At 72.8% G+C, this 54,554-nt stretch carries 58 protein-coding genes and 1 pseudogene (2 of these 59 running past the window's edge); 4 read left to right on the forward strand and 55 right to left on the reverse strand.

From position 1 onward, the window contains the following. The 54 genes from D0Y53_RS02945 to D0Y53_RS03205 form a co-directional block, all read right to left on the reverse strand. Positions 1-80 carry the 5' end (the start) of a chemotaxis protein CheA gene (locus D0Y53_RS02945; protein ID WP_117201701.1) on the reverse strand. Its footprint begins 1,873 nt before the window's first position, so only the first 80 of its 1,953 coding nucleotides appear in the window; it begins with the start codon at positions 78-80; its stop codon lies off the left edge, out of view. Positions 81-85: 5 nt separating this feature from the next. Beyond that, entirely contained in the window at positions 86-451 is a 366-nt protein-coding gene (locus D0Y53_RS02950) for a response regulator (RefSeq protein ID WP_117201702.1), read from the reverse strand. Beyond that, positions 448-744, reverse strand: coding sequence for an STAS domain-containing protein (locus D0Y53_RS02955; protein ID WP_117201703.1), 297 nt, complete (start codon positions 742-744; stop codon positions 448-450). The genes D0Y53_RS02950 and D0Y53_RS02955 overlap by 4 nt, the downstream gene beginning before the upstream one ends. 117 nt (positions 745-861) lie before the next feature. Continuing rightward, positions 862-1,602, reverse strand: a complete 741-nt coding sequence (locus D0Y53_RS02960) for a chemotaxis protein CheW (protein WP_117201704.1) — start codon at positions 1,600-1,602, stop codon at positions 862-864. Then, entirely contained in the window at positions 1,599-2,369 is a 771-nt protein-coding gene (locus tag D0Y53_RS02965) for a ParA family protein (protein WP_117201705.1), read from the reverse strand. Before D0Y53_RS02965 ends, D0Y53_RS02960 begins: the two co-directional genes overlap by 4 nt. Then, complete coding sequence (motD, locus tag D0Y53_RS02970) at positions 2,369-3,454, reverse strand: flagellar motor protein MotD (protein ID WP_117201706.1); 1,086 nt, start codon at positions 3,452-3,454, stop codon at positions 2,369-2,371. Before motD ends, D0Y53_RS02965 begins: the two co-directional genes overlap by 1 nt. A 1-nt stretch (position 3,455) precedes the next feature. Next, positions 3,456-4,196, reverse strand: coding sequence for a flagellar motor protein (locus D0Y53_RS02975; protein WP_117201707.1), 741 nt, complete (start codon positions 4,194-4,196; stop codon positions 3,456-3,458). Positions 4,197-4,377: 181 nt separating this feature from the next. Continuing rightward, on the reverse strand, positions 4,378-6,192 hold the full coding sequence (locus D0Y53_RS02980; protein ID WP_425477027.1) for a chemotaxis protein CheA: 1,815 nt from the start codon (positions 6,190-6,192) through the stop codon (positions 4,378-4,380). Between the two features lie 2 nt (positions 6,193-6,194). Beyond that, positions 6,195-6,809: a protein phosphatase CheZ gene (locus D0Y53_RS02985; RefSeq protein WP_233511616.1), complete on the reverse strand. Its 615-nt coding sequence runs from the start codon at positions 6,807-6,809 to the stop codon at positions 6,195-6,197. Then, positions 6,806-7,198, reverse strand: coding sequence for a chemotaxis response regulator CheY (gene cheY, locus D0Y53_RS02990; RefSeq protein ID WP_117201708.1), 393 nt, complete (start codon positions 7,196-7,198; stop codon positions 6,806-6,808). Before cheY ends, D0Y53_RS02985 begins: the two co-directional genes overlap by 4 nt. Positions 7,199-7,346: 148 nt before the next feature. After that, entirely contained in the window at positions 7,347-8,096 is a 750-nt protein-coding gene (locus D0Y53_RS02995) for an RNA polymerase sigma factor FliA (protein WP_117201709.1), read from the reverse strand. Further along, a complete protein-coding gene (locus D0Y53_RS03000) occupies positions 8,093-8,968 on the reverse strand; it encodes a MinD/ParA family protein (RefSeq protein WP_117201710.1) in 876 nt (291 codons plus the stop codon). The genes D0Y53_RS02995 and D0Y53_RS03000 overlap by 4 nt, the downstream gene beginning before the upstream one ends. Next, complete coding sequence (locus D0Y53_RS03005) at positions 8,955-10,682, reverse strand: flagellar biosynthesis protein FlhF (protein WP_117201711.1); 1,728 nt, start codon at positions 10,680-10,682, stop codon at positions 8,955-8,957. The genes D0Y53_RS03000 and D0Y53_RS03005 overlap by 14 nt, the downstream gene beginning before the upstream one ends. A 122-nt stretch (positions 10,683-10,804) precedes the next feature. Continuing rightward, positions 10,805-12,865, reverse strand: a complete 2,061-nt coding sequence (flhA, locus tag D0Y53_RS03010) for a flagellar biosynthesis protein FlhA (RefSeq protein ID WP_117201712.1) — start codon at positions 12,863-12,865, stop codon at positions 10,805-10,807. Beyond that, positions 12,862-14,019 carry a flagellar biosynthesis protein FlhB gene (gene flhB, locus D0Y53_RS03015; protein WP_117201713.1) on the reverse strand — a complete coding sequence of 386 codons (1,158 nt, stop codon included), beginning with the start codon at positions 14,017-14,019 and terminating at the stop codon, positions 12,862-12,864. Before flhB ends, flhA begins: the two co-directional genes overlap by 4 nt. A 4-nt stretch (positions 14,020-14,023) precedes the next feature. Then, positions 14,024-14,812, reverse strand: a complete 789-nt coding sequence (gene fliR / locus D0Y53_RS03020) for a flagellar biosynthetic protein FliR (protein ID WP_117201714.1) — start codon at positions 14,810-14,812, stop codon at positions 14,024-14,026. 100 nt (positions 14,813-14,912) lie between these two features. Next, a complete protein-coding gene (locus D0Y53_RS03025) occupies positions 14,913-15,182 on the reverse strand; it encodes a flagellar biosynthetic protein FliQ (RefSeq protein ID WP_117201715.1) in 270 nt (89 codons plus the stop codon). Between the two features lie 3 nt (positions 15,183-15,185). Next, positions 15,186-16,004, reverse strand: a complete 819-nt coding sequence (gene fliP, locus D0Y53_RS03030) for a flagellar type III secretion system pore protein FliP (protein WP_117201716.1) — start codon at positions 16,002-16,004, stop codon at positions 15,186-15,188. Beyond that, complete coding sequence (gene fliO, locus D0Y53_RS12995; RefSeq protein ID WP_117201804.1) at positions 16,001-16,375, reverse strand: flagellar biosynthetic protein FliO; 375 nt, start codon at positions 16,373-16,375, stop codon at positions 16,001-16,003. The genes fliP and fliO overlap by 4 nt, the downstream gene beginning before the upstream one ends. Positions 16,376-16,623: 248 nt before the next feature. Continuing rightward, positions 16,624-16,956 (reverse strand): flagellar motor switch protein FliN, encoded by a 333-nt coding sequence (fliN, locus tag D0Y53_RS03040; RefSeq protein WP_117201717.1) that lies wholly within the window; start codon positions 16,954-16,956, stop codon positions 16,624-16,626. Beyond that, complete coding sequence (gene fliM, locus D0Y53_RS03045) at positions 16,953-17,951, reverse strand: flagellar motor switch protein FliM (RefSeq protein ID WP_117201718.1); 999 nt, start codon at positions 17,949-17,951, stop codon at positions 16,953-16,955. The genes fliN and fliM overlap by 4 nt, the downstream gene beginning before the upstream one ends. Before the next feature lie 11 nt (positions 17,952-17,962). Beyond that, the gene (locus D0Y53_RS03050) at positions 17,963-18,493 is read right to left on the reverse strand and encodes a flagellar basal body-associated FliL family protein (protein WP_117201719.1); all 531 of its coding nucleotides are present in this window, start codon (positions 18,491-18,493) and stop codon (positions 17,963-17,965) included. Positions 18,494-18,764: 271 nt separating this feature from the next. Further along, complete coding sequence (locus D0Y53_RS03055) at positions 18,765-19,988, reverse strand: flagellar hook-length control protein FliK (protein WP_117201720.1); 1,224 nt, start codon at positions 19,986-19,988, stop codon at positions 18,765-18,767. Beyond that, complete coding sequence (gene fliJ, locus D0Y53_RS03060; protein ID WP_117201721.1) at positions 19,985-20,443, reverse strand: flagellar export protein FliJ; 459 nt, start codon at positions 20,441-20,443, stop codon at positions 19,985-19,987. Before fliJ ends, D0Y53_RS03055 begins: the two co-directional genes overlap by 4 nt. Then, entirely contained in the window at positions 20,440-21,837 is a 1,398-nt protein-coding gene (gene fliI / locus D0Y53_RS03065; RefSeq protein ID WP_117201722.1) for a flagellar protein export ATPase FliI, read from the reverse strand. Before fliI ends, fliJ begins: the two co-directional genes overlap by 4 nt. Further along, the gene (locus D0Y53_RS03070; protein ID WP_117201723.1) at positions 21,834-22,421 is read right to left on the reverse strand and encodes a FliH/SctL family protein; all 588 of its coding nucleotides are present in this window, start codon (positions 22,419-22,421) and stop codon (positions 21,834-21,836) included. The genes fliI and D0Y53_RS03070 overlap by 4 nt, the downstream gene beginning before the upstream one ends. Next, on the reverse strand, positions 22,418-23,413 hold the full coding sequence (fliG, locus tag D0Y53_RS03075; protein ID WP_117201724.1) for a flagellar motor switch protein FliG: 996 nt from the start codon (positions 23,411-23,413) through the stop codon (positions 22,418-22,420). The genes D0Y53_RS03070 and fliG overlap by 4 nt, the downstream gene beginning before the upstream one ends. A gap of 1 nt (position 23,414) precedes the next feature. Continuing rightward, entirely contained in the window at positions 23,415-25,109 is a 1,695-nt protein-coding gene (fliF, locus tag D0Y53_RS03080; protein WP_117201725.1) for a flagellar basal-body MS-ring/collar protein FliF, read from the reverse strand. A 96-nt stretch (positions 25,110-25,205) separates the two neighbouring features. After that, complete coding sequence (gene fliE, locus D0Y53_RS03085; RefSeq protein WP_117201726.1) at positions 25,206-25,574, reverse strand: flagellar hook-basal body complex protein FliE; 369 nt, start codon at positions 25,572-25,574, stop codon at positions 25,206-25,208. 64 nt (positions 25,575-25,638) lie between these two features. Beyond that, positions 25,639-27,081 (reverse strand): sigma-54 dependent transcriptional regulator, encoded by a 1,443-nt coding sequence (locus D0Y53_RS03090; protein WP_117201727.1) that lies wholly within the window; start codon positions 27,079-27,081, stop codon positions 25,639-25,641. Next, on the reverse strand, positions 27,078-27,467 hold the full coding sequence (locus tag D0Y53_RS03095) for a response regulator (protein WP_117201728.1): 390 nt from the start codon (positions 27,465-27,467) through the stop codon (positions 27,078-27,080). Before D0Y53_RS03095 ends, D0Y53_RS03090 begins: the two co-directional genes overlap by 4 nt. 10 nt (positions 27,468-27,477) lie before the next feature. Next, the gene (gene rpoN / locus D0Y53_RS03100; protein WP_117201729.1) at positions 27,478-28,860 is read right to left on the reverse strand and encodes an RNA polymerase factor sigma-54; all 1,383 of its coding nucleotides are present in this window, start codon (positions 28,858-28,860) and stop codon (positions 27,478-27,480) included. Between the two features lie 140 nt (positions 28,861-29,000). After that, complete coding sequence (locus tag D0Y53_RS03105) at positions 29,001-29,663, reverse strand: response regulator transcription factor (protein ID WP_117201730.1); 663 nt, start codon at positions 29,661-29,663, stop codon at positions 29,001-29,003. A 139-nt stretch (positions 29,664-29,802) separates the two neighbouring features. After that, positions 29,803-30,372 (reverse strand): PilZ domain-containing protein, encoded by a 570-nt coding sequence (locus D0Y53_RS03110; RefSeq protein WP_233511617.1) that lies wholly within the window; start codon positions 30,370-30,372, stop codon positions 29,803-29,805. Further along, positions 30,369-30,677, reverse strand: a complete 309-nt coding sequence (gene fliT, locus D0Y53_RS13000; protein ID WP_233511618.1) for a flagellar protein FliT — start codon at positions 30,675-30,677, stop codon at positions 30,369-30,371. Before fliT ends, D0Y53_RS03110 begins: the two co-directional genes overlap by 4 nt. A 10-nt stretch (positions 30,678-30,687) precedes the next feature. Further along, entirely contained in the window at positions 30,688-31,083 is a 396-nt protein-coding gene (gene fliS, locus D0Y53_RS03115) for a flagellar export chaperone FliS (RefSeq protein ID WP_117201732.1), read from the reverse strand. 24 nt (positions 31,084-31,107) lie between these two features. Further along, on the reverse strand, positions 31,108-32,439 hold the full coding sequence (fliD, locus tag D0Y53_RS03120) for a flagellar filament capping protein FliD (RefSeq protein WP_158550559.1): 1,332 nt from the start codon (positions 32,437-32,439) through the stop codon (positions 31,108-31,110). A 157-nt stretch (positions 32,440-32,596) separates the two neighbouring features. Continuing rightward, a complete protein-coding gene (locus tag D0Y53_RS03125) occupies positions 32,597-32,959 on the reverse strand; it encodes a flagellar protein FlaG (protein WP_117201734.1) in 363 nt (120 codons plus the stop codon). 74 nt (positions 32,960-33,033) lie between these two features. Next, on the reverse strand, positions 33,034-33,909 hold the full coding sequence (locus D0Y53_RS03130; RefSeq protein ID WP_117201735.1) for a flagellin N-terminal helical domain-containing protein: 876 nt from the start codon (positions 33,907-33,909) through the stop codon (positions 33,034-33,036). A gap of 312 nt (positions 33,910-34,221) precedes the next feature. Continuing rightward, a complete protein-coding gene (locus D0Y53_RS03135) occupies positions 34,222-35,523 on the reverse strand; it encodes an RraA family protein (RefSeq protein WP_117201736.1) in 1,302 nt (433 codons plus the stop codon). Then, positions 35,520-36,842: a hypothetical protein gene (locus D0Y53_RS03140; protein WP_117201737.1), complete on the reverse strand. Its 1,323-nt coding sequence runs from the start codon at positions 36,840-36,842 to the stop codon at positions 35,520-35,522. Before D0Y53_RS03140 ends, D0Y53_RS03135 begins: the two co-directional genes overlap by 4 nt. Next, a complete protein-coding gene (locus D0Y53_RS03145; RefSeq protein ID WP_117201738.1) occupies positions 36,839-39,304 on the reverse strand; it encodes an HAD family hydrolase in 2,466 nt (821 codons plus the stop codon). The genes D0Y53_RS03140 and D0Y53_RS03145 overlap by 4 nt, the downstream gene beginning before the upstream one ends. 245 nt (positions 39,305-39,549) lie before the next feature. Next, entirely contained in the window at positions 39,550-40,761 is a 1,212-nt protein-coding gene (flgL, locus tag D0Y53_RS03150) for a flagellar hook-associated protein FlgL (protein ID WP_117201739.1), read from the reverse strand. Between the two features lie 12 nt (positions 40,762-40,773). Then, on the reverse strand, positions 40,774-42,654 hold the full coding sequence (gene flgK / locus D0Y53_RS03155; RefSeq protein ID WP_117201740.1) for a flagellar hook-associated protein FlgK: 1,881 nt from the start codon (positions 42,652-42,654) through the stop codon (positions 40,774-40,776). A gap of 3 nt (positions 42,655-42,657) precedes the next feature. Beyond that, complete coding sequence (gene flgJ, locus D0Y53_RS03160) at positions 42,658-43,677, reverse strand: flagellar assembly peptidoglycan hydrolase FlgJ (protein ID WP_117201805.1); 1,020 nt, start codon at positions 43,675-43,677, stop codon at positions 42,658-42,660. Between the two features lie 114 nt (positions 43,678-43,791). Next, positions 43,792-44,898, reverse strand: coding sequence for a flagellar basal body P-ring protein FlgI (locus D0Y53_RS03165; RefSeq protein ID WP_117201741.1), 1,107 nt, complete (start codon positions 44,896-44,898; stop codon positions 43,792-43,794). A 19-nt stretch (positions 44,899-44,917) separates the two neighbouring features. Continuing rightward, on the reverse strand, positions 44,918-45,682 hold the full coding sequence (gene flgH, locus D0Y53_RS03170) for a flagellar basal body L-ring protein FlgH (RefSeq protein WP_386724422.1): 765 nt from the start codon (positions 45,680-45,682) through the stop codon (positions 44,918-44,920). Positions 45,683-45,819: 137 nt separating this feature from the next. After that, positions 45,820-46,605 carry a flagellar basal-body rod protein FlgG gene (flgG, locus tag D0Y53_RS03175; protein WP_117201742.1) on the reverse strand — a complete coding sequence of 262 codons (786 nt, stop codon included), beginning with the start codon at positions 46,603-46,605 and terminating at the stop codon, positions 45,820-45,822. Positions 46,606-46,655: 50 nt separating this feature from the next. Beyond that, positions 46,656-47,402, reverse strand: a complete 747-nt coding sequence (locus D0Y53_RS03180; protein WP_117201743.1) for a flagellar basal body rod protein FlgF — start codon at positions 47,400-47,402, stop codon at positions 46,656-46,658. 133 nt (positions 47,403-47,535) lie between these two features. Next, positions 47,536-48,756 carry a flagellar hook protein FlgE gene (gene flgE, locus D0Y53_RS03185; protein WP_117201744.1) on the reverse strand — a complete coding sequence of 407 codons (1,221 nt, stop codon included), beginning with the start codon at positions 48,754-48,756 and terminating at the stop codon, positions 47,536-47,538. Between the two features lie 24 nt (positions 48,757-48,780). After that, positions 48,781-49,446, reverse strand: coding sequence for a flagellar hook assembly protein FlgD (locus tag D0Y53_RS03190; RefSeq protein ID WP_117201745.1), 666 nt, complete (start codon positions 49,444-49,446; stop codon positions 48,781-48,783). A 68-nt stretch (positions 49,447-49,514) separates the two neighbouring features. Next, positions 49,515-49,922 (reverse strand): flagellar basal body rod protein FlgC, encoded by a 408-nt coding sequence (gene flgC / locus D0Y53_RS03195; protein WP_117201746.1) that lies wholly within the window; start codon positions 49,920-49,922, stop codon positions 49,515-49,517. 13 nt (positions 49,923-49,935) lie between these two features. Next, complete coding sequence (gene flgB / locus D0Y53_RS03200; protein WP_117201747.1) at positions 49,936-50,325, reverse strand: flagellar basal body rod protein FlgB; 390 nt, start codon at positions 50,323-50,325, stop codon at positions 49,936-49,938. Positions 50,326-50,599: 274 nt separating this feature from the next. After that, complete coding sequence (locus D0Y53_RS03205; RefSeq protein WP_117201748.1) at positions 50,600-51,520, reverse strand: chemotaxis protein CheV; 921 nt, start codon at positions 51,518-51,520, stop codon at positions 50,600-50,602. A 158-nt stretch (positions 51,521-51,678) separates the two neighbouring features. On the opposite strand from D0Y53_RS03205, the gene flgA reads away from it, so the two are divergent. The 4 genes from flgA (at position 51,679) to D0Y53_RS03225 (ending at position 54,336) form a co-directional block, all read left to right on the forward strand. Beyond that, positions 51,679-52,350, forward strand: a complete 672-nt coding sequence (gene flgA / locus D0Y53_RS03210) for a flagellar basal body P-ring formation chaperone FlgA (protein ID WP_117201749.1) — start codon at positions 51,679-51,681, stop codon at positions 52,348-52,350. Between the two features lie 89 nt (positions 52,351-52,439). Further along, on the forward strand, positions 52,440-52,751 hold the full coding sequence (gene flgM / locus D0Y53_RS03215; protein ID WP_117201750.1) for a flagellar biosynthesis anti-sigma factor FlgM: 312 nt from the start codon (positions 52,440-52,442) through the stop codon (positions 52,749-52,751). After that, positions 52,748-53,083 carry a flagellar protein FlgN gene (locus D0Y53_RS03220; protein ID WP_117201751.1) on the forward strand — a complete coding sequence of 112 codons (336 nt, stop codon included), beginning with the start codon at positions 52,748-52,750 and terminating at the stop codon, positions 53,081-53,083. The genes flgM and D0Y53_RS03220 overlap by 4 nt, the downstream gene beginning before the upstream one ends. A gap of 65 nt (positions 53,084-53,148) precedes the next feature. Then, on the forward strand, positions 53,149-54,336 hold the full coding sequence (locus D0Y53_RS03225) for an ATP-binding protein (RefSeq protein ID WP_117201752.1): 1,188 nt from the start codon (positions 53,149-53,151) through the stop codon (positions 54,334-54,336). 55 nt (positions 54,337-54,391) lie between these two features. Here D0Y53_RS03225 and D0Y53_RS13235 read toward each other — a convergent pair. Continuing rightward, positions 54,392-54,554 (reverse strand): annotated as a pseudogene (locus D0Y53_RS13235) (response regulator) (its annotated part continues 281 nt past the right edge of the window); the annotation flags it as partial.

Raw genomic sequence — 54,554 nt, forward strand, 5'->3', positions numbered from 1 at the left:
GCGAGCAGCCCGCGCTCCATCGCCGCGAGGTTCTCGCGGCTCTCCTCGAAGAACGCGGCGTGGAACTGGCGGATGTCCATCGGGTCTAGCCGAGCACCTTGCGCACGGTGGCCAGCAGCTGCTCCGGATCGAACGGCTTGACCAGCCAGCCGGTCGCGCCGGCGGCCTTGCCTTCCAGCTTCTTGTCGCCGCCGGACTCGGTGGTCAGCATCAGCAGCGGGGTGAACTTGTAGTTGGGCAGCGCCCGCAGCTGGCGGATCAGCTCGATGCCGTCCATGCGCGGCATGTTGACGTCGGTCACCACCGCGTCGAAGCGTTGCTCGCGGGCGATGTCCAGCGCCGCCTGCCCGTCCTCCGCCTGTTCGACGGCGTAACCGCCGGAGGTGAGCGCGAAGCTCACCATCTGCCGCATGGAGGTGGAATCGTCGACGATCAGCAAACGGGCACTCACTCGGTCTCTCCGGCGTCTTCTGCGGATGGCAGGCCCAGGCTGGCAGCCAGCGCGAGGTCGCGCGCCGCCTGCGCCAGCGTGGGCGAGGGTTGGGTGATGGTGGTCGCGCAGCCGCGCGCCGCGCGATCGCGCACGAAGGCGTGCAGCAGCTGCACCCCCGCGGTGTGCACGCGCCGCACCTCGCCGCCGCCCAGCGCCAGCGGCTCGGCGTCCTCGAGGTGCGGCAGCAGCGCCGTATGCAGTTCGGCGACGTGCTCGATGCCGAGATCGGGTTGCAGCGGGATCTCGATCATGGACAGGACTCCGGCCGGCCGTGGAAGATGGGGTGGGTCGGAACCATTAACGGCGCCCGGACGCCGGACTTGAGCCGTTCCGGTTCCGGCGTCCCGGACGCGGCACGTGCCCGCCGATCACTCGAACAGCGCATTCGCGTCCAGCAGTACCGTCGGCACCGCGCCCGGGCGGGCGACGCCGATCGTGGCGCGGTCGGCGGTGCGGCGCCGGTGGGTGCCGGGGCGGTAGGGCGGTTCGACCTGGTCGTGGGTGAGGCTGACGACGTCGTCCACGCTGGTCACCAGCAGGCCGATCAGTTCGTCGTGGCGCTCGATCACGACGATGCGGGCGCGTTCGTCCGGGTCCACCGCGCCGGCATGCAGCCAGCGGCCGAGGTCCCAGACCGGGACGATGCGGCCGCGCAGGTTCATCACGCCGAGCACGGCCTCGGCGGCGCCACGCATGACGACGATCGGCGCCAGCCGCACCACTTCCTGCACGCGCAGCAGTTCGAGCGCGTAGCGGTCGCCGTCCACGGACACGCGCAGCCAGCGGGCGGGTTGCGCCTGCGGCGTCGGCTCGCCGGCGTCGTTGCCGGAGACGGACGGCGCGTGAGGCGCCGCGGCCGATACCGCGGCGGGCGATGGCTCCGCGCGTGCGCGTACCGCGGGCGGTGCGGAAGGCGCGGGCGGCAGGGCGGGAGCGGGTGCCGCCGGCTCGGCGCGGCGCGCCACGGCGTGGTCGGCGGCGGCGATCGGCACGGCCGTTGCGGCAGTGATGCGCGCGGTTTCCGCCACCGGCTCCAGCAATGCATCGATGTAGTCGTTCACCTCCACGTCGTGCGGATGGGAGAGGGCGAGGCGGTCGGTCGCGTTCATGCCGCCTCCTGCCGTTCGCTCTCGTCGCGCAGCAGCCACGCCAGTGCGCGTGCATAGGCTTCCAGGCCGCGCGTCTCCGGCAACTCCGCCGCGGCCAGCGCGTGCGCGTCGCGCAGACGGGTGTCCATCGGCACCACGCCGGGCCAGACGCGGTCGCCGTGGCGCTCGCGCAGTGCCTCCAGACTCTGCACGCCCGAGCGCGTGCGACGGTCGAACAGGGTCGGCAGGATGTGCCGCGGCAGCGTGCGGCGGCGCGAGCGCTGGACCATGTCGGTGGTGCGCAGCATGTCGGCGAGGCCGTGCAGGGCGAGTGGATCCGTCTGCGTCGGGATCACCAGGCGATCGGCGGCGGCGAGCGCGTTCACCATCAGCAGGCCGAGGGTGGGCGGGCAGTCGAGCAGGGCGTAGTCGTAGTCGTGGCGCACCGCGTGCAGGGCGCGGCCGAGGGCGAGGCCGAGGCCGGGCTGGGTCGCGCCGCGTCGTTCCAGGGTCGCCAGCGCAGGCTGCGCGGCGACCAGCTGCAGGTTGCGCACGGCGGTGTCGCGGCGCACCGTGGAAATGTCGGCGGCGCGCGCGGCGAACAGGTCGTGGCTGCCGGCCGGCGGCGGGTCGGAAGGCACGCCGAAGGTGCGGGTCAGCGAGGCGTGCGGATCGAGGTCGAGCAGCAGCACGCGCGCGCCCTTGCCGGCAAGGCCGCGCGCCAGGCACAGCGAGGTCGTGGTCTTGCCCACGCCGCCCTTCTGGTTGGCGATCGCCCAGGCCTGCATCACTGCATCCCCGCGCGCGGAGCGCCGCCGATGCGCTGCGCCTGCGTGCCGGGCAGCGCGCCCGTGCCGGCCGCCGGCTGCCGGGCTGCCGGCGTGTCGTGGGCGAGCGTGATCGTGTCCGCGGACGGCGGCGCGTCGCGCGTCGGCGCCGCCGCCGCGGCGGGCGCCGGTTCCTGCATCGCGTCGCCCGTGTCGGCGAGCACGGTCTCCGGGCCGATCGCGTCCACGCCCTGCGGCGCGGCGAGGATCACCAGCAGCACACGGCGGTTGGCATTGCGGCCTTCCGGGGTGCGGTTGTCGGCGACCGGCTGCTGCTCGCCGTAGCCGACCACCGCCAGCTGCGCCGGCGCCACGCCGTGCGCGATCATCACGTGCACGACGCTCGCGGCGCGCGCGGCCGACAGCTCCCAGTTGGAATTGAACTGCCAGGTGTGGATCGGCTTGTTGTCGGTGTAGCCCTCCACGCGCACGGCGTTGGGTTCGTCGCGCAGGATCTTCGCGATCTCGGCGATGGTGCCGCGCGCCTTGGCGTCCGGCACCGCCACGCCGCTGGCGAACAGCACGTCGCTCTGGATCTCGACCTCGAGGTAGGTGCGCGCCCGGCGCACGGTGACCAGCTTGCGCCGGACCAGCCCGGACAGGGCCTGCTGCAGGCGGTCGCCGAGCACGCGCAACTGCTCGCCATGCCCGTCGCTGCCGGCGCCGCTGCCCTTGCCCTGCTGCGGCTTGCGCCAGGCATGGGCGAAGGTCGGCAGGTCCAGCACCTGGCGTATGGTCTTGACCTCCACCGGCGGCGGCGCGGCCGGGCCGCTGGTCTTGGCCCCGGGCGTGGCCAGCGAGGGGCGGTCGAAGGCGGAACCGCGCAGCTGCTGGCGGCCGAGCTGGATCGGCGCGATCGTGCGCGGGGTACCGCCAAAGGCGGCCGACATCGCGTCGGCGAGCACCCGGTACTTGCCCTCGTTGATCGAGGACACCGCGTACATCACCACGAAGAAGGCCAGCAGCAGGGTGAGCAGGTCGGCGTAGGGGATCGCCCATGCCTCGTGGTTCTGGTGCTCCTCGTGCTGCGGGTGCCGGCGCGCCATGTCAGTGCACGAAGCCGTTGAGGCGGGTTTCGATGTTGCGCGGATTCTCGCCCTGGGCGATCGCGATCAGGCCCTCGATGATCATCTCGCGCTCGGCGGTCTGGCCGTGGATCACGCCCTTGAGCTTGCTCGCCATCGGCAACAGCATCAGGTTGGCCGCGCCGATGCCGTAGATCGTCGCGGTGAACGCGGCGGCGATGCCGTGGCCGAGCTTGGTCGGATCGGCGAGGTTCTTCATCACCGCGATCAGGCCGAGCACCGCGCCGATGATGCCGAGCGTGGGCGAGTAGATGCCCATGCCTTCGAACACCTTGGCCGCGGCGAGGTCGCGCTGGCCCTGGCCCTGCAGTTCGATCTCCAGCATTTGCCGGATCGCCTCGGGCTCGACGCCGTCCACCACCATCTGCAGGCCCTTCTTCAGGAAGGGGTCCGGCTGCGCCTCGACCTGCGCCTCCAGCGCCAGCAGGCCCTGCTTGCGCGCCACCGTGCTCCATTCGACGATCTGCCGGATCACCGCGCCGCGGTCCTGCGCCGGCGGCCGGAACACCCAGCGCACGATCTTCATCGCGCGCCGGAAGGTGTCCAGCGGCGTCTGCAGCAGGATCGCGGCGATGGTGCCGATGATCACGATCACGAAGGCGGCCGGCGACCACAGGCTGGCCAGCCCGGCGCCCTTGAGCACGCTGCCCCCTATCAGTGCCCCGATCGCGAGCACGACGCCGATGATGCTGAGTCGGTCCATTGCCTGTGTTATCGGTTGCGGGGCGGGGGGACTTGAGGTGGATGGCGGCGCGGTGCGGGCCGCGATCGCAGGGCCGCGCCGTGTCGCGGCGCGGCTGCGGCGTGCGGGGGAGCGGCCGCCGTGCCGGGCTGGAGTCCGCCGGCGGGCGTCCGGCCGGGACGGAGGCGAGGGTGGCGAAGGCTCAGCGCTCCTTGCCCAGCCCGGTGCGCAGCAGGCCGTCCACGTCCAGGATCAGCGCCATCCGGCCGTCGCCGACCAGGCTGGCGCCGGCGTAGCCGGGCAGGCCGCGCAGGGTGCGCGGCAGCGCCTTGATCACCACTTCCTCGCGGCCGCGCACGCGATCCACGGCGAGGCAATAGCGCTGCTCGCCGGATTGCAGCACCACGCAGGTCTGCGCCGACAGCGGCGCTTCCGGCAGGCCCAGCCAGACGCGCAGGCTGAGCAGCGGCAGCGGGCGCCGGCGCAGGTCGAGCATCGGCTGGCCGTCCAGCACCATCGGCCGGCCCGGATCCGAAGACAGCACCTCCACCACCCGTACCAGCGGCAGCGCGTAGACGTCGTCCTCCAGCTCCACCAGCAGGGTCGGCAGGATCGCCAGGGTCAGCGGCACGCGGATGGTGAAGCAGGTGCCGTGGCCGATTTCCGACTGGATCTGCACGCTGCCGCTGAGCTCGCGGATCCTGGACTGCACGACGTCCATGCCGACGCCGCGGCCGGACAGGTCGCTGACCTCGCTGCGGGTGGAGAAGCCGGGCAGGAAGATCAGCTGCAGGCATTCCTCGGGCGACAGCCGCGCCGCGCCCTCCTGGTCGATCAGGCCCTTGTCGCAGGCGCTGCGGCGCAGTTTCTCGGGGTCGATGCCGGCGCCGTCGTCGCGCACCACGATCGAGACGTGGTCGCCCTCCTGCTGCGCCGACAGCCGCACCGTGCCGCTCTCCGGCTTGCCCGCGGCCAGGCGCTGCGCGGGCGCCTCGATGCCGTGGTCGATCGCGTTGCGGACCAGATGCACCAGCGGGTCGGACAGCGCCTCGACCAGGTTGCGGTCGAGCTCGGTGTCGGCGCCCTCGACCACCAGCTCCACCGACTTGCGCAGTTGCCGGGCGACGTCGCGCGCCAGCTTGGGGAAGCGCGAGAACACGCGGCCGACCGGCTGCATGCGCGCCATCATCACGGCCGACTGCAGGCGCGAGGTGGCGACGTCGAGCGAGGTCACCGCGCGGTCCAGTTCCTCGTCGCGCAGGCGCGGGCGGATCGTCTTCAGCCGGTTGCGCGCGAGCACCAGTTCGCCGACCAGGTTGATCATCGCGTCCAGCCGGCGCACGTCCACGCGCACGGTGGTGTCGGATTCGCCGGCGACGGCGCGCGCCGGGCGCGCGGCGGGGTGCGATGCGACCGCCACCGGCGCCGGCGACCCTGCGGGCGGCGACGCGGCAGCCGCCGGCGCGGGAGCCGCCGGCGCGGGCGTGGAGCCGGGCACGCCGCCCTTGCCGTGCAGGCTGTCGAGCAGGGCCTCGAAATCGAAGTCGTCCTCCACCGGATCGGCGGCGCGCTCGACCGCGACCGCCACCGCGACCGGCGTCGGCGGCGCGGCGGCGGGTGCGGAGGCGGCCGGCGCGGCTGCCGGCAGGCGCAGCGCATCCAGCAGACTTTCCGGCGGCGGCTGCAGCGTCACGCCCGTCGCCACCGCGTCGAGCATGTCGGCGAGCAGGTCGATCGCCTGCTGGGTCGCGTCGAAGGCGCCGGCGTCGAGTGTGCGCTCGCCGCTGCGCGCGGCGTTGAGGCGGTCCTCGACCGCGTGGCAGACGCTGACCATCTGCGGAAAGTCGAGGAAGCCGGCGCCGCCCTTGATGGTGTGGAAGCCGCGGAACACGGTGTTGAGGCAATCGCGGTCGTCCGGCGTGTGCTCCAGCACGACCATCTGCTCGCCGAGCTGGGAGACGATCTCGCGCGCCTCGACCAGAAAGTCGGCGCAGATGCCGGATTCCACCGTGCCCACCGCTACAGCCCCAGCGAGGACAGCAGCTGGTTGGCCTCGTCCTGGGTGGCGGGCGCCGCGTCGAGGCCGGCGACCGCGGGGCCGTAGCCGTGCCCGCGCGCGCGCAGCTGCAGCGGGCGCGCGTCGGCCAGCGCGCCGCCGAGGCCGGCGTGGACCTGGCGCACGAGGTCGACCACGCGCAACAGGATCTGGCCATTGAGGTCCTGGTAGCCCTGCGCCGCGGTCATCTCGGCGAGGCGGCTGCGGATGCCGGTGAGCGCCTCGGCCTGCTGCGGGCTTTGCGACGGCGGCAGGGAGCCAAGCAGGGCGCGGCATTCCTCGATCATGCCCAGCGTGCGGTGGCTGGCGTCCTCGCTCACGCAGACCACGTGCTCGAGCCGCGCGCAGGCGTCCGGCAGCGCCTGGCCGATGCCGGACGGGGCGCCGTCGCCGAGCGCGTGCGACAGTTCCTGCGCGAGCCGCGCCAGACCCTGCACCAGCGGCTGGCTGCGCCATTCGATCAGCGCGTCGACGTGCGCGCGCCAGGCGGACTCGTCGTCGTGCTCGATCGCCCGCAGCGCCGCGCGCATGTGGCGGACCATCTGCTGGCGCGCGTCGCGGTCCGCGGCATCGGTCACGCGGCGTTCTCCAGCCGCTCGAAGATCTTGGCCAGCTTGTCGCTCAGGGTCGCCGCGGTGAACGGCTTGATCACGTAACCGTTCACGCCGGCCTGGGCGGCCTCGATGATCTGCTCGCGCTTGGATTCGGCGGTGACCATCAGGACCGGGATCTTGGCCAGGGCGGGGTCGGCGCGGATCTGGCGCAGCAGGTCGATGCCGGGCATGCCCGGCATGTTCCAGTCGGTGATGACGAGGTCGAACGGGCCCTTGCGCAGCTCGGCCAGCGCGGTGGTGCCGTCGTCCGCCTCGGCCGTGTTGAAGAAGCCGAGGTCGCTGAGCAGGTTCTTGACGATGCGGCGCATGGTCGAGAAGTCGTCGACGATGAGGATGTGGATGTTCTTGTCCATGGCGGGAAGTCGGGTTCGTCGGAGGGGCTATCGGCCGGCGGTGGTGGAACTTGAGGCGGGGCGGCGCGCGTCGCCCGATGCGGCCGCGCGGGCGCGGGGCGGCCGGGCCGGGTGCTGTCCGGCGCCCCCGCGGGCCCCGTCGGGCCGGTCAATCGTCATCCGCCGCCTCGCCGCGCCATTCGCCCAGCCGCGCGCGCAGGCGCAGCATCGCCTGGCCATGGATCTGGCACACGCGCGACTCGCTGACCTTGAGCACCGCGCCGATCTCGCGCAGGTTCATCTCCTGCTCGTAGTACAGCGAGAGCACCAGCTGCTCGCGCTCGGGCAGGCCGGCGATCGCCTCGCCGAGCGCGCCGCGGAAGGCGAGGTCCTCGAACGCGCGCTGCGGCGTCAGGCCGTCGTGGCGGGCGAAACGCGGCTCGCCGTCGTGGTCCTCGATCTGCTCGTCCAGGCTCAGCAGCTGGCCGCGCGCCGCGTCCTCCAGCATCGCGTGGTAGTCGGCCAGCGACACGCCGAGGGCGGCGGCGACCTGCTGCGCGGTGGCCGCGCGCCCGGTGCGCTGCTCGACTTCCCGGGTGGCGGCGACCACGTCCCGGTAGCGTCGGTGCACCGAGCGCGGAACCCAGTCGCCGCGCCGGATCTCGTCGATCATCGCGCCGCGGATGCGGATCGAGGCGTAGGTCTCGAACGACGCGCCCTGGTCGGCCTGGAAATTGCGCGCGGCCTCGATCAGGCCGAGCATCCCGGCCTGGATCAGGTCGTCGACCTCCACGCTCGACGGCAGCCGCGCAGCGAGGTGGTGGGCGATGCGGCGCACCAGTTCGGCGTGGCGCTCGACGATCTGCGCGGCGTCCGCGTTGCTTTGCGCGCGATAGGCGGCGGCCGCGGTGGCGTTCATGCGGCGGCGCTCCGGGCCGGCGCGGACACCAGCCGCTCGAGGAAGAATTCGACGTGTCCGCGCGGACCCGCCGGCGCCTGCCATTGCGACGCGCGGCGCGCGATCTCGCGGAAGGCGAGCGCGGACGGACTGGACGGGAACGCCTCGACCACCGCCTCCTGGCGCTGCACCGCGCGGCGCAGCCACTCGTCGCGCGGGATCGCGCCGAGGTAGGACAGGGTGACGTCGAGGAACCGCGAGGTGACCCGCTCCAGCTTGTCGAACAACTGGCGGCCCTCGGCCGGGTGGGCGACCTGGTTGGACAGTACCTGCACCCGGTTCACGCCGCGCTCGCGGCTGAGCACCTTGATCAGCGCGTAGGCGTCGGTGACCGAGGCGGGCTCGTCGCAGACCACCACGATCACGTCCTGCGCGGCCTGGCAGAAGGTCAGCACGCCGTCGGCGATGCCGGCGGCGGTGTCCACCACCATCGCGTCGATCGGCAGGTCGAGCTGCGAGATGGCGTGCACCAGGCCGACATGCTCGCGCGCGGACAGCTCCGCCATGTGCCGCTTGCCGGAGGCGGAGGGCACCACCCACAGCCCGCCGGGGCCTTCGAGCACGGTGTCGGCGAGTTCGCAGCGGCCCGCCATCACGTCGGCGAGGGTGAAGCGCGGCGACAGGCCGAGCATCACGTCGACGTTGGCGAGGCCGAGGTCGGTGTCCAGCAGCAGCGTGCGCTGGCCGGCGTTGGCCAGCGCGAGCGACAGGTTGACCGACACCGAGGTCTTGCCGACGCCACCCTTGCCGCTGGCGACGGCGATCACGCGGACCGGCTTGTGGCTGGCGTTGCGCGGCGTCTCGGTGCTGGCGATGGCATCAGGCGACGGCATGACGGTCCTCGGTGGCAAGGGGGTTGTCGGCGGCGCGGCGGAGCTTTTCCAGCGCCTGCACCAGGCGCGTCGGGTCGGCGGCCTCGATGTCGCCCGGCACCTGCTGGCCGCAGGTGGTGTAGGCGAGGCTGAGGTTCTGCCTGGCCAGCAGCGAGAGCGCGGCGCCCAGGCGCCCGGTCTCGTCGATCTTGGTCAGGACCACGCCTTCCGGCGAGGCCGAGCGGTAGCGGCGCGCGACCTCGGCGAGGTCCTGCGGGTGGGCGTTCGCCGGCAGCACCAGCAGGCTGCGCACGCGGCGCGCGGTGCGCAGCCACAGGATCTGGCCGAGCAGGGCGCGGTCGCGCATCGCGTAGCCGGCGGTGTCCACCAGCACCAGCGGGTAGTCGACCAGTTGCGCGAGCGCGGCGTTGATGCCTTCCGGGCCTTCCGCCTCGCACACGGTGATGCCCAGCCGGCGGCCGAGCGAATGCAGCTGCTCGCGCGCGCCAGGGCGTTCGGTGTCGGTGGTGACCAGGGCGACGTCGCGCGCGCGGTGGCGCTCGGCGAAGCGCGCGGCGAGCTTCGCCGCCGTGGTGGTCTTGCCGGCGCCGGTCGGGCCGACCAGGGCGATCACGCCGCCGTCGTCGATCGGCTCGGCGCGCTGCACCGCGATCGCGCGCGCGAACTCGTCGAGCATGGCGGTGCGCGCCTGCGCCGGGTCCATGCGCGCATCGATGCGGCTGGCGAGGGTTTCGGCGAAGGCCTCGTGGCAGCCGTAGCCGACCAGCGCGTCGAACACCGCGGCGCGCGCGGGCGAGCCGCGCAGGCGCTCGACCGCGAGCTCGCCCATCTGCTTCTCGATCAGCGCACGCATCGCCGCGAGCTCGGCGCGCATCGCGTCCAGCGCGGGGTCTTCTGCGGGCACGGCGCGCAACACCGGTGCGGGTGCGGCGTCTTCCGTCGCATCGGCGATGTCGGTTTCGTTGGCGGCGGCGACCGCGGCGACCTGCACCGGCGCGACCGGCGCCGGGTCGGGCTGCGCTCCGACCGGCCCGGGCTGGGTGGACGTTTCGACCGGCTGCGGTGCGGCGGCATGCGCTTCGCCGGCGGCGTTGCGATCCAGGCGCAGCACGTCGGCGAGGCGCGCGGCGGGTTCGGGCGTCGCGCTCTGCGACGCCGGCGGCGCGATCGGCTCGGGCGTCGGCTGTGTGGCGGGCATGGCCGCGGCCGGCAACACGACGCCCTCGCGGCCTTCGGCCTCGACCAGGCGTGCGAGCAAGGCGCGGAATTCGTCGCCCTCGCGCATGCCCGGCAGCGCGGGCGCGGGCTGTGCGGGCCGGGCCGGCGGCGCTGCCTGCGCCCGCGGTTGCGGACACTGCGGCGCACGGCGGTCCTGTGCAGGGTGCTGCGCCTGTGCCGTGCGCAGGCCGCCGGCGAGCGCGGCGATCATCGCGTCGGCGCGCGACGCGGGCGCGGCATCGGTCGGCTCCTCCGGCGCCGTGCTCGGGTTCGCGCGGGCCTGGCGGATCGGCACCACCGGCGCCGGCTCCGCGGCGGGCGTCGCCGCGCGCAGCGCCTGCTGCACCAGCGCCTCGTCGTAATCGGTGGCGGAGACGACCTCGATGCCGCCCTCGGTCGGGCGGTTGGACAGGATGACGGCGTCGGGTCCCTGCTCCTCACGCACCAGGCGCAGGGCGGTGCGCATGTCGGGGGCGACGAAGCGTTTGATCTTCATGGGGATGGCCGTGATTGGTGAGCCGTGAGCCGGGGTTCGCGACAGCGGAGCCGGCGCTTCGATCGTGGTGGTCGTGGCTTGTGCATCTGCGTCTCCAAATCACCCATCGCCAATCCCGGTTCTCAACCCACCGCGCCGACCAGCCGCAGGCGCTTGTCCTCCGGCACCTCGCCGTAGGCCAGCACCGCCAGCTGCGGCACGCTGTGCCGCACCAGGCGCGCGATCGAGGCGCGGATCTGGCCGGGGACCAGCAGCACCGCGGGTTCGCCGCGGCCTTCCTGGCGGGTGACGCACTCGCTGAGGTTCTGGTGCAGCCGCTCGGCGAGTCCCGGTTCCAGCGCGGCGCCTGCGCCGCTGACCGAGTCCTGCAAGACCCGTTCCAGCGCTGGCGCCAGGGTGAAGACCGGGAGCTCGGGGTTCATGCCGTTGAGCTCCTGGACGATGAAGCGGCCCAGCGCGGTGCGCACCGCAGCGGTCAGCACGGCCGGGTCCTGGGTGTGCGCGCCGTGCTCGAGCAGGGCCTCGACGATCTGCCGCAGCTGGCGGATCGGCACCCGTTCGGCCAGCAGCGACTGCAGCACCCGCACCACCACCGACAGCGGCAGCAGCTTGGGCGTCAAATCCTCGACGAGCCTGGGCGTCTGCTTGCCGACGGCGGCCAGCAGCTGCTGGACCTCGTCGTGGCCGAGCAGCTCGGAGGCCCGTTCGCGCACCAGGTGCGAGAGGTGGGTGGCGACCACGGTCGCGGCGTCGACCACGGTGTAGCCGAGCGACTCGGCGTGCGCGCGCTGGGTCGGCAGGATCCACACCGCTTCCAGGCCGAAGGCGGGGTCCTTGCCGGGCAGGCCCTCGAGCGGGCCGAACACGCGGCCCGGGTCGAGCGCCAGCAGGCGCTCGGCGTGCAGTTCGCCGGTGGCGACCGGCACGCCGTGCAGCAGCACCCGGTACTGGCCGGGCGCGAGCTCGAGGTTGTCGCGCACGTGCACGGCGGGGATCAGGAAGCCGAGCTCCTGGGTCAGCTTGCGGCGCACGCCCTTCAGCCGGCCGAGCAGTTCGCCGCCCTGCGCCTTGTCCACCAGCGCGATCAGCTTGTAGCCGACCTCCAGACCGAGCGGCTCGACCGGGCGCACCTCGTCCCAGGTCAGCTCGGCCTGTGCGGGCACGGTCGCGGCCGCTTCGGCGCCTTCGGCCGGAGCGCCGGCGGCGGCCGCGTCGCGCCTGTGCAGCTGCCACGCCGCGTAGCCGAGCACACCGCTGAGGGCGAGGAACGGAATGTTGGGCATGCCCGGCACCAGTCCGATCACGCCGAGCAGGGTCGCCGCCACGGTCAGCGCGCGCTGCTGGCCGAACACCTGCTTGCCGACCGCCTCGCCCATCTCCTGCGCGCGGGTGGCGCGGGTCACCAGCATCGCCACCGCGGTGGAGACCAGCAGCGCCGGCAGCTGCGCGACCAGGCCGTCGCCGATGGTCAGCAGCGAATAGATCTTCGCTGCCTCGCCGAACGGCAGATCGTGCTGCAGCACGCCGATCAGCAAGCCGCCGACCAGGTTGATCGCGAGGATCAGCAGGCCGGCGATCGCGTCGCCGCGCACGAACTTGCTGGCGCCGTCCATCGCGCCGTAGAAGTCGGCCTCTTCGCGCACTTCCTCGCGCCGCGCCTTGGCTTCCTCGCGGGTCAGCAGGCCGGCGTTGAGGTCGGCGTCGATCGCCATCTGCTTGCCGGGCAGGGCGTCGAGGATGAAGCGCGCCGACACCTCCGAGATGCGGCCGGAGCCCTTGGTGATGACCACGAAGTTGATGACGGTCAGGATGCCGAACACGACGAAGCCGACCGCGTAGTTGCCGCCGATCACGAAGTGGCCGAAGGACTCGATCACCCGGCCGGCCGCGCCCGGGCCCTCGTGGCCGTGCAGCAGCACCACGCGGGTGGACGCCACGTTCAGCGCCAGCCGCAGCAGGGTGACCATCAGCAGCACGCTGGGAAAGACCGAGAACTCCAGCGGCCGGCTGACATACACCACCGCCAGCAGCACCACCAGCGACAGCGCGATGTTGAGGGTGAACATCGCGTCCAGCACCAGCGGCGCCAGCGGCACGATGACCATCGCCAGCATCGCCATCACCACCACCGGCGCGGCGGCGCCGGAGCGCAGCGCGGAGGCGACGGCTGCGAAGCGGCTCATCGCGGCGCCTCCCCGCCGGGCGGAACGCCGTCAGACAGCTTCGGATCCACCGCCACGTCGGCCAGCACCGGCATCGGCCCGTGCGCCGGGTGCCAGCGCTTGAGCTGGTACACGTAGGACAGCACCTGCGCGACCGCGGCGTAGAGCTTGACCGGGATCTCGCGCTCGAGCTCGGCGTGGCGGTACAGCGCGCGCGCCAGCGGCGGCGCCTCGACGATGCTCACCCGGTGCGCGTCTGCCACCTCGCGGATCTTCAGGGCGATCTCGTCGGCGCCCTTGGCGACGACCTTGGGCGCGCGCATCCGGCCGGCCTCGTACTTCAGGGCGACGGCGTAATGGGTGGGGTTGGTGACCACGACGTCGGCGCTCGGCACCGCCTCCATCATCCGCCGCTGCGACAGCTGCATCGCCAGCCGGCGCACCTTGGCCTTGACCTCCGGATTGCCCTCGTTCTCCTTGTGCTCGTCGCGCGCTTCCTGCTTGGTCATCTTCAGCTTGCTGCGCCAGTTCCAGCGCTGGTAGGGCACGTCGATCGCGGCCAGCAGCGCCATTCCGGCAAGGGTGGCGATGAAGCACTGGAACAGCAGCGACACGCCCTCGGCGGCGGCAGTCGCCAGATCCTGGCGCGGCATCCCGAGCACCCGGAGGAAGGCGCGGTGCACCATCCAGGCGCCGATCGCGCCGACCAGGGCAACCCGCAGCAGCGAGCGCAGCAGTTCCACCCAGCCGTCGCGGCCGTACATGCGCGACAGGCCCTTGAGCGGATTGAGCTTGAGCAGGTCGAAGCGCAGCGCCTTGCCGGAGAACTGCAGCCCGGACGTGACCGCCGGCGCGATCAGGCAGGCCAGCAGGGCGACCGCGAACACCGGCAGCAGCGGCGCCAGCAGGCCGGCCAGCAATTCCACCGCGTGCGGGATCAGCCGGTCCTGCCGGCCGATCAGGTCGGGATCCACGCTCAGTGCGCCGCGCATCCAGCCCTGCGCCGAGGCGCCGACGCGGCCGCCGGTGGCGAGCAGCGCGAGCGCCGCGCAGCCGAGCACGGCCACGTTGGCCAACTCGCGCGAGCGCGGGACGTCGCCGCGCTCGCGCGCCTCGCGCAGGCGCTTTTCCGATGGCGGCAGGGTGCGGTCTTCGCGATCGGCGGTTTCGCTCATGGATTCACCCGGTGATGGCGCGGGCGGCCGCGAAGGCCTGCTCGAACAACGCCTCGACCGGGTCTTGCAATCCGCGTGCCAGCACCGCCATCAGCATCAGCCCGGTCAGCAGCGCGACCGGCAGGCCCAGCGCCATCGGGTGCAGCTGCGCCGCCGCCCGCGCCAGCACGCCGAAGGCGAGGTTGACCGCGAGCAGGGCGATGGTCACCGGCAGCGCCAGCAGCACGCCGGCCTTGAGCACGATGTTGAAGAACGCCGGCACCGCCGCGACGAAGGCCGGCAGATCGGCGATGGGCGCGCCGATCGGCAGCGTGCGGTAGCTGTCGGCCAGCACCTGGACCAGTGCGAGGTGCGCGTCGAGGGTGAAGAACAGCAGCGCGAACACCAGGTAGAACCACTGCGACAGCACCTGCGAGGAGGCGCCGCTGAGCGGATCGGCGAGGGTCGCGAAGGCCAGGCCCATGCCTTGCGCGATCATCTCGCCGGCCAGCCGCCCGGCCTCGAACGCCAGCCGCACCATCATCCCGATGGCGACGCCGATCGCGAACTCGCGCACCACGTCGAGCACGGTCGCCGCATCCACCGCGGCCGGCGGCGGCGCGGGCAGCACGGTCGAGATCGCGGCCGACAGCGCGATCGTCAGGATCAGTCGCGCGCGCACCGGCAGCGAGCGCCCGCCGATCACCGGCAGCACCTGCAGGGCCGCCCCGATCCGCAGCGCATGCCACAGCACCGTGCCGAGCATGGCGAACAGGTTGAGGCCGTCGGCGGTGGTGAGGGTGACGGTGTCCATGCCGTGATTGGCGATTCGTGGTCGGTGGTCGATGATCCGCGAAAGCAAGCGCGGAGCGCTGTTTCTGCAATCAGGAATCATCGATGGCCGGTCGCGGCTCCTATCCGATCACCTGCGGGATGCGGTGGAACAGGTCCAGGGTGAAACCCACCAGCCGGCCCAGCAGGAAATGACCGGTCAGCGCCAGCGACGCGGCCAGCGCGATCGCCTTCATCACGAAGGCGATGGTCGGCTCGTTGATCTGGGTGGCCGCCTGCAGCACGCCGACCACCACGCCGACGACCAGCACCGCCAGCAGCGGCGGCGCGGCCAGCAGCATCGCCAGCTGCAGTCCGGCGTAGATTTCGGCGAGGGCGGTTTCCGGGGTCATCGCTCAGATTCCGTTGAAGCTGCCGGCCAGCGAGCCGACCACCAGCACCCAGCCGTCCACCAGCACGAACAGCAGGATCTTGAACGGTGCCGAAATGAGCATCGGCGACAGCATCATCATGCCCATCGACATCAGCACGCTGGCGACCACCAGGTCGATGATCACGAACGGGATGTAGATCAGGAACGCGATCTCGAACGCGGTCTTCAGCTCGCTGGTCAGGAAGGATGCGGCGAGCACGCCGAAGGGCACGTCCTGCGGCGTCGCGTACGGCCCGGTGTTGGACAGCCCGGCGAAGGTCATCAGGTCGCTGGTGCGCACCTGCGCCAGCATGAAGGCGCGGAAAGGGGCGGACGCCGCCGCCCACGCGCTCTTGAAGTCCATCGTATGGTTGAGGTAGGGCGCGATCCCGTTCGCCCAGGCCTGGTCGAACACCGGCATCATCACCATCGCGGTGAGGAACAGCGCCAGCGCCAGCAGCACCTGATTGGACGGCGTCTGCCCGGTGCCCAGCGCCTGTCGCAACAGGCCCAGCACGATGATGATGCGGGTGAAGGCGGTGACGCCCAGCAGCGCGGCCGGCAGCAGGGTGATGCCGGTCATCAGCAGCAGCACCTGCAGCGGCATGCTCACCGGCTGCCCGCCGATCTGGCCGACGTTGACCGCGGGCAGCGCCTGCGGCGCGGCCGCCACCGCGGGCGCGGCCTGGGCGAAGGCGTCGCCGGCGAGGAACAGCAGGGCGAGGACGGCGAGCCGGGCGATCGCGCGCGTGCCGCCGGTGACGCGCGCGGCGGCGAAGCATCGGTGCAACCAGCGGCTCATGCCTTCTTCCCGAGATGCCGGGCCAGCAGCTGGGCGAAGGCCGGCGCGCGCGGCGCTTCGGCTTCCGGCAGCGGCGTGGCCAGGGTATGCAGCGCGCGGGTGCCACCGACGCCGACGCCGAGCAGCATCTGGGTGCCGCCGACCTCGACCACCACCACCCGCTCGCGCGGGCCGAGCGACAGCGAGGCGACCACCCGCAGCGCGCGGTGGCTGCCGCCGGCGACGCCGGGCATGCGCCTGGCCAGCCACGCCAGCGCGAAGATCAGCGCCAGCACGAACAGCAGGGCGAATGCGGTGCCGCCGACGGCCCCCGTGGTGCTCGGCGCGGGCGGCGCGCTCGCGGGCGCCGGTTGGGTGGTGCCGGCGTGCAGGGCGGTGCCGGTGCGCGAGGATGCGGCCGGCAGCCAGGTCGTCGCCGGCTTCGCCTGTGCCGCATCGGTCGTCGCGGCCTGCGCCGCCGTCGTCGGGGCGGCCTGCGGCGCGGTGGGCGCTGCCGCAGGTGGCGCCGTGGCGTCCGGTTGCGGCGTTACGGGCGCTTGCTCCGGCACGGGCGTCGCCACGGCCGCCGCGGGCGCAGGGATGCCGTCCACCGCCAGGCTCGCCATCGCCGACACGCCGCTCACCGCAGGCGCTTGATGCGCTCGGCCGGGCTGACCACGTCGGTCAGGCGCACGCCGAAGCGGTCGTTGATCACCACCACCTCGCCCTGCGCGATCAGGGTGCCGTTGACGTACAGGTCGAGCGGCTCGCCGGCGGCGCGTTCCAGCTCCACCACCGAGCCCTGGTTGAGTTGCAGCAGATTGCGGATCGGGATGCGCGCGCGGCCGACTTCCAGCGACAGCGAGACCGGCACGTCGAGGATGACGTCGAGGTTGAGGTCGTTGCCGCCCGCGTCGGCGTCGGCGGTGAGGGTGTCGAAAGCGGCGCGGGCCGCGGGGTCTGGCGTGCTCATGGCGTGCTCGCGGGATCCAGGGAAGAAAGGCGCGGCCGGTTGACCGCAGTGACCTTGACGGCGTTGTGGCCGTTGTGGGTGCCGAATTCGCCGGTGAACAGCGGCAGGTCCTCGACCTTCAGGACCACGCTGCGCGGCAGGTCGATCGGGATGATGTCGCCGACCTTGAGCCGGCTCAGCGCGCGCAGGCTGATCTGGCGCTGCGTCAGGGTGGTGCTCAGCTCGACCTCGGCGTCCTGCAGCTGGGTCTGCAGCGCGCGCGTCCAGGTCTCGTCGCGCTCGACCCGGTCGCTCTGCACGCCGGCGTCGAGCAGCTCGCGGATCGGTTCCAGCATCGCGTAGGGCAGGGCGACGTGCAGCTCGCCGCCGCCGCCCTCCAGCTCGACGTGGAAACGGCTGACCACGATGTACTCGCGCGGCGAGATGATGTTGGCGAAGTGCGGGTTGACCTCGGAGTTCATGTATTCGAACTCCACCGGCATCACCGGCGCCCAGGCCTCGACCAGGTCGGCGAAGGTCTGCTTGAGCAGCAGCTGGATCACCCGCATTTCGGTGGGGGTGAACTCGCGGCCCTCGATGCGGGTGTGGAACTTGCCGGTACCGCCGAAGAAGTTGTCCACCATGGTGAACACCAGCCGCGGCTCGTACACGATGAGCGCGGTGCCGCGCAGCGGCTTCATCTTCACCAGGTTGAGGTTGTTGGGGACCTGCAGCGAGTGCATGTACTCGCCGAAGCGGATCAGGTCGATGCCGCGCACCGACAGGTCGGCGGCGCGCCGCAGCAGGTTGAACAGGCCGATCCGCCAGGTCCGCGCGAAGCGCTCGTTGATCATCTCCAGCGTCGGCAGCTTGCCGCGGACGATCCGGTCCTGGGTGGCGAAGTCGAACGACCGCGCCTCGCCGGGCGCCGGCGGCGCCTCGGTCGGCACCGCGCCGGAGTCGACCCCGTGCAGGAGGGCGTCGATCTCGTCCTGGGAGAGCAGGTCAGCGCTCATCGCTCATCGCCTCACTGGGTCACCAGGCTGGTGAAGTACACGGCCTCGACCTTGTCGGCCGTGGTTTCGCCCTTGAGCACCGCGCGCACCTCGGCCAGCGCCTGCTGCTGCAGGCGCTCCTTGCCGCGGCGCTCGGCCAGCGACTGCGAGGTCTGCTGCCCGAACAGCAGCAGCAGGCGGTTGCGCAGCGCCGGCGCGTGCTGCTCCATCGCGGCCAGGGTGGCGGCGTCGCGGGTCATCAGCTGCACGTCCACCTGCAGGTAGCGCGCTGCGTCGACGTCGGCCAGGTTGATCACGAAGGACGGTTCCAGCGGGTAGTACTGGGCCCGCGCCCGGACCGGCGCCGCCGGCTTCTTCGGGGCGGCCGCCGCCGTGGCGCGCGCGTGCCAGGCCCACCAGCCGCCGCCCGCGCCGCCGAGCAGGACGATGGCGACGAAGAACCAGAGCGCCTTGCGCGAGCGGCGCGGCGCGGGCTTCTTCCTGGCGGTGGGCGCGGGAGCGGAAGCGGCGGCGGCAGATGCGGGTGCGGCGGGGGCGGGCACGGGCGGACTCCAGTCGGGATGCCCTGCCGATGCAAGCGGCGTGCCGCGAACCGGCCCCGGCCCGGCAGTCGCGGCGACGGTGTTTTGGCGCGTGGCTGAACGCCGGGGTGCCGGTGCATCGGCGCGGTCCGCGCACGGCCAGGCTGCGCGCGTGGACGAGCGCACGGCTGGCAGTCATGCCCGGCGGCACGCAACCCGCGCCGCGACTGCAAGCCGGGGTCGCGCAGCGCCGGCCCGGGCCGTCCCCGCGGTCGGCGACCGCGTCGTTGCCTTATGCGTATTCGTCCAGCAGCCCGCGCACGCTCCGTGCGGAACGGGGCACGGCCGGTGCCGGGTCGTCGTGCATTAGGGCAGGGTCGCCGGGCGCGCGCGCGGTCGTCGGGGCCGGCCGCGGGTTCGGCTGGCGCTGGCCGACATCGGCCTGCGCAAGGTCCAGCCCGTGCTGGCCGAGCATCTCGCGCAGCCGCGGCAGGCTGGCCTCCAGCGCCTGCCGCACTTCCGGTTGTGCGCTGGTGAATTCGGCATGCACGCGCGCGCCGTCCAGCTGCAGGCGCACGTCGATCGGGCCCAGGTGCTCGGGGGTGACCCGCAACTGCGCGTGGCCGAGCGCCTTTCCGGTCATCCACAGCACGCTGTTGCCGAACTCGTCGCCGTAACCGGTGTGCGCATCCGCCGGCTGCGGCAGCGGCGCCGACGGGACCATGGGCATGCGCGCCGTGGCGGGCGCCAAGGCGGGCGGCTGCGTCGCCAGCAGCGGTTGCGTCGGTGCCGGATCGGCCTGCGGCCCCGCCGCACCGATACCGGTGTCGGCGACCAGGCGCAGCAACGCCGGATCGGCCGTCGCGGCGGTGTGGCCGCCGGTCGCCGCTGTCGCGGACGACGAGGGCATCGGCCAGGGCGCCGGCGCGACGCGGCCGGGTGCGGCGTCGGTGTCCGCGCGGACGATCCGGGCGGCCGGCGATGCCAGCGCATCCTGTGCGCCGGGCGTGCCGACTGCGGTAGTCGTGCCGGGCACGCCGGCGGGTACGGGCGCCACGGCCGGCAACGCGGCGGCGGGCGGCAGCGTCGCCGCCAGCGGCGTGGCGGCCTCGCCGTCTTGCATCGGTGCCGTACCGGGGCCCGGTACCGGTGCGCCCGGCGCGAGCAGCGCGAACAGGTCGAGCAACTGGTCGGGCAGGGCTGTGGCGGTGGCCTGGGACGGCGCTGCCGGTTCCGGCGTCGCCGCGTCCGCGGCCGGCGTGGCGGGCGTGGCGGTCGGCGCGGGATCGAGCAGGCGCGCGAAGTGCCCGCGGCGCGGGGGGATCGCGTCCGGCGCCCCGGCCGGTGTGGTGCCGCCGTCGCGCGACGGGGCCGAGGGGGCGGTGCCGGCGTGCGCCGGCGTGCGCCCGTCGCCAGCCGTCGCGGCGGCCATGTCCGGCGCCTGCGCTGCCGCGTCGGCGCCGGGCGCCGACGCGGGGACAGGTGCGGCGGTGGCCGGCAGCGCTGCGCCGATCATGCGTCGACGTCCTCTTGCTTGGCCTTCGCCCCGCGCGCACGTCGGGCGCCGATGTCGTCCAGCTCGCGCTGGCTGCGCTGCTCGACCACCTTTGCCTCCTCGGCGCGGTAGCTGGCGGCGAGCTTCTCCAGTACCTTGGTGTCGCGGCTGGCGAGCATCAGGCGGACGCGCTCGACTTCGGTCTGCTGGCGCACGCTGTCGACCACCCGGGTCTGCTGCGCGACCGCGGCGTCGAGCTTGGCGCGGAAGGCGATGCGGTTGGCCAGCAGCGCCGGTGCGATGGTGGCGTCGCCCGCCGGCGCGGCCGAATACTCCTCCGCATACTGACGCAGCGCCTCCAGCCGCGCCTCCTGCTCGGCCTGCGCGCGGTCGCGCTCGGCGAGCTGGCGGGCGGCGTCGTCCTGGCGTTGCTGGACCACGCGCAGCAGCGGATCGAGGCGTTCGGAACGGGTCATGCGGGCTTTCTCGCGGGATCGTTGGATGGCGGCAGCGCCTCGTCGAGCACGCGCGCGAGGGCGGCGCGGCTGGCCTCGATGTCGGCGGCTTCGCCGACGTCCTGGCCGAGGAACTGCAGGATCGCCGGCCAGCGCGCCAGCGCCTCGTCCACCAGCGGATCGCTGCCGTGCTGGTAGGCGCCGATCGCGATCAGGTCGCGCTGCGTGTTGTAGGCGGCCATCAGCTGCTTGAGCTTGCGGATGCGCGCGCGCCAGGGCGCGTCGGTGATTTCCTGCATCACGCGGCTGACCGAGACCTCGACGTCGATCGCCGGATACAGGCCGGCGTCGGCGATCCGGCGGGTCAGCACGATGTGGCCGTCGAGGATCGCGCGGGCGGCGTCGGCGATCGGCTCCTGCTGGTCGTCGCCCTCGGTCAGCACGGTGTAGAAAGCGGTGATCGAGCCGCGGCCGTCGGCGCCGTTGCCGGCGCGCTCGACCAGTTGCGGCAGCCTGGCGAACACCGATGGCGGGTAGCCGCGCGTGGTCGGCGGCTCGCCCACCGACAGGCCGATCTCGCGCTGCGCGTGGGCGAAGCGGGTCAGCGAATCCATCAGCAGCAGCACGTGCAGGCCCCGGTCGCGGAACCATTCGGCGATCGCGGTCGCGCGCAACGCGCCGTGCAGGCGCGCCAGCGGCGGCCGGTCGGCGGGCGTGGCGACCACGACCGAGCGGCGCAGCCCCTCGGCGCCGAGCGTGGTCTCGACGAAATCGCGCACCTCGCGGCCGCGCTCGCCGATCAGGCCGACCACGATCACGTCCGCCGCGGTGTAGCGGGTCATCATCCCGAGCAGGGTCGACTTGCCCACGCCCGAGCCCGCGAACAGGCCGATGCGCTGGCCGCGCCCGATCGGCAGCAGCGCGTTGATCGCGCGCACGCCGACGTCGAGCGAGCGGCTGATCGGTTCGCGCATCAGCGGGTTGATCGCGGTGCCGGCCAGGCCCACCCGGTTCTCCGGGCGTACCGCACCGCGCCCGTCCAGCGGCGCGCCGTCGCTGTCGATGACCCGGCCGAGCAGGCCTTCGCCGACCGCGACTTCGCCGCGACGATGGGTGTTGACCACACGCGCGTTCGGCAGCAGGCCCTCGAGGTCGGCGGTGGGCATCAGATAGGTGCGGTCGCCGGCGAAGCCCACGACTTCGGTATCCACCCAGCGGCCGCCGGAGGTTTCCACCCGGCAGCGCGCGCCCAGCGGCGCACTGCAGCCGGAGGCTTCCAGGGTCAGGCCGACCGCCCGGCGCAGCACGCCCTCGCGGGCGAGGCCGAGCGCCTCCAGCATCGGATCGGCGCCGCGCAGGCACGCGGCCAGGCGCAGGTTGCGCGCCTCGCGCCAGTGCTCGGCGGGCAGGCTCATTGCGCGCCCTCTCGCGCTTCCAGGATCGTCTGCATCACCGACCGCAGGCGCGCGTCGAGGGTGCCGTCGATGCGCACGCTCTCGCCGTGCAGGCGCAGCTCGCCGCGCGCAAGGCTGGTGTCGGCGAGCAGGCGCACGCCGTCCTGCGCGGCCAGGTACGGCGCCAGCACGCCGAGGTCGTCGGGGTGCAGGCGCAGTTCCGCCTCGCGGGTGGCGCCGCCGATCGTGTCCAGCGCCTGTTGCACGAGATCGGCCAGCAGGCTCGGGTCGGCGACGTAGGCGCGGCCGACCAGCGCGCCGGCCACGCGCACCGCCAGCTCGGCCAGCGCGTCGGCCACTTCCGCGTCCAGGCGCGCCAGCGGCCGGGTGAAGCCGTCGAGGATGCCTTCCATCTGCGCCACCATCCGCCGCACCTCGGCCTGCCCGCTCGCCAGGCCCTCGGCATGGCCGCGGGCGAAGCCGGCGTCGTGGGCCGCCTGCTCGACCGCCTGCAGTTCCTCGACGCTGTGGCGCGACGCGTCGCCGCCCGCGCGCGCATCCAGCCCGGGTGCGGTCCAGCGCACGACCGCGGGCCGGGCGCTCATACGAAGGTCTCCGTCTTGGCCGACAGCACGATCTCGCCGCTCTCGGCCATCTTGCGCACGATCGCCAGGATTTCCTTTTGCGCCGCCTCCACTTCGGCCAGCCGCACCGGGCCGCGCGCTTCCATGTCCTCGACCAGGATCTCGGCCGCGCGCTGGGACATGTTCGAGGTGACCTTGTCCTTGACCCTGGCGTCGGCGCCGCGCAGGGCGATCGCCAGCTTGTCGCTGGCGACGTCGCGCAGCACCGCCTGCATCGCGCGGTCGTCGATCTCGGCGAGGTTGTCGAACACGAACATCAGGTCGCGGATCTGCACGCCGAGCGCCTCGTCCACTTCGCCGATCGCGGCCAGCAGCGCCTCGTCCTGGCCGCCGTCCATGAAGTTGAGGATGTTGGCGGCGACCTTGACCCCGCCGACCGAGGAGGACTTGAGGTTCTGGCTGCCGGCGAACTGGCGCGCCATGACGTCGTTGAGCTCGTTGAGCGCGTGCGGGGGGATGCCGTCCAGCGTGGCGATCCGCATCAGCACGTCCGCGCGGGTGCGCTCGGTCAGGCACTTGAGCACCTCGGCGGCCTGGTCCGGGTCCAGGTGCGCCATCACGATGGCGATGATCTGCGGGTGCTCGTTGCGCACCATCTCGGCGATCGCGCGCGGCTCCATCCACTTCAGGGTGTCCAGGCCGGAAGTGTTGCGGCCCATCAGGATGCGGTCGATCAGGCCGTTGGCGCGCTCCTCGCCCAGCGCCTGCACCAGCACGGCACGCACGTATTCGTCGGCGCCGGCGCCGAGGCTCGGCTGCGCCAGCACGTCGACGAACTCGTCGAAGACCCGGGTGATGGCCTCGCGCGGGACGTTGCCGACGGAGGTCATGGCCAGGCCCAGCTTCTGCACTTCCTTGGCGCTCATGTGCTTGAGCACCTCGGCGGCCTGCTGCTCGCCCAGCGAGAGCAGGACGACCGCCGCGCGCTGCACGCCACTGAGGAGCTCGGCCATCTCAGGCCTCCTCGCCGACCCAGTCGCGCACGACTGCCGCGACCCGTTTGGGATCGTTGCTGACCGCGCTGCGCGCAACCTGCAGCTTGTCGTCGAAGCTCATCGCATGGGCGGCGCTCGGGCCGCGGCTGGCGCCGGGACCGATCGCGACCGGGACCTCCTCGTCGTCGACGAGCTCGGCGCGCACCACCGGCTGCGCATGCGGGCGCGGCTGCAGTAACTGGCGGAAGGCCGGACGCAGCACGAACCACACCACCAGCAGCACCGCCAGCCCGCCGAGCAGGGTGCGCAGCAGGTCGCGCGCCTGCGGGTCCTGCCAGACCGGCGGGCCGCCGTCCTCCAGGTCCGGCACGGCGCCGCCGGCGAAGGGCTGGTTGACCACCGACACCACGTCGCCGCGCTGCGCGTCGAAGCCGATCGCCTGCTGCACCAGGGTCTCGATGCGCTTGAGCTCGGCGGGCGCGAGCACGCGGGTCCGGGTGTTGCCGTCGGCGTCGGGGGCGCCCTGCGGCAGGTTGTCGACCAGCACCGCGGCGGTGATGCGGCGGATGCGGCCGGGTGCCTGGCGGGTGTGGGTGAGGGTGCGGTCGATCTCGTAGTTGCGCACCGCGGTGCGCGAGGTCGGCCCGGTGAGCACCGTGCCGTCGTCGTCGGCGGCCGCGGCCTGCGCGGGTTGGGCAGTCGCGGCCGCGGCGGGCTTGCCGTTCGCCGCGGCGGCCGCCGGCGTGTTGCTGGCGCTGCCGGGCACGCCCTGCGCGGCCGCGTTGCCGGCGGCGGTCGGGGTCGCGTTGCCGGATTCGGCGATCTGCTCGCTGCGCACCATGCCGGCCTGCGGGCCGTAGGTCTCGCGCGCTTCCTCGGTCTGGGCGAAGTCCATGTCCACGCTGACCTGCGCGCTGACCCGGCCGGGGCCGGTCATCGGCTCGAGCAGCTGCTGGATGCGCTGCACGTAGACCGCTTCCTGGCGGCGCTGCTGGTCGAAGCGCTCGGCGCCGATGGCGGCCTCGCTGTCGCGGTCGGGCAGCGACAGCAGGCGGCCGAACTGGTCGACCACGGTGACCCGGTCGGGGGTGAGGTCGGGGATGCTGGACGCGACCAGGCGCTCGATCGCGTCCACCTGGCCCTGTTCCAGGCTGGCGCCGCTTTGCAGTTGCAGCACCACCGATGCGCTGGCGTCGGCCTTCTGCCGGGTGAAGGCGCTGGGCTTGGGCAGGGCGAGGTGCACGCGCGCCTCGCGCACCGGGCGCAGGTTGGCGATGGTGCGCGCGAGCTCGGTTTCCAGCGCGTGCTGGTAGCGCGCGTTCTCGATGAACTGGCTGGTGCCGAAGCCCTGGTCGCCCTCCATCGCGGCGAAGCCGCCGCCGTCGCTGGCGCCCAGCCCGGCGCTGGCCAGCGCCAGGCGCGCGTCGCCGACGCGGTCGGCCGGCACCGCCAGCGCGCCGCTGCCGGCATCCAGGCGGAACGGGATCTGCTTGCCGCGCAACAGGTCCGACGCGTCGGCGGTGGACTTGGCGTCGAGCCCGGCGTAGACCGGCACGAAGCCCGGCTTCTGCGTCCAGAAGAACAGCCACAGGCCGAGCGCGATCGCGGCCGCCGCCACCACCAGCAGGGCCAGCTGCCGCACCGCGGGGATGTCCTGCAGCCGGCCGATGTCCTTCAGGCCGCCGGGGGTTTTCGGGAGGGCGATGACGCTCATGGGCGCGTGTGCTTGTCGTCGTTGGTCGGTCGGGGGGAGGGCGTTGCGTCGTTCTTTCGATCACCCGCCGGTCGGCGGGCGCGACGGAGACCCGGCTCAGATCGGCATGTTCATCACTTCCTGGTATGCCTGGACCAGCTTGTTGCGCACCTCCACGGTGGCGCGGAAGGCGACCTGGGACTGCTGCATGGCGACCATGACGCGAGCGAGGTCGGCCTTGGGGTCGCCGAGTTCGAAGGCCTGCTGCAGTTCGCTTGCGGTCTGCTGGGTGCGGCTGACGTTGTCGATCGCGTGCGCCATGGTCTGCGCGAAGCCGCCGGCCGCGCCGCGCGCCTCCGCCGGCCCGCCGACGCCGCCGGGCGGGCCGGGGATGGCGGTCGACGGCGCGGCGTCGGCCGAGATGTCGCGCATGCGCATCTCGTGCGCACGGATCTGCGAGAGGATCGAGGAAATCGCGTCGGTCATGTCGGCGGTTCGTCACGAGCCGGGTGTCTGCCCTGGTACGTGCAAGCCGCGTGCCACGCCGGCGTCAGGCTTCCGCCGCCAGCTCGATCTCGCCGCCGTCGCGCTCGATGCCGTACTTGCGCAGCTTCTCCACCAGCGTGGTCCGGCGCAGGCCGAGCAGCGGCGCCGCGTGCGCCACCACGCCGCCGGTCTGGGCCAGCGCGGCGCGGATCAGGTCCAGTTCGACGTGGGCAATGTGGCTGCGCAGGTCGATGCCTTGCGGCGGCAGGCTGGTGGTGGGCGACAGGGTCGCCGGATCGACGACGGTGGCGGCCGCCGGCACCCGATCGGGCGCGGCCTGGGCCGTTTCCGGCACCGCGGCGCGGTAGCGGCCCGGCAGGTCGGCCGCGCGCACGGTCGCGCCTGGGTGCAGCACGGCCAGGCGCTCGAGCAGGTTGGCCAGCTCGCGCACGTTGCCCGGCCAGGCATAGTGCCGCAGCGCAGCGACCGCGTCCTGCGCCAGCCGCACCTGGCCGCGGCCGCCCTCGGCCAGCTGGCGGGTGATCGCCTCGATCAGGTCCGGCAGGTCGTCGCCGCGCTCGCGCAGCGCCGGCATCTCGATCGGGAACACGTTGAGCCGGTAGAACAGGTCCTCGCGGAACTTGCCCTCGGCGATGTGGCCTTCCAGGTTGCGGTGGGTCGCGGCGATCACGCGCACGTTGCAGTGGATCTCGGCGCCGCCGCCGACGCGCTCGAACACGCGCTCCTGCAGCACCCGCAGCAGCTTGACCTGCATCGCCATCGGCATGTCGCCGATCTCGTCCAGCAGCAGGGTGCCGCCCTCGGCCATCTCGAAGCGGCCCTTGCGCTGGGTCAAAGCGCCGGTGAAGGCGCCCTTCTCGTGGCCGAACAGCTCGCTTTCCAGCAGGTCCGGCGGGATCGCGCCGCAGTTGATCGCGACGAACGGCTTGTCCTTGCGCGGCGAGCGCACGTGGATCGCGCGCGCGGCGATCTCCTTGCCGGTGCCGGACTCGCCGAGGATCAGCACGGTGGTGTCGAATGCGGCGACCTGGTCGATCATCCGGGTCAGCCGCAGCACCGCCGGGCTGCGCCCGGTCGGGCCGAACGCCGGCTCCTCGCGGCGGGCGTCGTCGTCGATGCGCTTGAGGCTGGCGCGGCGCAGCAGTTCCTGCAGCTGGTCGCGCCGCGCCGGCCACGCCATCGGCCATACGGTGTCGGGATGGATGTCGCGGCGCCAGGCGGCGTCGTCGGCGTGGCCGGGCAGCTCCAGCAGCGGCGGGTGCAGCGCCTGCGCGGCCAGCCAGCGCACGAACTCCGGCCAGTGCGGATCCCCGCCGATGTCGCCGACGATCACCGCGACCCAGTCGCTGGCGTTGGCGCGCGCGAGGTCGAGGTCGGACGTCTCGGTGGCGAGGCGCGGGGTGAAATCCATGAATTCGAGCAGGGTGGCCAGGCGTTCGGCGCGCGCCGCGTCGGCGTCCAGCAGCAGGATGCGCGATTCGCTCATGCCTGCGCCTCCGGCGTGCGCCCGGCGACGCGCTCCAGGATCGGCATCACGTCGTGGATGTAGGCGAGCTTGCTGACGAAGGCGTCGGCGCCGGCGCGCAGGGTGTGCTCGCGGTGCTCGACGTCGTCGAAGTGGCTGGCGATGACGATGAAAGGCGCGTCGTCCTGGGCCTTGATCAGGCGCGTGGCCTGCAGCCCGCCCATCTCCGGCATGGCGAGGTCCATCAGCACCACGTCCGGGCGCAGCGCCTCGCACTGGGTGATCGCTTCGATGCCGTTGCCGGCCATGCCCGCGATCTCGATCCAGTCCAGCTTGCGCAGGTGGCGTACCGCGGCGTTGATGAAGCCCGGGTGGTCGTCCACCAGCAGGATCCTGAGCTTGCGCATGCCGGTCTCCTCAGGCCACCGCCGCGCGCGGCTGGGCGCGGCGGGCCGGCGCCGACGGGATGTCGAGCTGGTCACGATACTTCGCCACGGTGCGGCGCGCGATGCGCACGCCCTGGCGGGCGAGCAGGCCGGCGATCACGTCGTCGGCCAGCGGAGCGTTGGCCGGCTCGGTCTCGATCAGGCGCCTGACCATCGCCTTCACCGCGGCGGCGCCCACCTGCGCGCCCTCCAGCCGCACCGCGAACAGGCGCTTGAGCTCGAAGGTGCCGCGCGGGGTCTGGATGTACTTGCCGGTGGTGATGCGCGAGACGGTGGACTCGTGCATGCCGATCGCGTCGGCGACTTCCTTCAGCGTCAGCGGCGCGATCGCCTCCTCGCCGCGCTCCAGGAAGGCGCGCTGGCGCTCGACCAGCACCTGGGTCGTGCGCAGCAGGGTCTCGTTGCGCATCGCTACGCCGCGCACCAGCCAGCGCGCTTCCTCCAGCAGGCCGCGCAGGGCGGCGTGCTGGCCGGGCGCGTCGGCGAGCGCCTGTTCGCAATGCGGGGCGATGCGCACCCGCGGCAGGACCGCGTCGTTGAGCGCGACCCGCCACTTGCCGCCGGCGTGCCAGGCGACCACGTCGGGGACGATGTGGCCGCTGTCGGCGGCGACCGCTTCGACCGGATGCGGGCGCAGCGACAGCACCAGCGCGATCGCGGCGTGGACGTCGTCCTCGCCGGCGGCGAGCGCGCCGGCGAGTGCGGCTGCGTCGTGTGCGGCGAGCAGCTCGAGGTGGTCGGACAGGATGCGCGACGCCAGTTCGCGCGCGCGGCCAGTGGGCTGCAGCGCGAGTTGCGCGCGCAGGCATTCGCCGGGATCGGCCGCGGCCACGCCCGGCCATTCGCCGTGCAGCAGGCGCTGCCGCGCGACCTCGAGTTCCTCAGCGGCGATGCCGAGTTCCGTCGCGCCGCGCTGGCCCAGCGCTTGCACGTCGTGCTCCAGGTAGCCACGGTCGTCGCAGTGATCCAGCCAGAACGCCGCCATCGCCAGCGCATGCGGCCGCCACTGCAGGGCCAGCAGGGCGAGCAGGCGCTGGCGCCAGTCGCTGGATTCGCCGGCGGCGATGCGCGCGGTGGCCTCCTCGTCGCCGGCGTGGCCGCCGGCGGACAGGAACATCGGCTCGGGCAACTCGTCCCACGCGGCGCATTCCTGCGCGGCGGCGTCGGCGGCGGGGGCGTCGTCCTCGGCCTCGTCCTCGACAAGCTGGGACTCCAGCAGCGGATTGCGCTCCAGCGCCTGGCGCAATTCCATTTCCAGCTGCGGCGCGGTCAGCTGCAGCAGGCGGATGGTCTGCAGCAGTTGCGGCGTCAGGTTGAGCGTCTGCGCCTGCCGGGCCTGCAATGCCTGTTTCATGCTCCCCTCCGCCGGTGATGTCCCCGGGGATGAGGATGGACAGCGCCTGACGGAATCCGAATCGGGGCGTTCCTGTGGTCGGGTGGGGGCGGCCCCCAGTCGTGTCGGGGAATCCCCGACAGCGCGACGCGATTCCGTCGCTAGAGCCTGCCGCCGTCGAGCTTGCCATTGCCCAGCGGCACGGTGCGGTCGTACAGGCGCACCGCCATCCGCAGCAGCTCGACGGCGTTGCGGCAGCCCAGCGCCTCCATGATCCGCGCGCGATGGGTCTCGACCGTCTTCACGCTGATGCCGAGGTCGGCGGCGATCTGCTTGGTGGTGTGACCCTCGCCGAGCGCGGCCAGGATCTGCCGCTGGCGCGGGGGCAGCGCCTCGACGTCGCCCTTCGCCGCCGGTTGCGCGCGCAGCTGTGGCCCCGACACCTGCGGGCTGAGGAAGGTGCGGCCGTTGACCGCGGCGCGCAGCGCGATCTCGAGTTCGGCCGGCGCGCCCTCCTTGACCACGAAGCCGCTGGCTCCGCGTGCCAGCGCTGCGCGCACGTGCGACGGGTCGTCGTGCATGGACATGATCACCACGGCGCTGCCGGGCACCACCTGGCGCAGTTCGTCCAGCGCCTCGAAGCCGCTGCGCCCGGGCATGGACAGGTCGAGCAGGATCGCGTCGGGCAGGCATTGCCGCGCCCGCGCCACCGCCTCGTCCGCGCCGGCGGCCTCCGCCACGACCTCGACCCCGTCGAAGCCCTCCAGCAGCCGGCGCAGGCCGGCCCGCACCAGGGTGTGGTCGTCGCAGATGAGTACTCGCAAAGCGATGGTCCGTGGATCCCCTGTGCCCACCTTAGCCTTCATGCAGGCGAGGTGCCAACCCGCGCCGCCTGCCGTCGCGAAAACCGTGCGTTCACGCTGAACGCGGACACGCGGGGTGCGCCGCGCGGACATCGCTCCCTCAGGGGAAAGTCGCCCGCCGCCGCCCGGCGACTTCGCGCCGGTGCACGCGGAACAGGTGCCGTTCGAGCGCTGCGGACAGGCCCGCCCCGAGGCCGACGAAGCGCAGCCACAGGCGCGTGCCGCCGGTGCCCGCCTCGCTCGCCAGCACCTCGACCGGCAGCCGCAGCACCTGCGGCAGCCAGTCGGACGGCTGCACGCGCAGCCAGCCGGTGGCGCCGCCGGCGACGTCGCCGTCCCCGGCCTGCAGGCTGGCGCCCAGCGCCGACCAGCGCAGCGGGCGCACGGGATCATGGTCGTGGCCGCGCAGCAGGCTGCCGACGAGGGTGGTCAGCAGGTCGAGGCGGGCCTCGATGCGCTGCAGGGCGAGGCCGGTGGTGCCGCGTTCCTCGGGCTCCTCGCCGCGGCTGTCCTCGACCAGGGCGAGGGCTTGCAGGAAGGCTTCGGCGCGCAGGCTTTCCGCCTGCAGCTCCGTGGGCGCGTGCGGCCCGGGGGCGAAGCCTGCGGGGCGGCGCTCCTCGCAGGTCAGCGCCTCGCCGAACAGCACGGCGTCGGCCTCGCCGGGTTTCACGCGCCGGTGTCCGCGGCCTGGCTGAGGTAGCGGTGCGCGGCGCGGCGCTCGCGTTGCAGGCGGGCCAGCGCCTCGGCGGCCTGGTCGCGGCGCTGCTGCAGCTCCTGCATCAGCGTTTGTTGCTCGGCGAGCAGCTCGCGCCATGCCGGCAACTGCGCTTCCGGCGGCGGGTCGATCCACGCGGCGCGCACGGCGTGGTCGTGGCCGCGGACCAGGTCGGTGGCGCGCCCCCAGTCGCCGGCGGCGGCCGCGGCGCGGATGTCTTCGGTCGGCAGCACGGGCAGGACGCTGGTGCGGCGGTTCATGGTCGTTCTCCTACGGCGCCGGCGCCGCCGGCGCGATGGCGTTCCACGCGGACTGCAGTTCGGCAACCAGCGCGTCGGCTTCGCGGAACGCGGCGGCGTCGTTGCGCAGGTGCGCCTCGGTCAGGCGCCGCTGCAGGTAGTCGTACAGGGACTGCAGGCCGTCGGCGATGGTGCCGCCCGCCTCGTGGTCGAGCGCCCCCTCGAGGCCGCCGAGGATGGCGATCGCCTCGTTCACCGCCTGGCCCTTGCGCGCGACGTCGCCGCGCTCGAGGCTGGCGAGGGCGAGCTGCACGCGGTCGCGGAAACCGGCGAACATCAGCGCGACGAGCTGCTGTGGGCTGGCTTCCAGCACGGCGCTGGAGACGGCGGTCTGACGGTACTGGGCGGCGTAGGCGCGGGCGTTCATGGGCGGACGTTCATGGCGTTGGGCTCAGCCGCTCAGGCCGGCGAGCTGCTGGGTGAGGAAGGCGGACGTGGACTGCATCTGCGCCATCATCGCGTCGAGTGCGGTGAACTGGCGGCGGTAGTTGGCTTCCATCGCGGCCATGCGGCGGTCGAGCGCCTCGCGCTGGTCGGCGATCGCGTCGAGGCGGTCGTTGAGCGCTTCGGTACGGTCGCCGATGACGCCGTCGTCGCCGAGGTAGGCGGTGAAGGTGGCGCGCAGGCTGCCCGCGTAGTCGGCGCCGTCGCCCAGCACCGCGCGCACGGCGGTGGCGTCGGCGGCGATGGCCGCGTCGAACTTGGCGCCGTCGAGGGTGAGCGTGCCATCTTTCGCGGTGGTGAGGCCGAGCCTGGACATCTCCGCGTACGCGGTGCCCATCGCGGTGCGCAGCGCCTGGGTGATCGCGCGCGGGGTGGCGTCGCCGCTGAGGGTGGCCCCCGCGGTGTCCTTGTCGCCGGCTGCGCTCTGCGTGCGCAGGGTGGCGATCGCGTTGTTGTAGGCCTTGACGAAGGCCTCCATGCGGGTGCGCAGCGAGCTGCCGTCGGCGCCGATGGCGAGGTCGAACGATTGGCCGGGCTGCGCCTTGGCGAGGTCCAGGGTGACGCCGTCGATCAGGTCGGTGAGGTGATTGGAAGCGCTGGTGCGCTGGACCCCGTCCACCCACACTTCCGCATCCTGCGCGGCGGTCACCTCGGTGAGCGAGGCGTTGGTGAGCGCGGACAGTCCGCCGTCGCCGCCGCTGGCGGTCAGCGACAGCGAGCCGTCGATGCCCGTGCGCGGCGAGGTCAGTACCAGCACGTCGCCGGCGTCGCCGTGCACGATGCTCGCGCTGATGCCCTGGCTGCCGACCTTGGCGTTGATCGCGTCGCGGATGTCGGCGAGGGTGCCTTCGCCTTGCGCGATGTCGACCTCGATCGGGTCGTCGCTGCCCACTTGCAGGGTCAGCTTGCCGTAACCGATCTGGGCGTCGGTGGCGAACGCGGCGGATTGCAGCTTGTGGGCGGTGGCGAGTTTCTCCACGCGCACGGCGTAACTGCCTGGCGCGGCCGTCGTGTCGGCACTGGCGGTGAAGCCGGCGCCGTCGGCGACGATGGCCTTGCGGCCGGGGTCGGCGCCGCTGCCCTTGAAGGCGTCGAGCGCGGTCTGCAGGCCCGACAGTGCGCCGTTGAGCGCGCCGAACGCGGAAATCTGCGCCCTGGTGCTGGACTCGTCGCGCTTGAGCCGGTTGTCCGCCGGCGCGCGTTCGGCCGCGATCAGGCCGGACACCAGGCCGTTGACGTCCAGGCCGGAGCCGATTCCTGCACTGACGATGCTGGCCACGGAGCCTCCTGCGGCGCGGAAGGGGTTGCTTCGTAGGGGATAACGGCGTGGCCGTTGCGATCTTGAGGTGTGCAAGCGGCGTGCCAGCGGCGGCCGCACAGGTGGGGGAGGGGCCGGTCGTGGGTTGCCGGCCGGTGCGGCGCGCGTGGCGGGCGGATCAGGCCCGTTCGTCCAGCAGGCCGCCGCCGGCGCGCAGGCGACGGGCGATCCGCAGCGCGGTTTCGCTGGGGACCTGCCGCAGCACCTCGCCGGTGCGCTCGTCGATGATGCTGATGGCGACGGTGCCCAGGTCCTCGATCACGCGGAAGTGCAGGCGGGTGGAGGTCGTCGCCAGCAGTTCGTCGAACTGGTGCTGCAACTGCCGGGCGTCGCGCGCCTGCGGACGGGCGGTGGTGCCGGTGGCCGGGGCGGGCGGCGTCGCAGGCGCGCCCGGCGCGGCGCCGCGGGTGGGCGTGGGCGCTGCCGGGATGGCGCCGGCAGCGGCGGGAACGATGGCGGAAGCGGGCGCGATGGCGGGCATGGCGACTTCCCTGCAAAGCCGCAGGGGAGGCTGCCTGCGCAGCCTCCCCTGGGGGTGTCACGGGAGCGGAGCGATCACCGCAGCAGGCTGAGTACGCTCTGCGGCGCCGAGTTGGCCTGGGCGAGCATCGCGGTACCGGCCTGGGTCAGGATCTGCGTGCGGGTCAGCTCCGCGGTCTCCTTGGCGAAGTCGGCGTCCATGATGCGGCTGCGCGCGGCGGACACGTTCTCGACCGAGATCTGCAGGCTGGAGATGACCGACTCGAAGCGGTTTTGCGCCGCACCGTAGGTGGCGCGCTCGGCGTTGACCTTGTCCAGCGCGACATCGATGTCCTTGATCGCGTTGGTGGCGGCGGTGGCGTCGGCGGCGATGTCGGAGGTGCCGGTGACCGTCTTCAGCACGTCCTGCGCCGTATCGGTCGCCTGCAGGCCGCCGCTGGTGCCGGCGGTACCGCCCGACAGCTGGTTGCGCGACACGGAGACCACGTCGTTGCTGGTGGTGCCGGCGCCGACCTGGAAGGAGAACGAGGACGAGCCGGTGAACAGCGAGGTGCCGTTGAAGGTGGTGCCGTCGATGACGCGCGAGATTTCCGACTGCAGCTGGGCGAACTCGAGGTCGAGGTTGCTGCGGTCGCCGGAGCTGTTGGTGGCGTTGGCCGACTGCACCGCCAGTTCGCGCATGCGCTGCAGGGCGTCGCCGATCTTGCCGAGCGCGCCTTCGGCGGTCTGCGCCAGCGAGATGCCGTCGTTGGCGTTGCGGATCGCGACGTTGGAGCCGCGGATCTGGGCGTTCATGCGCTCGGCGATGGCGAGGCCGGCGGCGTCGTCCTTCGCGCTGTTGACGCGCAGGCCCGACGACAGACGCTGGATCGAGGTCGCCAGGCCCAGGTTGTTGGTGTAGAGGTTGCGCTGGGCGTTCAGCGACATCACGTTGGTGTTGACGACAGACATTGTTGGGTCTCCTGGACTGGTTGCCGGCGGGCAGGGCCACGGCCGGGGTTACCGCAGAAGATGCCGATGGTGGCCCCGTCCTCTGCTGTGGCAGATAACGGCCAGGGCGGCGCTGGCTTTAGCGCCCGGCGTGCGATTTCTGTGATGCAAGGCAGGGAAATCCCGGGCGGGGCCGCCGCGAGGGCGGCAGGCGCAGGCCGCATGCCCCGTGAACGCCCGCGCTGCGGCTTCGCCCGTGTCCCCCGTGGATTCCCGTCGCGTCGCGTGCTGGCGGGCAAGCGCCATCCGTCGCGACGGGAATCCGCGGGCGGCTCAGAAGAACCCGTACTCGCGGGTGAGCCGCTCCACTTCCGCGCCTTCGGAGATGTCGATCAGGATGCGCTTCTCGTTGGTCGCCACGCGCAGCGCGGCGTCCAGCACCGACGCTTCCACCCGACGCGGGATCACGACCAGCCCTTCGCGGTCGCCGAACACCAGGTCTTCCGGCGCCACCCGCACGCCTTGGATCGTCACCGGCTTGTTGACGCTGTCCAGGGTCGCGCGCTTGCGCACGTCCTGGCACGAATAGCCCTGCGCGAACACCGGCAGACCGAGCCGCACCACGTCGGCGCTGTCGCGGGTCATGCCGCCGACCACCACGCCGGCCGCGCCGCGGCGGATCGCGAGGTTGGCGTTGAGCTCGCCGAAGTAGGCGTACTGGCCGATCTCGTTCTCGACCACGATGACGTCGTTGGGCACCACCGTCGCGTAACTGTCCAGCGCCTTGTAGATGCCGCGGAAATCCTCGCCATCCTCCAGCTTGCGCAGGCGCAGGGTCTTGGCGCGGCCGAGCATGCGCACGTCCGGCAGGTTGGGCGCGAGGCCGCGGACGACCTGGTCGGGATAGCCGTGGTCGTCGAGGATGTCCGACAGCATCGGGCTCGACAGCAGGCCCTTGAGGTTGTTGAGCAGGCAACGGTCGCGTTCGCGGCGACCGGCCTCGATCAGTTCCGCGAGCGCGAAGTCCTCGGGCCAGTTGACGTCGATCGCCTCCAGTGGACTGGCTTCCAGCAACAGCGGATGGTCGCCGATGCGGCGCTCCAGGCGCAGCGCGGCGTCGCGACGGACGATGTACAGGCCCATCGTCTCGATCACCGTCTCGTCGAGGGTGAAGCTGTTGGGAATGTTGGCGATGTCGTAGCTCGGCCGGCCGTTGCGCCAGGTGTACAGCCGCTCCTTGCGCACCAGCACCGCCGAGTCGTGCGGCGTGCCGGGTAGCGCCAGCGTCTCCACGCCGCGGCGCACGGTATCCGGCTCGATGAAGGGGCTGGTGCACAGCGCCTGCAGGTAGATGTCGGCCTCGACCTGGCGCACCTGGTTCATGAACAGGCGGTTGCCGTCGGTCGCATTGCTGGCGAGCTTCGGGTCGCGCATCAGCACCCGGCAGTCGCGCTCGGCGGCCATCGCCGCGATCTCCTCCGACTCGGTATCGAGGCACACCTCGTCGATGAAGTCGCAGGCCAGCAGCTTGTCGAGGGTGTGCAGGAACAGCGGCTTGCCGTCGAGCAGGCGCACGTTCTTGTTGCCGATGCGGTCGCTGTTGCCCTTGGCGGGGAGGAAGGCGACGGTCTTCATGCGGGTTCTCCGATGGAACAGGCGGCGAGGATCCGCTGCGCGAAGCGGTCGATGCGGTCGGCGACCGGCTCGGCCTGCGGCACCGCCTGGGCGGCGATGAAGTCGGCGAGTTCGACGACGCCGTTGCGCACGTGCAGGGCGCGGTCGTCCTCGCGGACGAGGTGGCGCTCGCACAGCAGGCCGACCAGGGCACGGGCATTGGCGCGCTTGCGGGGCCCGTCGCGGTCGGCCAGCCAGGCAGCGACGCAGGCGCCGAGGTCGGCCGCACGCGCGGGCGCGTAGGCCGCTTCGGCCGCGGTCGCCGGGCTGCGGCCGAGGACCAGCAGCGGCTTGTCGCGCAGCAGGGCCTCGTACTGCAGCGTGGTGGTGCCGATGCAGGCGACGCGGTCTGCGTGCTCGAGCAGCCCCGCGATCGGCACGCCGTCGGCCTCGACGAAACGCGGCGGCAGGCGCAGCGGGTGGCGGAGCACCTCGCGGTTGATCGGATGGTCGCGGAACAGCACCGTCGCATCGGTCGGCAGGGCGGCGTCGAGCGCGTCCACGATCGCCTGCAGATCCGGCCACAGCGGCTGGCTCAGGCCGATCGTGCGCAGCGCGGTGGGTTCGATCGAGGAGCCGATCGCGCTGGTGAGGACGAGCACACTCGGTCCGTCGCCGCGCGGGAGGGCGACGACGTCCGTGCCCTCGCGCGGCGGGTGGCGGTCCACCGGCGCCGACAGCGACAGCGCGCGCGCGGCATCGAACGCTTCGCCGACCTGGCGGGCGAGATCCATGCGCAGGCCGGCGTGCAGGGCGAAGGCGACGCGACTGTCGTCCCAGGCGTTCACTTCGCCGGCTTGCACCTGGTAGGTGCCCGCAAGCTGTCCGCGCTCGAAGCACCAGACCGGCACGTCGCTGGCCTGCAGCACGTTGCGCGCGACACGGCTGTGCGGGTGGGTGGTGTTCCACAGCAGCGCCCCGGACGGCCGCAGCTCCTCGGCGATCGCCTGATAGAACCATTCGCACTTCGCGGTTGCACGCGCGAAGGTGTCGGCCCCGGCCACACTGCCCGACCAGGCGCGCTCGGCCAGCGCCACCGGCGCGATCGCGTGGAAAGGCGCCAGGTCCTGCAATGGGATCTCGCGGTCGAAACCGAGGATCGAGTAGGGGATCTGGATCTGCGGATATTCGAGCTCGGGCGCGTGCCTGGTTGCGAGCACGACGAGCTGGGTGCTCTGCTCGGCCAGTGCATCGCCCAGCCGATTGAGGAAGCGCGCGCAGCGCGGATCGCTGAGGGCGAAACAGCTGGCGACGCAGATCTGGTCGTGGTCGGTGTTCATGCGGCGAGGTCTCCGGCCGGGGTGGCCATGCGCCCGAGAAGCGGGCGATAGACGAGTTCCAGCACCAGTGACCCGGCGAACGGCACGCTGCCCGCGGGCAGCATGGAGAAGGCGCCTTCGGAGGCGCATTCGAGCAGGCCATCGCCGTGGTCGGCGGTCTGGTCGTGGATCAGGCGCGCGCGGACGTCGAAACCCTCCTGATCGCTGGACAGCAACTCGACCGGCAGCACCCGCGCTTGCAGCAGCTGAAGCCATCGGTGGCGTTCGCCGAACAGCAGGCCCACGTGCGCGTTGCCGCTGCCCAGCGGCACGCGTGCGCGGTAGAAACCGTCGTAAGTGGCCTGTGCGGCTACCGCCCGGCGAGTCGCCTCGCGCGCGGTGGTGTAGAGCACGGTCAGGCCGTCCTCGCGCAGGCTCCAGTCGGAGGAACGCAGGCTGAGGCGGTCGCGGTGCACCGCCAGCGTGGCCAGGCTGAGCTCCACGCCGCAATGGCGCAACTCGTGGGCGAGGTTGCGGCGCAGTTTCGGCCGCATGCGGGTGGAGAAGAAGATGCCGTCGCGGCGGAGGTCGGCGATCGCCTGTTCCGGATCCGCGATCCGCACCGCGATGTCCGAGCCCATGTTCTCGTCCATCGCGAACGACTGGAACAGGGACAGTTCGCCGCGGGAGGGCAGGTACAGCAGCCGCACCAGCTCGGCGAGGGTCGCGTCGCGCAGCGCGTCCTCCGTACAGGTCGGCGCGTTTTCCGCGGCCTCGCGCACGAAGACGATGGCGTGGTCCTGGATGCGGGCGACGGTCTGCGCCTGCTGCGGCGCGATCACCTGTGCCTCCAGCACCGGCGTGCCGTCGTCCGCGTAGTCGCGTACCGATCCGGTGTCGGTGGTGCACAGGGTCTCGAGCGTCGCCATGAACGGGATCAGGGTGCGGATCGTCTGCTCGCCGTGACGCGCGCGGTCGATCAGCGCCGTGCGCTCGCCACCGGCGCCTGCCTGCGGGTAGCACATCAGGTACCAGCCGAGCAGGCCGACGCTCCACTCCTCGCGCATCATCGGCGCCAGCGCGCGCTGGATGTTGCCGAAATAGCCGAGGTCGACCATCGCCAGGGTATCGCCGGCCTGCAGGTCCAGTTCGGCGACGAGGTGCCGGCGCATGCGCTCGCGATAGGCGGCCGACCAGCGCAGGATGCGCTGCACGACCGCCGGCGCGCGCACTTGGGCGACGAACGCGTCGTGGCCGCCGCCGGCGCGCTCGACCTTGCGCAGGATCTCGTCCGCGGCCGCCCCGGTGATGCCGAACTGCTTGAGGATGGTCGCGTACTGCCGGCTCCGGGAATGCATCGCCAGGTAGCGGTCGATGTCCTCCTGGGCGCGGAAGCCGGCGGCGAAGGCGGTGAAGCGGGAGATGTAGACGGGCTTGCCGATTTCCCCGCCGGCGAGCGCGGTGCAGGCGCGCCAGGGCAGGTGGCCGTCGCGCATCAGGAAGGCGATCTTCAGGCGCTGGCCGGCGGCGAGTGCCTCCTGCCGGCGGGCCAGGATCCAGCTGGCGAAGCCGTGCATCATCGGGCCGAGGCTGGCCTGGCCGAGATCGCGCACGGGATCCTCGGCGTCCAGGTCGAGTCGGGCCAGCACCGCGTGCCAGGGCGAGGGCATCCCGCGGCTGCGTTCGACCTCGGGATCCACCAGCCGCAACGCGGTGCCCTGATCTTCCATCCGGTCGGCGATGTGCCGGGGGAAGCGGTGCAGCAGGCGCGCGCGCAGTCCCGCCTGCACGGGCGCCTGCAGGTCCGCGTTGGGGTTGTCGCCGACGTGCAGGGTGTCGGCGGCCGACAGCGCGCCGCCGCGGCACAGGCGCTCGAACAGGCCGGTGCCCTTGCTCGCGCCGTGCTCGCAGGAGACGAACACGCGCCCGATGGCCGCGTAGGCGTCCCGGGGCAGGCAATGCGCCAGCAGGCGACGCAACTGAGGTTCGCGCAGGTAGATGTCGCTGACGATGACGACCTCGAGACCGCGCGCCGCCGCATCGCGCAGCAGCGCGACCGCGGCCGGCAGCGGGAAGCAGGCCTCGCATTCGGCCTGCAGTTCCTCCTCCTCGATCTCGGCGAGGTGCGCGTCGTCGAGCCCGGGCGCGGCGGTGCGCAGGATGTCGCGCAGCGACACTTCCCACGCCCCGGTGCGCACGAACGCCAGCCGCCTTGCCAGCTGCTCGCCGCGCTGGCGCTGGCCGGCGTCCAGCCCCGCGCGGGCGAAGGCGGGACGCTGCTGCAGGCTGAAGAAGACGTCGGTGGGCTTGTGCACGCGCCGCCAGAGCAGGGTGTCGAAGCAGTCCAGCGACAGGACCTTGACGTCCGGGTACTCGTCCAGCAGGCGCGGCAGTTCGCGCACGGACACCGTGTCCAGCTCGGAGATCTCAAGGGAAGCGAAGGCTGTCATCGGCACGCTGCGCTGGAAGGACGCCGCTTCCATGCAATTCGCGTTCCAGCAAGACGGGCCTGGGCGACGCGCATCCGCCCGCCCCCGCGCGGGCCACGGTGCGGCCGGGCGTCGGCAGGCGTCGACGGGCGAAGGCCTGCGCGCTCGGAGCAGCCCGGTCAGGCCACCACGGGAGTCGCCGGGGCGGGTGCGGCGCGGACGCGGCTCGCGCCGCGGCGGTCGGGCTGTCGCGGCACTGCCTGTCGCGCGGCGGCCGCGTCGGGCGTCGTCGGCCGGCCTCAGAGCCGGTCGAACAGCGAACCCGCCTGCATCCGCACCATCAGCCGCTGGGCCGCCTCCAGCGCAACCATCTTCAGGTTGAGCTGGCTGATCGCCTCGGTGAGGTCGGTGTCGCGCAGGTCGGAGAGCATCGTGCGGAAGCTCTCGTCGTCGGCAAGGCGGCGGTCGGCGGCCTGGTCGAGCTCGTTGCGGCGCACGCCGGTGTCGGCGCGCAGGTCGAGGAAGTGCTGCTGGGCCTGGTCGACGTCCTTCAGGCCCGCGGTCAGCGCGTTGCGGCGGCGGACGCGGTCGGCGTCGGTCAGGGCCGGAGTGTCGAGCGCGTCGGCGAGCTGCTGCAGGGTGGCGAACACGTCCTGGTTGGGCGCGCGCTGCAGGGTGAAGCTGTCGCCCGCGGCGGGCGTGCCGGAGACCTGGAACTGCGCGCCCTGCGCGACGATCGCCTGGCCGGGCGTGTAGCTGCCGGCCACCGGCGGCGCCAGCGGATTGCCGGCCCCGTCGACGACTTCGTAACTGCCGGGGCCGCTGAAGCGCAGGGTCAGCGTGGCGCCGTTCCAGGCGGCCGGATCGATGACCTGCGCCGTTTCCAGCACGCCGGTGCCGGTGTTGGCGGCGGCGGCGCGCGCGCGGCTGGTGCCGTCGCCGGTGCGCACGCGCAGGAACACCTCGCTGCCGGGGTTGCTGTCGCGCACGCTGGCGTCGGGACCGATGTCGATGACGTTTTGCCCGTCGTCGCCGCTGTAGGCCACGCTGCCGGCATTGTCGGTGAAGGGCACCACGCCGTCGCGGGTGCCGGCGAACAGGCGCCGCCCGGCGCCGTCGTCGCGGTTGGCGATCTGCAGCAGGCCGGCGCGCAGGCTGCGCAGTTCCAGCGCGATCGCGCGGCGGTCGGGATCGGACAGCGAGTCGTTGTTGGCCTGCACCGCGAGCTCACGCGCGCGCAGCAGGATGTCGCCGGAATCGCTGAGCGCGGATTCCTGCTGGCGCAGGCGGCTGTCGGCGATGGTGGCGTTGCTGCCGTACTGCTCCAGCCGGGCGAGCAGGTGATCGAGCCGCTGCGACGCAGCCATGCCGGCGGGGTCGTCGGCGGCGCGGGTAAGGCGCACGCCGCTGTTGATCTGCTGGTTGAGCTTTGCGATCTCGCCCTGGCGCAGCTGCATGCTGGACAGGCCCTGGGCGAACAGGCCGCTGGTGGACACGCGCAGGTTGGTCATCGCGTTGGCTCCTCAGCGGCGCACGGCGGCGAGCAGGGTCTGGAACAGGGTGTCGGCGGTCGCCATCACCTGCGCGGCGGCCTGGTAGGCCTGCTGGAAGCGCAGCATGTCGGCGGCCTCCTCGTCGAGGTTGACGCCCGACAGCGAATCGCGCTCGGCGCCGATCTGGTCGTGGATGGTCTGCTGCGCCTGCAGCGACAGGTCGGCGTGGTGCGCCTGCCCGCCCGCCTGCGCGGTGAGCTGCGACAAGCCGGTGGCGACGCTGGTCAGGCCGCCGTCGAGCACCCCCTTCGCGTCGAGCGCGGCCAGCGCGCGTGCGTTGGCGTTGTCCGAGGAGCGCGGCGGCGTGCGTGCGAGGGTGAAGCTGTCGCCGGCCGCCGGCGTGCCCTCCAGGGTCAGCGACCAGCCGCCCGCGGCGATCGGCGTGCCCGGTGCGTAGGCGAACGGGCCGGCGCCGTCGATGGTGTAGCTGGTGCTGTCGAGGAACTCGATGGTCGCGCCGGCGAAGGAGGCGAACGCGGTCGTGTCGGTGATTGCGGTGCCGGCCGCGCGCGCGCTGCCGATGTTGCCGCTGTCGGCAGCGACCTGCAGGGGCGCGGCGGCGGCGATCGCCAGCGGATCGCTGACGGCGACCCGCAGGCCGGCCGGCGCACCGGTGGTCGGGCTGACCAGGAAGCGGTCGCCGCTGGCGGCGGCACCGCCGACGACCAGCGACAGCCCGTCGACGAGGAAGGGATCGGCAGCGCTGCCGGTGCCGGTCATCGCCACGGTCTCGCCGCTGTCGGCACGGGTCGCGTTCCACGCACTGCCGTCGAAGCGCAGCACGAGGTCGGTGCCCTGCAGCGCGCCGAGGTCGGCGACGGCGGCGGCCAGGGTCGCGCTGCCGTCGTTGCCGGCGTGCGCGGCGGTGCGCGGCGCGGCGAGGGCGAACAGCGCCGCGCCGGCGTCGCCGTTGTAGTCCACGCCCGCCGCCTGCTGCGCGTTGAGGCTGCCGGCGAAGGCGATGGCGAGGCGGCCGAGCTCGGCGCGCGCCGGATCGAGCAGGCTGCCGCGGAATTCGAGCAGGCCGCCGAGTTCGCCGGAGACGCTGCCCGCGCCCAGCGTGACCGCGCCGGCGGGGGTGGCGAGTGCCAGCTGCAGGCGGTCCGGCCGGTACGGGTCGGCGATGGTCGACAGCGTCTGCGTGCGCTGGCCGAGCACCAGCGCCTGGCCGCCGGCGGTGAACACGTTGAGCGCGCCGTCGTCCTGCGCCACCGTGGTCGCGCCGACCAGGCCGGACAGCTGGTCCACGCGCAGTGCGCGCGCATCCAGCAGGTCGGGCGAGGCGTTGCTGCCGGCAGCGGCGATGTCGCGGTTGAGGTTGGCGATCTCGGTGGCGAGGCGGTTGACGTCGGCCACCGCGCCGGCGATGCGCTGGTCGGTCTCGTGGTCGAGCTGGGCCAGGCGGCCGTCGAGCGTCTGCCAGCGGTCGGCCAGGCGGGTGGCGGCGGACAGCAGCTGGCTGCGCGCGGTGCGCGAGGTCGGCTCGGAGGCGACGCCGTCCATCGCGGTGAAGAATTCGGACAACGGCCGGGTGAGCGAGGTCGCGCTGTCGGAGAACAGCGCATCGACGCGGTCGCTCATCGCCGAGAGCTGCTTCAGCCGGCCCAGTTCGCCGCTGCTGTCGACCTGCCGCGCGAACACCAGTCCGTCGGCCAGGCGTTCGAGGTTCTGCGCATACACGCCCGCGCCGACGTAGGTCTGGGACGTGCCGCTGCCCGGGCGGGTGGCGAGGTCCACGCGCTGGCGGCTGTAGCCCGGCGTGTTGACGTTGGCGACGTTGTGGCTGGTGGTCGCCAGCGCGCGCTGGAAGGCGAGCAGCGCCGAGCTTCCGGTGGCGAGCAGGTCGGCCATCGCTTATCCCTGGTGGCCCGCACGCGGCGTCGCCATCGCGACCGAAGCGTCGCCCGGCAACGCGGCCAGCGCGCGGCGGATGGTGGGGCCGTCCGCGATCGCGGCGATCTTGGCGGCGTAGGACGGATCGGTGGCGTAGCCGGCGTGCTGCAGCGCCTGCGCGAAGCGGCGGGTGTCGCCGGTGTTGCGCGCGGCGGCGTAGCGCGGCCTCGACAGCAGCTGCGCATAGTCGGCGAAGCTTTCCGCCGGGGAACCATAGGCGCGGAACTCGGCCTGCCGGCCGACGCGCACGCCGTCGACGAATTCGTGGGTGCCGGCGCGCACGCGCTCGCCGTGCCAGCGGCCGCCGGCCTTGATCCCGAACAGGTTGTGCGAATCGCCGCCGGCCAGGCGCCGGCCCCAGCCGGTTTCCAGCGCGGCCTGGGCGACCAGCGCCTTCGCCGGCACGCCGAGTTCGGCGGCGGTCTTCTGCGCGTGCGGCCACAGCGAGCGGACGAAGGCCTCGGGCGTGCTGCAGTCCAGCGGCGCGTCCGGGTCGCAGGCAGGCGCGTCGGCGAGCGGCGGCGGCGCGGGCGGGGCGGCGAAGCCGCCGAGCGAGACCCCGTGGGCGGTGGGCGCGAGCGCCGGCGCAGCGACGCGCAGGCCCGCCGGCAACGGCAGGCCCGAGGGGGTGGAGGCCGGCGGCAGCGCCATCGTCATCGGTGCCTGCCGCAGCGGCAGGGACGCGGAGGGAACGGGCACGGCCGGCGCGGGCGTGGTGCTGCGCTCGAGCTGGCGGGCGATGATCGGCGCCAGCCCCAGGCCGCGGCCGCGGGTGAGCTCCTTGGCCAGCTGCTGGTCGTACATGTCGCGGTAGGTGCCGTTGTCGCCCAGCAGCGGATCGCCCATCGAGGCGCTGCGCATGGACTGGATCAGCATCCGCGCGAACTGCTCCTCCAGCCCGCGCGCGGCTTCCTCGATCCGCGCAGGCGGCGTCGCGGTGGTCGGGGCCAGCGGCAGCGGATTGGCGGCGGGGAGGCGCATGTCGGGATCCATGCAAGCGATGTGCCACGGGCGGCACGCGGCGGCCGGACGCCTCCCTGCGGTCTGGTTCCTGTCGGTTAACGGCCGGGCACGGAGGTCCTGAAGCGCCCGGGTTCAGATCACCTGCAGTTCGGCGCGCAGCGCGCCGGCCTGCTTGAGCGCCTCCAGGATCGCGACGATGTCGCCCGGCGCCGCGCCCACCGCGTTCACCGCGCGCACGATGTCCTCCAGCGAGGTGCCGCCGCGGAACATCACCATGTGGCTGCCGTCGGCGCTGGCGCTGATCTCGGACTGCGGCGCGACCACGGTGGAACCGCGGCCGAAGGCCTCCGGCTGGCTGATCTGCGCGCTCTCGGCGATGGTGACGGTGAGCGAGCCGTGCGCAACCGCGGCCGGCAACACGGTGACCTGGCCGCCCATGACCACGGTGCCGGTGCGCGCGTTGACGATGACCTTGGCGGCGGCCGCGCCGGGATCCACTTCCAGCGATTCCAGCGCGGCGAGGAAGCCGATGCGGTCGCCCGCCGGCGGCGCGACCTCGATGGTGACGCCGTCCAGCGCGCGCGCACGCCCCGGCCCGAAGGCGCGGTCGATCGCGGCCACGATCCGCGCCGCGGTGGTGAAGTCGGCCTCGTGGAGGTTGAGGGTGACGTTGCCGGTCTGCGCCCCGGGCGGGATCGCCGCCACCGCGCGTTCGACGATCGCACCGTTGGGGATGCTGCCGCCGTTGGGCGCGTTGACCGAGATCCGCGAGCCGTCGCGGCCGGACGCACCGAAGCCGCCGACGATCAGGTTGCCCTGCGCGATCGCGTAGACCTGCCCGTCCACGCCCTTGAGCGGCGTCATCAGCAGGGTACCGCCGCGCAGCGAGCCGGCGTTGCCGATCGAGGACACGGTGACGTCGATGCTCTGGCCGGGCTTGGCGAAGGCCGGCAGCTCGGCGTTGATCGCGACCGCGGCCACGTTCTTGAGCTGCGGGTTGACGCCCGGCGGAATGGTGACGCCGAGCTGCGCCAGCAGCGACTTCAGGCTCTGCACGGTGAAGGGCGTCTGCGAGGTGCGGTCGCCGCTGCCGTCCAGGCCGACGACGAGACCGTAGCCGACCAGCGGGTTGCCGCGCACGCCGGCGACCTGGGCGAGGTCCTTGATGCGCTCGGCCTGCGCCGGCGCGAGCGCGCAGGCGAGCAGGGCGGCGGTGGCGATGGAGAGCAGGCGCTTCACGGCATCACCTCGAATCACATCAGTAGGGGAACAGCGCGGAATTGAAGAAGCGCCCCAGCCAGCCCATCGCGTTGGAGCGCGCGAGCGTGCCGCGGCCGCCGTAGACGATCTGCGCGTCGCCGACGCGGTCGGAGGTGATGCGGTTGTCGGGGCCGATGTCGCTCACGCGCACGATGCCCTGGATCTGCACCAGCTCGTCGCCCTGGTTCAGGCGCAGCTGCTTGTCGCCGCGCACCAGCAGATTGCCGTTGCCCAGGTCCTGCAGCACGCGCACGGTGATCTGGCCGTGGAGCTGGTTGCTCTGGGCCGAATCGCCCTTGCCGTCGAAGCTGCGGCTGCCTTCGACCTCGGCCTCCAGCAGGTTCTTGCCGTTCATCGTGACCTGCTGCCCGAACAGGGTCGGCGCACCCATGCCCAGGCCGCTGTCCTTGGTCACCGAGGTCTTGGCGGCGGTGCGCGCGGCGGTGTTTTCCACCAGCACGATGGTCAGCAGGTCGCCGACGTTGCGCGCCTTGTTGTCCTCGAACAGGCGCATGCCGCCGCCGCCCGCGTTGGCATAGATGGAACCGCCGCCGGCCGCGGGTGCCGCCTGGGCGTAGGCCGGGGCGCCGGCGTGACCGGGTGCGGCGTAGCCTGCCGGCGCGTTCGGCGCCGCCGCGTAGTGCGCGGTCGGCGCGAACGGCCGCACGTCGCCCGACATCCGGCCGACGGAGGCGCAGGCGGAGAGGGCGAGGGCGGCGAGGGCGAAGCAGGAGGCCGACAGGACGCGCCGCGCCGCTGGAATGCCGTCGTTGCCGCGAAAGCGGGGCTTGCGGCAGCCGAATGGCTGTCCCTCCCGTCCGATCGAGCCGTCCCGGCCGCCGTGGTCCCCCGCGTCGGCGGGGATGGCAGCCTCGGCGTGGCGCACGTCCATCATCGGCCTCACAGCGTGTTGTTGAGGAAGCCGAGCATGCCGTCGGTGGTCGAGATCGCCTTCGCGTTGGTTTCGTACGCGCGCTGGGTCTCGATCATCGACACCAGTTCCTCGACCACGTTGACGTTGGAGCTTTCCAGCGCGCCCTGCACCAGCACGCCGACGCCGTTCTGTCCGGGCGCACCGCTCTGCGCGGGGCCGCTGGCGCCGGTCTCGACGTAGAGGTTCTCGCCCTTGGCCTCCAGGCCGGCGGGATTGACGAAGTCCGACAGCGTCAGCTGGCCGATCTGCACCGCCTCGGCCTGGCCGGACACCTGCACGCTCACGGTGCCGTCGGCACCGATGGTCACGCTCTGCGCGCCCTCGGGCAGCTGCAGGCCGGGCTGCACCGGGTAGCCGGCGTTGGTGACGACTTCGCCCTGCGCGTTGATCTGGAAACTGCCGTCGCGGGTGTAGGCGGTGCTGCCGTCGGGCATCAGCACCTCGAAGAAGCCGCGGCCGTTGATCGCGACGTCGAGCGCGTTGCCGGTCTGGTTGAGGTTGCCCTGGCTGAAATTCTTGGTGGTGGCGACCACGCGGACGCCGGTGCCGAGCTGCAGGCCGGTCGGCAGCTGGGTCTGTTCGGACGTCGCGCCGCCGGGCTGGCGCACGGTCTGGTAGAGCAGATCCTCGAAGCTGGCGCGGTCGCGCTTGAAGCCCGCCGTGTTCACGTTCGCGAGGTTGTTGGAGATCACCGACATGCGCGTCTGCTGCGCGTCCAGGCCGGTCTTGGCGATCCACAGGGCGGGGTTCATGGCGGTCTCCTGGTGATGCTGGGCGGTGCGGCGCGGCGGAGGCGAACGGGTCAGCGGGCGGTCAGCAGCGCATTGGCGGAACGGGCGTTCTCGTCGGTGGCATGCAAGACGCGTACCTGCATCTCGAAGGCGCGCGCGAGCTGGATCATCGAGACCAGCGCGCCGGTGGCGTCGACGTTGCTGCCTTCCAGCGCGCCGGTGGTGAGCGAGGTGCCGGCGGCGCGCGGCAATTCGACGCCGGGCGCGGCGCGCATCAGGCCGTCGTCGCCGCGCACCAGGGTGCGCGTGTCGGCCTGGACGAGCTGCAGGCGCCCGGCTTCGGAAATGGTGGAGGCGGGCTGGCCCTGCGGCACCACCGAGATCGTGCCGTCGCCGCCGATGTGCAGCGACTGGTAGGGCGGGATCGCCAGCGGCGCGCCGTCGGCGCCCAGTACCGGCAGGCCGGACGCGGTGGTCAGCAGGCCGTTGGGCGTGAGCCTGAGGTCGCCGGCGCGGGTGTAGGCGGTGCTGCCGTCGCTGGCCTGCACCGCCAGCCAGCGGTCGGCGTGCAGGGCGATGTCGAGCGCGCCCCCCGTCTGTTGCAGCGCACCGGGCGCGCCGCTGACGCCGAGCACGCGGTGTTCGACCGCGACCCGCGAGGCCAGCCCCGGGCCCGTCACCGGCGCGGCGACGGTGCCGTCCAGCGTCGCCTGGAAGCCGGTGGTGTCGGCGTTGGCGAGGTTGTGCGACACCGAGGCCTGTGCCTGCAGGTTGGCGCTGGCGCCGGTCATCGCGATGTAGAGCGCGCGGTCGGTCATGTGTGATCTCTTCTCCCTCCCCCGCTTGCGGAGGAGGGTCGGGGTGGGGGTGAGTCGTGCGTGTGCTCGGCGCTGCGCGCCTAGCGCCCTCACCCCAGCCCTCTCCCGCAAGCGGGAGAGGGAGCTTTCATGCTTAGCGGATGTTGATGACGGTCTGGGTGACCTGGTCCTGGGTCTGGATCATCTGCGCGTTGGCCTGGAAGTTGCGCTGCGCGGTGATCATGTTCACCAGCTGCGCGGTCAGGTCGACGTTGGACGATTCCAGCGCGCCGCCCTGGATCGCGCCGAATTCCGAGGTGCCGGCCTGGCCGCGGCGCGGCTGGCCGGATTCGGAGGTTTCCGACCAGCCGTTATCGCCCAGCGGCTGCAGCCCCTGCGGGTTGGCGAAGTTGGTCATCGCCACCTGGCCCAGCGCGGTCGACACGCCATTGGTGTAGCGCGCCTGCACCACGCCGTCGGCGGTGACGTCGATGCCGGTCAGGCGGCCGGTGGTGTAGCCGTCCTGGGTCAGCGAGGACAGGCTGAAGGTTTCCCCGTACTGGGTCGAGTTGCCGAGGTCGAGGGTGATGTTCATCGCCGCCGCGCCGGTGGGCGGCGTGTAGGCGGGCAGCGCGATCTGGCCCGGCGAGGGCGAGGTCAGGGTGCCGGTGTCGGAATACTGCAGGGTCTGCGCGCCGCCGACCGCGGTACCTTCGATGTAGGTGTAGACCTGCCACTCGTTCGGATTGGCGGTCTTCACGAAGTACAGCGACTGGCTGTGCGCGGCGCCGAGCGAGTCGTACACCGTCAGCGAGGTGGTGCGGTTGTAGGTGTCGGGATCGCCGGGAGCGAAGGGCGTGAGCGCCGGCGCGGAGGCGTCCGCCGGCAGGTTGCTCTGCACGGTGACGGTGGTGGTGGCTTGCGGCGCGGAATCGCCGATCGACAGCTGCAGGTCCGACAGGCGGCCGGTGTCGAAGCCGTTGCCGGCCGCGTTCGGCAGGTAGACCTGCAGGCGCTGGCCGGACGCATTGACCACGTAGCCGTCCTTGTCGGCGCCGAAGTTGCCGGCGCGCGAATAGACCATCGCGCCGCCGTCGGACAGGGTGAAGAAGCCCTGGCCGTTGATCGCCAGGTCGAGGTTCTTGCCGGTGAAGTCGATGTTGCCCTGGCCGAACTGCTGCGCCACCGCCTGCAGGCGCACGCCGGCGCCGATCGCGTTCTTCGACAGGCCGTAGGCGGAGGCGGCGAACACGTCGCCGAATTCCGCCCGCGACTCCTTGAAGCCGGTGGTGTTGACGTTGGCGATGTTGTTGGAGGTGATGTTGAGGTCGGCGGAAGCGGCGTTCATGCCGCTGAGCGAGATGCGAAAACTCATTGCGGGCTCTCCTGGGAAGCGGCGTCAGCCGATGCGGCGGATGCTCGACAGCGGCACGCTGCCCAGCCCCGCGAGGTTGAGGACGAGGCCGGTGGCCTCGATCGAAACGCTGTCGATGTGGGCGGCCACGCGCACGTCCAGCGCCTGCGCGTTGTCGCCGGTGCCGGCGATCGCGTGCACGGTGTAGCGGCCGCCGGGTGCGGCCTCGCCGCCGTCGGTGCGGCCGTCCCAGGCGAAGGGCACGGTGCCGGCGGCGTCGGCGTCCACCGTCATCCGGCGCACGACCTGGCCGCTGCCGTCGACGATTTCGACCTGCAGCGGGCCGGCGGAGGTGGCGACGATCTCGCCGTTGAGGCCCGTGCCTTCGGCGAGGGTGAGGCTGTCGGCGTCGACCAGTGCGTCGTGGCCGACCAGCGCGGCGGCGCGCAGCGCCTGGTCGTTCTCCATCACGCTGGCCATCGCCCCCATCGCGCCGTTCATCTCCTCGATCCCCTGCACGGCGGAGAACTGCGCGAGCTGGCCGAGGAACTGCGAACTGTCGAGCGGCTTGAGCGGATCCTGGTTCTTCAGCTGCTCGCTCATCAGGTGCAGGAAGTCGGCCTGGCCGAGCGAACTGTCGCGCGCGCGCGCCTGCGCGCCGAGGCCGTAGCCCGCGTAGGGGTTGTCGCTGCTGGCGGGGATCGTGGTCATGTCGGTTCCAACGGGCGGTCGGGTGGGGCGGGCGCGGCCCGCGCGGGGTCATGCCGGGCGGCGACGCATCACTTGCCGAGCATCAGGGTCGCGTTGGCCAGTTCCTTGGCGGTGTTGAGCACCTCCACGTCGGCCTGGTAGCTGCGCGAGGCGGAGATCATGTCGACCATCTGCGCGACCGGGTCCACGTCGGGCGCGTACACGTAGCCTTGCGCGTCGGCGAGCGGATGGTGGGGTTCGTAGCGCTTGATCGGCGCAGCGGTGCTCTCGTTGACGGTGCTGACCCGCACGCCCGCGAGCGCGGGGTCGCCGGCGACCGGGGTGGCGGCGAACACGGGCTGCCGGGCGCGGTACACCGCGTCCGGCGAACCGGCGACGGTGTCGGCGTTGGCCAGGTTGCTGGCCACCGTGCTCAGGCGCACCGACTGCGCGGCCATCGCGCTGCCGGCGACATCGAAAATCGGAAGGTTGCTCATGCGCGGGTCTCCTTCACTGGCCGGTGATCGCGGTCAGCATCGAGCGCACCTTCGACTCGACGAAGGCGAGCGAGGCGCGGTACTCGAGCGCGGCCTGGGCGAAACCGGCCTTTTCGCGCTCGCCCTCGACGGTGTTGCCGTCGAGGCTGGGCTGGGAAGGCGCGCGCGCGTAGCGGGCGGCGGCAACGGCGGCGTCGAGCGGGTCGCTGCCGGCGGCGCCCGCGGCCGGCTGCAGCGCGGCGCCGAGCGCGGCGTTGAAGTCGAGGTCCTGGGCCTTGAACCCGGGCGTGTCGGCGTTGGCGAGGTTGGCCGCGAGCAGCTGCAGCCGCCGCTCGCGCAGCGCCAGCGCGGTCCCGTGGATGCCGAGGAAGGACTCGGCGCCTGGCTGGATCGGATCGGACATGGCCGCCTCCGGACGAATGCACGGAAGGGCGGTGCAAGCGGCGTGCCAGCGGTGCGGGGCGACGCAAGCGGGCAGGCGCGCGGTGCGGCTTGCCGTCCCCTCTCCCGCTTGCGGGAGAGGGCGAGCGCACAGCGCGAGGCTGAGGGCGCGGCTCTTGGCGACAGACTCACCCTCACCCCAACCCTATCCCGCACAGCGGAAGAGGGGGAAAGGCGCCTCCCCGCAGGCGAGGGAGGGCGAGCTTGAGGACTGCAACCCGCGTGCCGCGTGCCCGCTAGGCCAGCGCCATCAGCCGCCGGCCGATGTGCTCGGCGAGGTCGTGCTCGGAGTACTTGGCGACGAAGTCGTCGGCGCCCACGCGCTCCACCATCGCATGGTTGAACACGCCCGACAGCGAGGTGTGCAGCAGCACGTACAGGTCGGACAGGGCGGGATTGCGACGGATTTCCGTCGTCAGGGTGTAGCCGTCCATCGCCGGCATCTCGATGTCGGAGATGACCATGGCGTAGCGCTCGCCGGGGGGCTGGCCGCTGGCGACCAGCTGCAGCAGGTGCTCCAGCGCCTGGCGGCCGTCGGAGAGCTGGGTGGACTCCAGCCCGAGCTGCTCCAGTACCCCGCGGATCTGGTTGCGGGCGACGCGCGAGTCGTCCACCACCAGCACCTGTCGCGGCGCGCTCGGCGCGACCTGCAGCGGCGCCAGCGGCGCGCTGTCGCGCTCGCGCGGGGCGGATTCGGCCAGCACGCTCTCCACGTCCAGCAGCTGGATCAGCTCGCCGTTGTGGCGGGTGATGCCGGTCAGGTGCGGGCTGGCGGCGCCGCCCCACTCCGGCGGCGGCTGGATGTCCTCGACCGCGATGTTGACGATGCGCTCGACTGCGGAGACCAGGAAACCCTGCACGCTGCGGTTGAACTCGGTCACCACCAGGTACTGCGGCGGGTCGCCCGGTTCCTGGTCGATCGCACGGCCGAGGTCCAGCACCGGCACCGTACGCCCGCGCACGTCGGCCGCGCCGGCGAAGGCGCGCGGCAGCTGCGGCAGCCGGAACAGCGGCGGCCGCGGCAGCACCTCCTGCACCTTGAACACGTTCACGCCAAAAAGCTGACGCGAGCCGAGGCGGAACAGCAGCAGCGCCAGCCGGTTGTGGCCGGCCAGGCGGATGCGCTGGTCGATGCGGTCGAGGAGGGCGTGTCCCATGCCCGCGTTGTCGGCCGGCGGCGCGGGAAGTTGAGCGCCCGCCGCCCCGTGGAGCGGGCAGGGCCCGCTTTCCCGACGCCGCGCTTCCGGGCCCCGGAGCGGCGGCTGGCACGCGGGTTGCCTGTGTCCCGTCCAGATCCGCCGACTGGAACGGTTCCTTGCGCCCGTCGCTGCCGCCACCGCTGCTGTCCGGCCTGCTCGCGAGCCTCGCGCTGCTGCCGCTCGCGCGCGCGGCCGACTGGCAGACGCCCGACAGCATCCGCGCCGCCGCCATCCAGGCGCTCGGCGCCCATCCGGCACGCGCCGAAGCCACGCTCGCCGCCCACGTTCGCCTCGCCGCCTGCGGTCAGCCGCTGCAGGCCGTCGCCTCCGGCCCGCGCACCGCGCTGGTGCGCTGTCCGGACGTACCCGGCTGGAAGCTCTATGTCCCGGTCCAGGCCCACCGCGAGGCCGACGTCGTCGTCCTGCGCGGCCCGGCCCGGCCCGGGCAGCCGCTGACCGCCGACCAACTCGCCGTGCAGCGCCGCGACGTCCCGCTCGGCAAGCCGCTGCCGCCGGCCGATCCCGCGGCCCTGGTCGGCCGCATCCCGGCCCGCCCCCTGGCCGATGGCAGCGTGGTCGGCGAGGACGATCTCGCGCTGGGGCCGCCTCTGCGCCGTGGCGACCCGGTCGTGCTGGTCAGCCGCGTCGGCGGCATCGAGGTCCGGATGGCCGGCCGTGCCCTCGGCGCCGCCGCCCCCGGCCGCGTCGTCGCCGCCGAGAACGTGGAATCCCGACGCGTGGTCAGGGGCCGCCTGACCGCACCGGGCGTGGTCGAGGTCCTGCAGTGAACCCGGGCCCGGCCAATGCGTGACGTCGCGCTAAAGTTCCCCCGCCGGGCGCCGATACCGGGCTCGAAGCAAGCCTCAGGAGCAGGCGAATGACCCAGAAGATCGACGGCGCCGGCCTGTCCCGGCCGCTCGAGGGCGTGGCCACCCCGGCCACGGGCTCGGCGCGCGCCGGCACCGACCGCATGCAGCCGGTCGCCGCCCCCGAGGGCGATAGCCTGCGTCTGACCGGCGAGGCTTCCGGCCTGCAGGCGATGGCGCACAAGCTCGCCGCCGCCCCGGCCGACATCGACCAGGCCAAGGTCGACGCGGTCAGCGCCGCGCTCGCCGCCGGCAGCTATCGGATCGACCCGGCGCGCATCGCCGACGGTCTGCTCGGCCTCGAGCGCGACCTGGCGCGATGAGCGCCGCCGACGCCCTCGTCGAACTCGAGCAGGCGCTCGCGGCCGAACGCCGCGCGCTGGTCGATCACGACGTCGAGGCGTTGCTGCAGTCCACCCAGGGCAAGCTCGCTGCCGTGCGTGCGCTGCAGGCGCTGCCGGCCGGCGCGGTGGCGCCCGAGCGCGTGCGCGCGCTGAGCGAACTCAACCAGGCCAACCACGTCCTGCTCGCCCGCCGCCGTCGCGAGGTCGGCTGGGCGCTGCGCCACCTCGGGCGCGTGGAGTCGGCAGGCGTGTACGATGCTTCGGGGCAGTCGGGCGTCCGTCCGCAGGCGCGCTGTCTCGGGGTGGGATGAGCGCAGACACCGGAACCACTTCCAGTCCGGCCGGCACGGCCTCCTGGAGCAGCGACACGCTCTGGATGCTGTCGGTCGTCGACCGCGCCGCGCTGCTGCTGGACGGCGACACACGGGTCGACCAGGCCAACGCCGCCGCGTGCGACCTCGCCCGCTGCGCCTTTCCCGACCGCGACGCCCCGCCGCCGGGCGCCCTGCTGGAGCTGCTGCCGGCCGACGCCTGGGCCCAGGCCGAGCGCGACGGCCGCTGGCGCGGCAGCGTGGTCGCCGCCGACGGCGCGCTGGCGGTGGAAATCGCGCTCCACGTCGGCGCGCACGACGGCGTGCAACGCCGCTTCGCGCTGTTCGACGACGTCACCGCGCGCGCCAGCCGCGTGGCCGAGCTCACCCGTCGCCACGAGGAACTGCAGCGCACCTACCACCGCCTCGCCAGCGCGCAGGAGCAGCTGCTGCAGGCCGAGAAGATGGCCTCGATCGGCCAGCTCGCCGCCGGCGTCGCCCACGAAATCAACAATCCGATCGGCTACGTCCACTCCAACCTCGGCACGCTGCGCGAGTACTGCAGCTCGCTGATCGCGCTGATCGAGGCCTACGCCGCGCAGGTGCCGGACGACGCCCCCGACTCCCCGCTGCGCCAGCTGCGCGAGCGTCTGGACATCGACTTCATCCTCGGCGACCTGCCGCAGCTGCTCGACGAGTCGCGCGAGGGCATCGAGCGCGTCACCAAGATCGTGCAGGACCTCAAGGAGTTCTCGCACGTCGGCCGCGACGAGCGGATGCGCCCCGCCGACGTGCACAAGGGCCTGGACTCGACCCTCAACATCGTCTGGAACGAGCTCAAGTACAAGGTCCGGCTGGAGAAGCACTACGGCGAATTGCCGTTGGTCGAATGCCACGCTTCCGAGCTCAACCAGGTCTTCATGAACCTGCTGATCAACGCCGGCCAGGCGATCGCCGAGCGCGGCACGGTGGTGCTGACGACGGGCCTGGACGAGGACCACGTCTGGGTCAGTATCGCCGACAGCGGCTGCGGCATCCCCGAGGATGCCCTGCGGCGGATCTTCGATCCCTTCTTCACCACCAAGCCGATCGGCTGCGGCACCGGTCTCGGTCTCGCCATCGCCTACCGCATCGTCGCCAAGCACCACGGCCGCATCGAGGTGCAGAGCCGGGTGGGATTCGGCACGACCTTCCGCGTGGTGTTGCCGGTGGTGCAACCGGGGAAGGCGGGCGGCGGCGCTTCCGCGGGTTGAGTTCCTGCATCCCGGGGATCGGCGCGAATCGGCGATGGGCGGGTAAGGGCCGTCCTCAATAGTCGTCGTCGAGGGCGCCGCGCTGCTCGTGCGCGCGGAAGGCGTCGCGGATGTGCTGGCGCAGCTCGTCGTCGTTCCAGGGCTTGGTCAGGAAGCGGTAGATCGCGCCGCGGTTGATCGCCTCGGTGATCGTGGCGAGGTCGGTGTAGCCGGACAGC

The sequence above is a fragment of the Cognatiluteimonas weifangensis genome (genome assembly GCF_003416885.1).
In the GTDB taxonomy this organism is placed as follows: Bacteria; Pseudomonadota; Gammaproteobacteria; order Xanthomonadales; family Xanthomonadaceae; genus Cognatiluteimonas; species Cognatiluteimonas weifangensis.

Excerpts from the sequence above, each read along its gene's own strand:
- D0Y53_RS03095 (WP_117201728.1), bottom strand. The coding sequence starts at position 27,467 with ATGCGCAAGCTCAGGATCCTGCTGGTGGACGACCACCCGGGCTTCATC.
- D0Y53_RS02965 (WP_117201705.1), bottom strand. The coding sequence starts at position 2,369 with ATGCAGGCCTGGGCGATCGCCAACCAGAAGGGCGGCGTGGGCAAGACC.
- D0Y53_RS03180 (WP_117201743.1), bottom strand. The coding sequence starts at position 47,402 with ATGACCGACCGCGCGCTCTACATCGCGATGACCGGCGCCAGCGCCAAC.
- fliG (WP_117201724.1), bottom strand. The coding sequence starts at position 23,413 with ATGGCCGAGCTCCTCAGTGGCGTGCAGCGCGCGGCGGTCGTCCTGCTC.
- D0Y53_RS03225 (WP_117201752.1), top strand. The coding sequence starts at position 53,149 with ATGCTGTCGGTCGTCGACCGCGCCGCGCTGCTGCTGGACGGCGACACA.
- D0Y53_RS03055 (WP_117201720.1), bottom strand. The coding sequence starts at position 19,988 with ATGATCGGCGCAGCGCTGCCGGCCACCGCCGCACCTGTCCCCGCGTCG.
- D0Y53_RS02955 (WP_117201703.1), bottom strand. The coding sequence starts at position 744 with ATGATCGAGATCCCGCTGCAACCCGATCTCGGCATCGAGCACGTCGCC.
- fliS (WP_117201732.1), bottom strand. The coding sequence starts at position 31,083 with ATGAACGCCCGCGCCTACGCCGCCCAGTACCGTCAGACCGCCGTCTCC.
- cheY (WP_117201708.1), bottom strand. The coding sequence starts at position 7,198 with ATGGACAAGAACATCCACATCCTCATCGTCGACGACTTCTCGACCATG.
- flgE (WP_117201744.1), bottom strand. The coding sequence starts at position 48,756 with ATGAGTTTTCGCATCTCGCTCAGCGGCATGAACGCCGCTTCCGCCGAC.
- fliE (WP_117201726.1), bottom strand. The coding sequence starts at position 25,574 with ATGACCGACGCGATTTCCTCGATCCTCTCGCAGATCCGTGCGCACGAG.
- flgG (WP_117201742.1), bottom strand. The coding sequence starts at position 46,605 with ATGAACCCCGCCCTGTGGATCGCCAAGACCGGCCTGGACGCGCAGCAG.
- flhB (WP_117201713.1), bottom strand. The coding sequence starts at position 14,019 with ATGAGCGAAACCGCCGATCGCGAAGACCGCACCCTGCCGCCATCGGAA.
- D0Y53_RS03130 (WP_117201735.1), bottom strand. The coding sequence starts at position 33,909 with ATGTCTGTCGTCAACACCAACGTGATGTCGCTGAACGCCCAGCGCAAC.
- flgK (WP_117201740.1), bottom strand. The coding sequence starts at position 42,654 with ATGGCCGACCTGCTCGCCACCGGAAGCTCGGCGCTGCTCGCCTTCCAG.
- D0Y53_RS03125 (WP_117201734.1), bottom strand. The coding sequence starts at position 32,959 with ATGCCCGCCATCGCGCCCGCTTCCGCCATCGTTCCCGCCGCTGCCGGC.
- D0Y53_RS03005 (WP_117201711.1), bottom strand. The coding sequence starts at position 10,682 with ATGAAGATCAAACGCTTCGTCGCCCCCGACATGCGCACCGCCCTGCGC.
- fliI (WP_117201722.1), bottom strand. The coding sequence starts at position 21,837 with ATGAGCCTGCCCGCCGAGCACTGGCGCGAGGCGCGCAACCTGCGCCTG.
- rpoN (WP_117201729.1), bottom strand. The coding sequence starts at position 28,860 with ATGAAACAGGCATTGCAGGCCCGGCAGGCGCAGACGCTCAACCTGACG.
- fliT (WP_233511618.1), bottom strand. The coding sequence starts at position 30,677 with ATGAACCGCCGCACCAGCGTCCTGCCCGTGCTGCCGACCGAAGACATC.
- D0Y53_RS03145 (WP_117201738.1), bottom strand. The coding sequence starts at position 39,304 with ATGGAAGCGGCGTCCTTCCAGCGCAGCGTGCCGATGACAGCCTTCGCT.
- D0Y53_RS03090 (WP_117201727.1), bottom strand. The coding sequence starts at position 27,081 with ATGAGCGAATCGCGCATCCTGCTGCTGGACGCCGACGCGGCGCGCGCC.
- flgM (WP_117201750.1), top strand. The coding sequence starts at position 52,440 with ATGACCCAGAAGATCGACGGCGCCGGCCTGTCCCGGCCGCTCGAGGGC.
- D0Y53_RS03190 (WP_117201745.1), bottom strand. The coding sequence starts at position 49,446 with ATGACCACGATCCCCGCCAGCAGCGACAACCCCTACGCGGGCTACGGC.
- D0Y53_RS02975 (WP_117201707.1), bottom strand. The coding sequence starts at position 4,196 with ATGGACCGACTCAGCATCATCGGCGTCGTGCTCGCGATCGGGGCACTG.
- D0Y53_RS02995 (WP_117201709.1), bottom strand. The coding sequence starts at position 8,096 with ATGAACGCCACCGCGGCCGCCGCCTATCGCGCGCAAAGCAACGCGGAC.
- D0Y53_RS03205 (WP_117201748.1), bottom strand. The coding sequence starts at position 51,520 with ATGGGACACGCCCTCCTCGACCGCATCGACCAGCGCATCCGCCTGGCC.
- D0Y53_RS03135 (WP_117201736.1), bottom strand. The coding sequence starts at position 35,523 with ATGAAGACCGTCGCCTTCCTCCCCGCCAAGGGCAACAGCGACCGCATC.
- D0Y53_RS03070 (WP_117201723.1), bottom strand. The coding sequence starts at position 22,421 with ATGAGCGCCCGGCCCGCGGTCGTGCGCTGGACCGCACCCGGGCTGGAT.
- D0Y53_RS03140 (WP_117201737.1), bottom strand. The coding sequence starts at position 36,842 with ATGAACACCGACCACGACCAGATCTGCGTCGCCAGCTGTTTCGCCCTC.
- flgJ (WP_117201805.1), bottom strand. The coding sequence starts at position 43,677 with ATGCGCCTCCCCGCCGCCAATCCGCTGCCGCTGGCCCCGACCACCGCG.
- fliR (WP_117201714.1), bottom strand. The coding sequence starts at position 14,812 with ATGGACACCGTCACCCTCACCACCGCCGACGGCCTCAACCTGTTCGCC.
- D0Y53_RS02960 (WP_117201704.1), bottom strand. The coding sequence starts at position 1,602 with ATGAACGCGACCGACCGCCTCGCCCTCTCCCATCCGCACGACGTGGAG.
- flhA (WP_117201712.1), bottom strand. The coding sequence starts at position 12,865 with ATGAGCCGCTTCGCAGCCGTCGCCTCCGCGCTGCGCTCCGGCGCCGCC.
- D0Y53_RS03025 (WP_117201715.1), bottom strand. The coding sequence starts at position 15,182 with ATGACCCCGGAAACCGCCCTCGCCGAAATCTACGCCGGACTGCAGCTG.
- fliN (WP_117201717.1), bottom strand. The coding sequence starts at position 16,956 with ATGAGCACGCCAGACCCCGCGGCCCGCGCCGCTTTCGACACCCTCACC.
- flgC (WP_117201746.1), bottom strand. The coding sequence starts at position 49,922 with ATGAGCAACCTTCCGATTTTCGATGTCGCCGGCAGCGCGATGGCCGCG.
- fliF (WP_117201725.1), bottom strand. The coding sequence starts at position 25,109 with ATGAGCGTCATCGCCCTCCCGAAAACCCCCGGCGGCCTGAAGGACATC.
- fliJ (WP_117201721.1), bottom strand. The coding sequence starts at position 20,443 with ATGACCCGTTCCGAACGCCTCGATCCGCTGCTGCGCGTGGTCCAGCAA.
- flgL (WP_117201739.1), bottom strand. The coding sequence starts at position 40,761 with ATGACCAACCTGCGCGTGTCCACCAGCGGCCTGTTCGCCCAGGGCCTG.
- D0Y53_RS03220 (WP_117201751.1), top strand. The coding sequence starts at position 52,748 with ATGAGCGCCGCCGACGCCCTCGTCGAACTCGAGCAGGCGCTCGCGGCC.
- D0Y53_RS03000 (WP_117201710.1), bottom strand. The coding sequence starts at position 8,968 with ATGCCGTCGCCTGATGCCATCGCCAGCACCGAGACGCCGCGCAACGCC.
- fliP (WP_117201716.1), bottom strand. The coding sequence starts at position 16,004 with ATGAGCCGCTGGTTGCACCGATGCTTCGCCGCCGCGCGCGTCACCGGC.
- motD (WP_117201706.1), bottom strand. The coding sequence starts at position 3,454 with ATGGCGCGCCGGCACCCGCAGCACGAGGAGCACCAGAACCACGAGGCA.
- fliM (WP_117201718.1), bottom strand. The coding sequence starts at position 17,951 with ATGAGCGCTGACCTGCTCTCCCAGGACGAGATCGACGCCCTCCTGCAC.
- flgB (WP_117201747.1), bottom strand. The coding sequence starts at position 50,325 with ATGTCCGATCCGATCCAGCCAGGCGCCGAGTCCTTCCTCGGCATCCAC.